The sequence below is a fragment of the Caldalkalibacillus salinus genome, from assembly GCF_016745835.1.
GTDB classification, from domain to species: domain Bacteria; phylum Bacillota; class Bacilli; order Caldalkalibacillales; family JCM-10596; genus Caldalkalibacillus_A; species Caldalkalibacillus_A salinus.
The window spans coordinates 57,672-115,342 of the sequence record NZ_JAERVL010000004.1; the positions used below are offsets into that span (position 1 = coordinate 57,672).

At 43.5% G+C, this 57,671-nt stretch carries 55 protein-coding genes and 2 other annotated features (1 of these 57 only partly in view); of the genes, 40 read left to right on the plus strand and 15 right to left on the minus strand.

Features of this window, described 5'->3' with window-relative positions; translation table 11 throughout:
* From mqnC to rplT, 6 genes are all read left to right on the plus strand, one after another.
* A protein-coding gene (gene mqnC, locus JKM87_RS04000; protein ID WP_202078214.1) for a cyclic dehypoxanthinyl futalosine synthase crosses the window boundary here: on the plus strand, positions 1-643 show its 3' portion. The gene continues 464 nt to the left of window position 1, outside the view; 643 of the gene's 1,107 nt are visible here — the last part of the coding sequence; the start codon falls outside the window, past its left edge; it ends in the stop codon at positions 641-643.
* Between the two features lie 119 nt (positions 644-762).
* A complete protein-coding gene (ytxC, locus tag JKM87_RS04005) occupies positions 763-1,692 on the plus strand; it encodes a sporulation protein YtxC (RefSeq protein WP_202078216.1) in 930 nt (309 codons plus the stop codon).
* Between the two features lie 461 nt (positions 1,693-2,153).
* Positions 2,154-4,097, plus strand: coding sequence for a threonine--tRNA ligase (gene thrS, locus JKM87_RS04010; protein WP_202078218.1), 1,944 nt, complete (start codon positions 2,154-2,156; stop codon positions 4,095-4,097).
* 112 nt (positions 4,098-4,209) lie between these two features.
* Positions 4,210-4,324: a sequence feature (ribosomal protein L20 leader region), on the plus strand.
* A 50-nt stretch (positions 4,325-4,374) separates the two neighbouring features.
* Positions 4,375-4,917, plus strand: a complete 543-nt coding sequence (gene infC, locus JKM87_RS04015; protein ID WP_202078220.1) for a translation initiation factor IF-3 — start codon at positions 4,375-4,377, stop codon at positions 4,915-4,917.
* Positions 4,918-4,934: 17 nt separating this feature from the next.
* A complete protein-coding gene (gene rpmI, locus JKM87_RS04020; RefSeq protein ID WP_202078222.1) occupies positions 4,935-5,135 on the plus strand; it encodes a 50S ribosomal protein L35 in 201 nt (66 codons plus the stop codon).
* A 46-nt stretch (positions 5,136-5,181) separates the two neighbouring features.
* A complete protein-coding gene (gene rplT, locus JKM87_RS04025; protein ID WP_202078224.1) occupies positions 5,182-5,532 on the plus strand; it encodes a 50S ribosomal protein L20 in 351 nt (116 codons plus the stop codon).
* An 84-nt stretch (positions 5,533-5,616) separates the two neighbouring features.
* On the opposite strand, the gene JKM87_RS04030 is transcribed toward rplT, so the two are convergent.
* Complete coding sequence (locus JKM87_RS04030; RefSeq protein WP_202078226.1) at positions 5,617-7,362, minus strand: alpha-glycosidase; 1,746 nt, start codon at positions 7,360-7,362, stop codon at positions 5,617-5,619.
* A 577-nt stretch (positions 7,363-7,939) separates the two neighbouring features.
* On the opposite strand from JKM87_RS04030, the gene JKM87_RS04035 reads away from it, so the two are divergent.
* From JKM87_RS04035 to JKM87_RS04045, 3 genes are all read left to right on the plus strand, one after another.
* Positions 7,940-8,980 carry a LacI family DNA-binding transcriptional regulator gene (locus JKM87_RS04035; RefSeq protein ID WP_202078228.1) on the plus strand — a complete coding sequence of 347 codons (1,041 nt, stop codon included), beginning with the start codon at positions 7,940-7,942 and terminating at the stop codon, positions 8,978-8,980.
* Between the two features lie 283 nt (positions 8,981-9,263).
* Positions 9,264-11,519, plus strand: a complete 2,256-nt coding sequence (locus tag JKM87_RS04040; RefSeq protein WP_202078230.1) for an S-layer homology domain-containing protein — start codon at positions 9,264-9,266, stop codon at positions 11,517-11,519.
* A gap of 195 nt (positions 11,520-11,714) precedes the next feature.
* A complete protein-coding gene (locus JKM87_RS04045) occupies positions 11,715-12,794 on the plus strand; it encodes a M42 family metallopeptidase (protein WP_236838587.1) in 1,080 nt (359 codons plus the stop codon).
* A 228-nt stretch (positions 12,795-13,022) separates the two neighbouring features.
* Here JKM87_RS04045 and sspI read toward each other — a convergent pair whose 3' ends face one another.
* Positions 13,023-13,229 carry a small acid-soluble spore protein SspI gene (gene sspI, locus JKM87_RS04050; protein ID WP_202078232.1) on the minus strand — a complete coding sequence of 69 codons (207 nt, stop codon included), beginning with the start codon at positions 13,227-13,229 and terminating at the stop codon, positions 13,023-13,025.
* A gap of 102 nt (positions 13,230-13,331) precedes the next feature.
* Here sspI and JKM87_RS04055 point away from each other — a divergent pair, with 102 nt between their 5' ends.
* From JKM87_RS04055 to JKM87_RS04105, 11 genes are all read left to right on the plus strand, one after another.
* On the plus strand, positions 13,332-14,132 hold the full coding sequence (locus tag JKM87_RS04055; protein WP_202078235.1) for a TrmH family RNA methyltransferase: 801 nt from the start codon (positions 13,332-13,334) through the stop codon (positions 14,130-14,132).
* Positions 14,133-14,391: 259 nt separating this feature from the next.
* Positions 14,392-15,384 (plus strand): glycosyltransferase, encoded by a 993-nt coding sequence (locus JKM87_RS18165; protein ID WP_202078237.1) that lies wholly within the window; start codon positions 14,392-14,394, stop codon positions 15,382-15,384.
* Between the two features lie 21 nt (positions 15,385-15,405).
* Complete coding sequence (gene phnD / locus JKM87_RS04065; RefSeq protein WP_202078239.1) at positions 15,406-16,293, plus strand: phosphate/phosphite/phosphonate ABC transporter substrate-binding protein; 888 nt, start codon at positions 15,406-15,408, stop codon at positions 16,291-16,293.
* Between the two features lie 15 nt (positions 16,294-16,308).
* On the plus strand, positions 16,309-17,067 hold the full coding sequence (phnE, locus tag JKM87_RS04070) for a phosphonate ABC transporter, permease protein PhnE (protein ID WP_202078241.1): 759 nt from the start codon (positions 16,309-16,311) through the stop codon (positions 17,065-17,067).
* A 9-nt stretch (positions 17,068-17,076) separates the two neighbouring features.
* The gene (gene phnC, locus JKM87_RS04075; RefSeq protein ID WP_202078243.1) at positions 17,077-17,820 is read left to right on the plus strand and encodes a phosphonate ABC transporter ATP-binding protein; all 744 of its coding nucleotides are present in this window, start codon (positions 17,077-17,079) and stop codon (positions 17,818-17,820) included.
* A 145-nt stretch (positions 17,821-17,965) separates the two neighbouring features.
* Positions 17,966-18,236: a binding site (T-box leader), on the plus strand.
* Between the two features lie 70 nt (positions 18,237-18,306).
* Positions 18,307-19,341 carry a phenylalanine--tRNA ligase subunit alpha gene (gene pheS, locus JKM87_RS04080; RefSeq protein WP_202078245.1) on the plus strand — a complete coding sequence of 345 codons (1,035 nt, stop codon included), beginning with the start codon at positions 18,307-18,309 and terminating at the stop codon, positions 19,339-19,341.
* A 20-nt stretch (positions 19,342-19,361) separates the two neighbouring features.
* Positions 19,362-21,785, plus strand: coding sequence for a phenylalanine--tRNA ligase subunit beta (gene pheT, locus JKM87_RS04085; RefSeq protein ID WP_202078247.1), 2,424 nt, complete (start codon positions 19,362-19,364; stop codon positions 21,783-21,785).
* Positions 21,786-21,832: 47 nt separating this feature from the next.
* Positions 21,833-22,096, plus strand: a complete 264-nt coding sequence (gene zapA, locus JKM87_RS04090; protein ID WP_202078249.1) for a cell division protein ZapA — start codon at positions 21,833-21,835, stop codon at positions 22,094-22,096.
* 4 nt (positions 22,097-22,100) lie between these two features.
* Positions 22,101-22,649 carry a CvpA family protein gene (locus JKM87_RS04095; protein ID WP_202078250.1) on the plus strand — a complete coding sequence of 183 codons (549 nt, stop codon included), beginning with the start codon at positions 22,101-22,103 and terminating at the stop codon, positions 22,647-22,649.
* Entirely contained in the window at positions 22,650-23,702 is a 1,053-nt protein-coding gene (selD, locus tag JKM87_RS04100; protein WP_202078252.1) for a selenide, water dikinase SelD, read from the plus strand.
* Positions 23,703-23,856: 154 nt separating this feature from the next.
* The gene (locus JKM87_RS04105; protein WP_202078254.1) at positions 23,857-25,479 is read left to right on the plus strand and encodes an ATP-binding protein; all 1,623 of its coding nucleotides are present in this window, start codon (positions 23,857-23,859) and stop codon (positions 25,477-25,479) included.
* Between the two features lies 1 nt (position 25,480).
* Here JKM87_RS04105 and JKM87_RS04110 read toward each other — a convergent pair whose 3' ends face one another.
* The 3 genes from JKM87_RS04110 to JKM87_RS04120 all read right to left on the minus strand — a co-directional run bounded on the left by JKM87_RS04110 (position 25,481) and on the right by JKM87_RS04120 (position 28,451).
* On the minus strand, positions 25,481-26,296 hold the full coding sequence (locus JKM87_RS04110; protein ID WP_202078256.1) for an ABC transporter permease: 816 nt from the start codon (positions 26,294-26,296) through the stop codon (positions 25,481-25,483).
* Entirely contained in the window at positions 26,286-27,071 is a 786-nt protein-coding gene (locus JKM87_RS04115) for an ABC transporter ATP-binding protein (RefSeq protein ID WP_202078258.1), read from the minus strand. The genes JKM87_RS04110 and JKM87_RS04115 overlap by 11 nt, the downstream gene beginning before the upstream one ends.
* 381 nt (positions 27,072-27,452) lie before the next feature.
* Positions 27,453-28,451 carry an ABC transporter substrate-binding protein gene (locus JKM87_RS04120; RefSeq protein ID WP_202078260.1) on the minus strand — a complete coding sequence of 333 codons (999 nt, stop codon included), beginning with the start codon at positions 28,449-28,451 and terminating at the stop codon, positions 27,453-27,455.
* Positions 28,452-28,730: 279 nt separating this feature from the next.
* Between JKM87_RS04120 and JKM87_RS04125 the strand changes: the two genes are divergently transcribed.
* Both JKM87_RS04125 and JKM87_RS04130 read left to right on the plus strand, forming a co-directional pair.
* Positions 28,731-29,462, plus strand: coding sequence for a futalosine hydrolase (locus JKM87_RS04125; RefSeq protein ID WP_202078262.1), 732 nt, complete (start codon positions 28,731-28,733; stop codon positions 29,460-29,462).
* The gene (locus JKM87_RS04130; protein WP_202078264.1) at positions 29,459-30,310 is read left to right on the plus strand and encodes a 1,4-dihydroxy-6-naphtoate synthase; all 852 of its coding nucleotides are present in this window, start codon (positions 29,459-29,461) and stop codon (positions 30,308-30,310) included. The genes JKM87_RS04125 and JKM87_RS04130 overlap by 4 nt, the downstream gene beginning before the upstream one ends.
* 150 nt (positions 30,311-30,460) lie before the next feature.
* Here JKM87_RS04130 and JKM87_RS04135 read toward each other — a convergent pair whose 3' ends face one another.
* Together JKM87_RS04135 and pckA are read right to left on the minus strand one after the other, a co-directional pair.
* Positions 30,461-32,449: an electron transport protein gene (locus tag JKM87_RS04135; protein ID WP_202078266.1), complete on the minus strand. Its 1,989-nt coding sequence runs from the start codon at positions 32,447-32,449 to the stop codon at positions 30,461-30,463.
* 203 nt (positions 32,450-32,652) lie between these two features.
* The gene (gene pckA, locus JKM87_RS04140; protein ID WP_202078880.1) at positions 32,653-34,176 is read right to left on the minus strand and encodes a phosphoenolpyruvate carboxykinase (ATP); all 1,524 of its coding nucleotides are present in this window, start codon (positions 34,174-34,176) and stop codon (positions 32,653-32,655) included.
* A gap of 532 nt (positions 34,177-34,708) precedes the next feature.
* On the opposite strand from pckA, the gene JKM87_RS04145 reads away from it, so the two are divergent.
* The 13 genes from JKM87_RS04145 (at position 34,709) to JKM87_RS04205 (ending at position 45,835) form a co-directional block, all read left to right on the plus strand.
* Entirely contained in the window at positions 34,709-35,170 is a 462-nt protein-coding gene (locus tag JKM87_RS04145) for a sigma factor-like helix-turn-helix DNA-binding protein (protein ID WP_202078268.1), read from the plus strand.
* A gap of 268 nt (positions 35,171-35,438) precedes the next feature.
* Positions 35,439-35,843 (plus strand): tail completion protein gp17, encoded by a 405-nt coding sequence (locus JKM87_RS04150; RefSeq protein ID WP_202078270.1) that lies wholly within the window; start codon positions 35,439-35,441, stop codon positions 35,841-35,843.
* Between the two features lie 69 nt (positions 35,844-35,912).
* Positions 35,913-36,308, plus strand: coding sequence for a phage tail tube protein (locus JKM87_RS04155; RefSeq protein WP_202078272.1), 396 nt, complete (start codon positions 35,913-35,915; stop codon positions 36,306-36,308).
* Positions 36,309-36,418: 110 nt separating this feature from the next.
* Positions 36,419-37,051, plus strand: coding sequence for a hypothetical protein (locus tag JKM87_RS04160; protein ID WP_202078274.1), 633 nt, complete (start codon positions 36,419-36,421; stop codon positions 37,049-37,051).
* Positions 37,044-37,394: a hypothetical protein gene (locus JKM87_RS04165; protein ID WP_202078276.1), complete on the plus strand. Its 351-nt coding sequence runs from the start codon at positions 37,044-37,046 to the stop codon at positions 37,392-37,394. Before JKM87_RS04160 ends, JKM87_RS04165 begins: the two co-directional genes overlap by 8 nt.
* A gap of 44 nt (positions 37,395-37,438) precedes the next feature.
* Positions 37,439-37,591: a hypothetical protein gene (locus JKM87_RS04170; RefSeq protein WP_202078278.1), complete on the plus strand. Its 153-nt coding sequence runs from the start codon at positions 37,439-37,441 to the stop codon at positions 37,589-37,591.
* A 6-nt stretch (positions 37,592-37,597) separates the two neighbouring features.
* Positions 37,598-39,082 carry a phage tail protein gene (locus JKM87_RS04175; RefSeq protein WP_202078280.1) on the plus strand — a complete coding sequence of 495 codons (1,485 nt, stop codon included), beginning with the start codon at positions 37,598-37,600 and terminating at the stop codon, positions 39,080-39,082.
* On the plus strand, positions 39,083-39,850 hold the full coding sequence (locus JKM87_RS04180) for a distal tail protein Dit (protein WP_202078282.1): 768 nt from the start codon (positions 39,083-39,085) through the stop codon (positions 39,848-39,850).
* Positions 39,851-39,862: 12 nt separating this feature from the next.
* Complete coding sequence (locus JKM87_RS04185) at positions 39,863-40,777, plus strand: hypothetical protein (protein ID WP_202078284.1); 915 nt, start codon at positions 39,863-39,865, stop codon at positions 40,775-40,777.
* A gap of 1 nt (position 40,778) precedes the next feature.
* The gene (locus JKM87_RS04190; protein ID WP_236838588.1) at positions 40,779-42,260 is read left to right on the plus strand and encodes a phage tail spike protein; all 1,482 of its coding nucleotides are present in this window, start codon (positions 40,779-40,781) and stop codon (positions 42,258-42,260) included.
* Positions 42,261-42,325: 65 nt separating this feature from the next.
* Positions 42,326-42,520 (plus strand): hypothetical protein, encoded by a 195-nt coding sequence (locus JKM87_RS04195; protein WP_202078286.1) that lies wholly within the window; start codon positions 42,326-42,328, stop codon positions 42,518-42,520.
* Between the two features lie 16 nt (positions 42,521-42,536).
* The gene (locus JKM87_RS04200; protein ID WP_202078288.1) at positions 42,537-43,175 is read left to right on the plus strand and encodes a hypothetical protein; all 639 of its coding nucleotides are present in this window, start codon (positions 42,537-42,539) and stop codon (positions 43,173-43,175) included.
* Between the two features lie 98 nt (positions 43,176-43,273).
* On the plus strand, positions 43,274-45,835 hold the full coding sequence (locus JKM87_RS04205) for a glycosyl hydrolase family 18 protein (protein ID WP_202078290.1): 2,562 nt from the start codon (positions 43,274-43,276) through the stop codon (positions 45,833-45,835).
* Positions 45,836-45,903: 68 nt separating this feature from the next.
* Here the strand turns inward: JKM87_RS04205 and JKM87_RS04210 are convergent, their stop codons facing one another.
* A complete protein-coding gene (locus JKM87_RS04210) occupies positions 45,904-46,434 on the minus strand; it encodes a gamma carbonic anhydrase (RefSeq protein WP_202078292.1) in 531 nt (176 codons plus the stop codon).
* Positions 46,435-46,537: 103 nt separating this feature from the next.
* On the opposite strand from JKM87_RS04210, the gene JKM87_RS04215 reads away from it, so the two are divergent.
* Positions 46,538-47,650, plus strand: a complete 1,113-nt coding sequence (locus JKM87_RS04215) for a tetraprenyl-beta-curcumene synthase family protein (RefSeq protein WP_336885126.1) — start codon at positions 46,538-46,540, stop codon at positions 47,648-47,650.
* Between the two features lie 71 nt (positions 47,651-47,721).
* Positions 47,722-48,090, plus strand: a complete 369-nt coding sequence (locus JKM87_RS04220; RefSeq protein WP_202078294.1) for a hypothetical protein — start codon at positions 47,722-47,724, stop codon at positions 48,088-48,090.
* Between the two features lie 15 nt (positions 48,091-48,105).
* On the opposite strand, the gene mnmM is transcribed toward JKM87_RS04220, so the two are convergent.
* From mnmM to JKM87_RS04240, 4 genes are all read right to left on the minus strand, one after another.
* Positions 48,106-48,675, minus strand: coding sequence for a tRNA 5-(aminomethyl)-2-thiouridylate-methyltransferase MnmM (gene mnmM / locus JKM87_RS04225; protein WP_202078296.1), 570 nt, complete (start codon positions 48,673-48,675; stop codon positions 48,106-48,108).
* Positions 48,665-49,690 carry a tRNA modification radical SAM protein MnmL/YtqA gene (mnmL, locus tag JKM87_RS04230; RefSeq protein WP_202078298.1) on the minus strand — a complete coding sequence of 342 codons (1,026 nt, stop codon included), beginning with the start codon at positions 49,688-49,690 and terminating at the stop codon, positions 48,665-48,667. The genes mnmM and mnmL overlap by 11 nt, the downstream gene beginning before the upstream one ends.
* 145 nt (positions 49,691-49,835) lie before the next feature.
* Positions 49,836-50,213 carry a hypothetical protein gene (locus JKM87_RS04235; protein ID WP_202078300.1) on the minus strand — a complete coding sequence of 126 codons (378 nt, stop codon included), beginning with the start codon at positions 50,211-50,213 and terminating at the stop codon, positions 49,836-49,838.
* Between the two features lie 60 nt (positions 50,214-50,273).
* Entirely contained in the window at positions 50,274-51,563 is a 1,290-nt protein-coding gene (locus JKM87_RS04240; RefSeq protein WP_202078302.1) for a BaiN/RdsA family NAD(P)/FAD-dependent oxidoreductase, read from the minus strand.
* 362 nt (positions 51,564-51,925) lie between these two features.
* Here JKM87_RS04240 and JKM87_RS04245 point away from each other — a divergent pair, with 362 nt between their 5' ends.
* The gene (locus tag JKM87_RS04245) at positions 51,926-52,174 is read left to right on the plus strand and encodes a ferredoxin (RefSeq protein ID WP_202078304.1); all 249 of its coding nucleotides are present in this window, start codon (positions 51,926-51,928) and stop codon (positions 52,172-52,174) included.
* Between the two features lie 233 nt (positions 52,175-52,407).
* A complete protein-coding gene (locus JKM87_RS04250) occupies positions 52,408-53,676 on the plus strand; it encodes an ammonium transporter (RefSeq protein ID WP_202078306.1) in 1,269 nt (422 codons plus the stop codon).
* Positions 53,677-53,774: 98 nt separating this feature from the next.
* Here JKM87_RS04250 and JKM87_RS04255 read toward each other — a convergent pair whose 3' ends face one another.
* Genes JKM87_RS04255 through JKM87_RS04265 form a run of 3 tightly spaced genes read right to left on the minus strand, consistent with a single transcriptional unit; the run spans position 53,775 to position 55,841 of the window.
* The gene (locus JKM87_RS04255) at positions 53,775-54,503 is read right to left on the minus strand and encodes an exonuclease domain-containing protein (RefSeq protein WP_202078308.1); all 729 of its coding nucleotides are present in this window, start codon (positions 54,501-54,503) and stop codon (positions 53,775-53,777) included.
* Between the two features lie 15 nt (positions 54,504-54,518).
* On the minus strand, positions 54,519-55,529 hold the full coding sequence (locus JKM87_RS04260; RefSeq protein WP_202078310.1) for a DUF294 nucleotidyltransferase-like domain-containing protein: 1,011 nt from the start codon (positions 55,527-55,529) through the stop codon (positions 54,519-54,521).
* A gap of 12 nt (positions 55,530-55,541) precedes the next feature.
* Positions 55,542-55,841, minus strand: a complete 300-nt coding sequence (locus JKM87_RS04265) for a MerR family transcriptional regulator (RefSeq protein WP_202078313.1) — start codon at positions 55,839-55,841, stop codon at positions 55,542-55,544.
* Between the two features lie 243 nt (positions 55,842-56,084).
* Here JKM87_RS04265 and JKM87_RS04270 point away from each other — a divergent pair, with 243 nt between their 5' ends.
* Positions 56,085-57,560 carry a S8 family serine peptidase gene (locus tag JKM87_RS04270; RefSeq protein WP_202078315.1) on the plus strand — a complete coding sequence of 492 codons (1,476 nt, stop codon included), beginning with the start codon at positions 56,085-56,087 and terminating at the stop codon, positions 57,558-57,560.
* The last annotated feature ends 111 nt before the right edge of the window (positions 57,561-57,671 follow it).

Here is a 57,671-nt window from a genome sequence, read left to right on the forward strand (position 1 = left end):
AGAAGTGTTACGGCAACTGAAGGAGGCGGGGCTAGATTCGATACCAGGCGGAGGGGCAGAAATTTTAGACGACCGTATCCGCAAGAAAATCAGTCGCATGAAAGGGTCTTGGAAAGAGTGGATCGAATGTATGAAGACGGCCAATAAAGTGGGTTTACATACAACGGCCACGATGGTTATAGGGTTTGGTGAATCTTTAGAGGAGCGTGCCCTGCACCTTCATCGGGTCCGGGAAGCGCAGGATGAAACGAACGGCTTCCTAGCCTTCATTTCATGGACTTATCAACCAGACTTCACTAACCTCGGGGGAGAGAAAACACCGCCTGAAGAATACCTTAAGAACGTAGCGATTTCTAGGATTGTACTTGATAATATCCCTAACTTCCAATCTTCTTGGGTCACGATGGGGCCGGAAGTTGGTAAGAAATCACTGTCCTTTGGCTGTAATGATTTCGGGTCGACTATGATTGAAGAGAATGTGGTATCAGCGGCTGGCACAACACATAAAGTCAATACAAATTTAATTTTGAAACTGATTCGCGAAGCCGGTAAAGTACCTGCTCAGAGAAATACGAAGTACGAAACACTTCGCACCTTTCATGAAAATGAATCCATCGACAATGACTTTGTCATGCAAAACTAGCACCTTTGAGAAAACGCCATCCGAGTTGGATGGCGTTGTTTTTTATGGTTTTTTGTCACGTATACTCTTCACCTTGCCACCATAGACTAAGTAGAAATAGCCGGGGCGGAGGTGGAAGAGTGGAAATCATAAGAATGCGGTCATTATCCTCTCAGAGATGGGAAGATATCAAACCTTATCTTGATGACTACTTACTCGGATTACAAAGCTTCTCTTTTAGTCATAAGTTTGAGCTTGATTCAGGCGGATACACTACTTTAAAAGTGACGAAGTATCCTGATCATGTCAGGTTGAAGGACATGCTTGATATTTATACGCATACTTTCTGTCAAGCTATGGCAGAGTACCTCATCGAACACTTCGAGCAAGAGTATATACATCACCTAATTAAATCGGAATATGGGTTCACGGATGAGCAAGAACGAGACTTCATTTATTCCTGCTGCCATCAGGAGCTCTTTCTCCACGACAAACATAAAGGCAGAGACGAATGGAAAGTGGCTAAGCGAAAGAATAACGTCTACAAAAAATTAATCGAGGTAGCCCGGGACGGAGATCCTTTTAATTTAGAGGGCATTCTTCGTTTTCGTCTTACTGAGTATACAGAAGATTTATGTCAAACGATAGAATATGCCATTAATGAACTCGTCGTCGAACAGGATTATCGCGAATTTATTCACATTCTAAGGCAGTTTCTCACTGCTCAGAATCCCAAAATCGCTTTTATTCATTTATACCATGTCGAGGACAAACAATTTATTTTTTATAACGAAGAAGGCGTCCCATTAACCGAAGAAACCATTAACGGTATTTTAGAAAATTGGGTAGACCCTTCCGTTCATCATGATGACATTATGATGAGTACATTGATCTCCATTGCACCGAAAAGATTAATCGTACATACTCATCAGCCGCAACATAACATCGTACAAACTCTGAAACATATTTTCCAGCACCGCATGTCCATCTGTACGAAGTGTCAGGATTGTCTGGAGTGGAAAAACACCGAGGAAAACAGGGGCAATAAAAGTGGCCTAGTCAAAAGATAAACTTGACGTACTGGCGACGACTCACTATAATAAATAACTAACATTACAATTGACGTATCGCACGATAAGAGGCGACGATGAGGACACGAACCATATTCCTCCCTTCTTTATCAGAGAGTGGGGTCATCGGCTGCAAGCCCCTAAGAACAGGACATGGTTTACCACCTTGAAGCTACTATCGGGAAACTGGCAAAGTATACATACCGCTGCTGTGTCAGGACTAACGATAGTCGGGTCAGACCGTTATCTCTTCTAAGCATAACCCAACGCTATCGCTATGTTTGTACTAGCGTTCATATTGGCCTATGTTGGCGTTATGAAAGTAGGGTGGAACCACGATGACGACACTCGTCCCTAGTCAAGGGACGGGTGTTTTTTATATGGAGAATACCAATAAGACTCATCAGACCTAAGAACTTATCGTGAAGCCTAAGATACATGACAAGAAGGAGTGAAGGATGATGTCAGATATGCTTACTGTCGCACTACCAGATGGGGCACAAAAAGAAGTCGAACAGGGCGCAACAGTCGAGACTGTGGCCGCTTCAATTAGTCCTGGTCTGCGAAAAAAAGCTGTAGCGGGAAAGGTAAATGGCACCTTAGTAGACTTAGCTAATTCGGTGCAAGAGGGAGATACCGTTGAAATTGTCGTTGGCGACTCAGAAGAGGGACTGGAGGTGATTCGCCACAGTACCGCCCACATTATGGCCCAAGCGATTAAAAGGCTGTATGGTGAGGTCAAACTGGGTGTCGGTCCAGTAGTAGAGCATGGCTTTTACTATGATATTGATATGGAACATCGTCTAACGGAAGAGGACTTCCCTAAAATCGAAAAAGAAATGAAGCGTATCGTTGATGAGAATCTTAAAATCGAGAGAGAGGCAGTATCTCGTCAAGAAGCGATAGACCTATACAAGGAGATCGGTGACGAGTACAAGCTAGAGTTAATCGATGCGATACCTGAGGGAGACCAAGTCACCCTTTATCGTCAAGGTGAATTTTTTGACCTTTGCCGTGGGCCACACGTACCTCAAACGAGTAAATTGAAGGTATTTAAGCTGATGAACGTTGCCGGGGCTTACTGGCGTGGAGACAGTGATAACAAAATGCTCCAACGTGTGTATGGGACAGCCTTTACGAAAAAAGCGGACCTTGACGAACACTTACGTCTGCTGGAAGAAGCACGGGAACGTGACCATCGCAAACTAGGGAAAGAACTAGATCTCTTTACCAATTCACAAAAAGTGGGACAAGGTCTGCCGCTGTGGATGCCAAAAGGGGCCACCATTCGTAGAATTATCGAACGTTATATTGTAGATATAGAAGAGAGCCTCGGTTACAACCATGTGTATACGCCAGTCCTCGGTAGTGTCGATTTATATAAAACATCAGGTCACTGGGAGCATTACCAAGAGGATATGTTCCCCGCGATGCAAATGGACAATGAACAACTGGTGCTCAGACCTATGAACTGTCCACACCACATGATGGTGTATAAGCAAGGGATTCACAGTTACCGTGAGCTCCCTATTCGTCTAGCTGAGCTCGGTACGATGCACCGTTACGAGATGAGTGGTGCTTTAAGTGGATTGCAAAGAGTGAGGGGCATGACGCTCAACGACGCGCACATCTTTGTTCGTCCTGACCAGATCAAGGATGAGTTTATCCGGGTCGTACACCTTATCCAAGCAGTATATAAAGACTTTGGCATTGAGGATTACGCCTTCCGTCTCTCTTATCGTGATCCCGAAGATACTGAAAAGTACTTTGACGATGATGAGATGTGGGAAAAAGCACAAAGCATGCTGAAAGAGGCAATGGATGACCTAGGAACTGAATATGTCGAAGCGGATGGCGAAGCGGCTTTCTATGGCCCTAAGCTTGACGTACAGGTCAAAACAGCGTTAGGAAAAGAAGAAACACTCTCAACTGTACAGCTCGACTTCTTATTACCTGAGCGCTTTGACTTAACTTATATCGGGGAAGACGGCAAACAGCATCGTCCAGTCGTCATACACAGAGGCGTCGTGTCGACGATGGAACGTTTTGTTGCCTTCCTAATTGAAGAGTACAAAGGGGCTTTCCCAACTTGGTTAGCACCAACACAGGTACAGATTATCCCTGTATCATCCGTTCATACGGACCATGCGCTTAAGGTTCAAGAAGAACTGAGAGCGAACGGTGTCCGTGTTGACATTGATCTTCGTGAAGAGAAAATGGGATACAAGATTCGTGAGGCCCAAACAAGCAAGATCCCTTACATGCTCGTGATTGGTGACAAAGAAATCGAGGAGCATGCTGTCAATGTTAGGAAATACGGTGAGCAGAGTTCAGAAACGATAGCATTTGATGCCTTTAAGAATGCGCTCTTAGAGGAGATTCAGACGAAAAAAAGCCGCCTTTGACAGTATGAAACACGTATGTTATAAATAACAGGTATCTTCGTTAAGGCGTTTCTTGACAAGGAACCTTACAAGTGATATATTCTTCTAGTAAGATTGACTTAAATATAATGAGTGTAGCAAGAAGGAGCGCCCAGCTTCTCACCTGGTCGACGTTAGAGTTGGCAGGTTAGGATAAAGAGTATTTGTGATCTAAAGTGGGCGTTCTATGCCCGCTTTTTTTATGTCTAAATCATCGATCAAACTTGCAAATGGCAGGCACGATTGATGGTGGTTGGTCTTGATATCATTGTGGAGGTGTTACAACATTAGCAAGGAACATTTAGTCAATGAGGGGATTCGTGCCAAGGAAGTCCGTGTTATTGGGGTTGACGGAGAACAATTAGGAATTAAACCTATGCGCGAAGCTTTACAGTTAGCGGTAGATGCCAATTTGGATCTCGTGAATGTAGCGCCAAACGCTAAACCGCCAGTCTGCCGTATTATGGACTATGGCAAATTTAAGTTTGAGCAGCAAAAGAAAGAGAAAGAAGCGCGTAAGAAACAGAAAGTCATTAGTGTAAAAGAAGTTCGGTTTAGTCCAACCATTGAAGAACATGACTACAATACGAAGATGCGTAATGTCGTTAAGTTCCTGAAAAAAGGTGACAAAGTGAAATGTAGTATTCGCTTTAGAGGACGTGCCATTACACACTCCGAGATCGGAAGACAGGTTCTGGACCGTTTAGTAAAAGATATAGCAGACATTGGTGAAGTAGAGTCTAAGCCTAAGATGGAAGGCAGAAGTATGCTTATGATTCTTGCGCCAAAATCTGAGAAATAAGCTAGGAGGATATCATTATGCCTAAAATGAAAACTCATAAAGGTGCTGCTAAGCGCTTTAGAAAGACTGGAACTGGGAAGCTTAAACGTTCCCACGCGTTTACAAGTCACTTATTTGCTAACAAAACACAAAAGCAGAAGCGTAAATTACGTAAGGCTGCCATCGTAAGTAATGGAGACTACAAGCGTGTTAAGAGCTTAATTGCTTATAAAAAATAAGACTTCTTAGTTGAAGTTGATGATAGAATTTTAGGAGGTTTTTATCATGCCAAGAGTTAAAGGTGGATATACAACGCGTCGTAGACGTAAAAAAATATTAAAACTGGCTAAAGGTTATTTCGGTTCTAAACACCGTTTATTTAAATCAGCTAATGCGCAAGTGATGAAGTCACTATTATACGCTTACCGTGACCGTCGCCAAAGAAAGCGTGACTTCCGTAAGCTATGGATTACGCGTATTAACGCAGCAGCTCGTCAACACGGTCTATCTTACAGCCGTTTCATGCACGGACTTAAAGAAGCGGGTGTTGATGTGAACCGTAAAATTCTTGCTGACTTAGCAGTGAATGACAAAGAAGCTTTCGCTCAGTTAGTAAGTAAAGCAAAAGGTGAATAAGATAGCTTAGCCTAAGCCCTGAGATGAATTCAAATCTCAGGGCTTTTTTTGGATATATGGCTTCAATCCGTTCTTTACTTGCCATCATTGTTGCTTTAAAATTTTATACTCGTAGGGTTCTAGGGTGACTGTATACGAACTATCAGCTGTTTGCTCCGTTATTTTGTGATGTGTCAAAGCATCCATCCATAGCCCTTGAGGTAGCGTGAACGTTGCCTCCTGAGTTGTGTCAGCCGCGTTCATCATGATGATAAAATGCTCGTCCGTTAACCGTCTTTCATAGACAAGGACTGACGAGTGGGACTCAGCGAGCAAAAAAGAGAGGCTGCCTTGACGTAAAGCGGGATTCTCATGCCGCAAGCGTATCATCGTTTGGTAAAAGGATAACAAGTCATGGTTTTGCTTCTCTTTGTCCCACACCATCGTTTTACGACAGTCCGGGTCTTCTCCACCCGTTAAACCCACATCATCCCCATAGTAAATACAGGGCGCACCCCGATATGTTAATTGAAACGTTGCCGCTAATTTCATCTTATCAACGTTTTCTCCGCAGATCGTTAACAGCCTAGGTGTATCATGTGAGTCTAGCAGATTAAAGGCCACTTCGTTGGCCTGTAGAGGGTAAGCCACATACATACGATTAATTTCATTTTTGAATTGCTGGGCATCTATCCTATTTTTACAGAAAAAGTCTAATATGGTATTTGTCACGGGATAGTTCATCACGGCATCGAACTGGTCACCTTGAAGCCACGGCATAGACTGATGCCAAATTTCCCCTAAGATATAAGCGTCAGGATTAGCCGCTTTTACAACCCGTCGAAATGCTCTCCAAAAGGCGTGATCAACTTCGTTGGCAACGTCTAAGCGCCAGCCATCCATACCAATCTCTTCAATGTAGTAACGAGCGACCTCTAATAGATAGGCTTTGACTTCCGGGTTCTCAGTATTTAATTTTGGCATCATATGAGTGAAGGCAAAGGTATCGTAACTCGGACGTGGTTCGGTTTGAACTGGAAATTCATGGACATAAAACCAGTCGCGATAGGGAGAGTGTTCTTGATTTCTGATCACATCTTGAAATGGCGCGAAGTAATAGCCTGAATGGTTAAAAACGGCGTCGAGCATCACTTTGATATTGTTCTGGTGGCAGATGTGGACTAAGGCTTTTAACAATTGACTATCGCCGAAGTGAGGATCAACCTTTTTGTAATCCACAGTGTCGTACTTGTGATTCGTTGTGGCTTCGAATAGGGGGGTGAAATACAGCGCATTCACACCGAGATCTTTGAGATAATCGATGTGATCGATCACACCCTGTAAGTCCCCACCAAAAAAATTATCATACTGAGGTTGTCCGCCCCAAGGCGCCACATTTTGAGGATCGTTAGACGGATCTCCGTTAGCAAAACGCTCAGGGAAAATTTGATAAAAGACAGCATCTTTCACCCACTCCGGAGGACTAAAGACATCGGCGGCATTAAGAAATGGAAATTCAAAGAGGCCTGTAGGTATTGTGGGGCGTTCCAGAAAAAAGCCGCCTTCTGTATACCATATTTGATCTGCGCCAGATATTAAATGAAACCCGTATGTACATCGACGATAAGGCGGCTTAACAGACGCCTCGTAGTAATCAAATAAAGCGTCACTCGCCACCTTATGCATGGTCGTGAGTTGTTGAGTCCCATTTAGATCATACTTATCACAATGGAACAGACTCACAGTGGTCACATCATCTCTTTTTGTACGCACGCGAATATGGAGCGTCTCTTGATCATAAGCGTAGGCATAATTGGATTTTGGCTGATGAAAAACAGCTTCTAAAAACATGTTATACAGCCCCCTTTTTTAAAGTTGATATGAATAGTCGTGGTAAACTAACTTAAAGTAGCAGTCGAAGAGTAAAAGTTATATATGGGGATAAAATTTCATCATCGTCATTGTATCATGAGTAATCAGGATCTATAGCGCTCATTGACGTCAACCAAGGGTCATGTCCGTGAGCCATTGAGAAGACCAGGAAACTTTACCATTTTGACGAAAGTTATGCTACCATTAACTAAAATGATGATTGTATTTGTTACAATAAGTATATAAGAGGATAGAGCTAATAACGTAACGAAACAAGGACTTGCCCATCACTCACTTCAACGGAGGGAGCCATTATGTTCAATGTCCTACAGTCGAAAGGGTGTTTAATTTTTTCTATTATTGTAGGAATTATTGTGGTCTTATTTAATGTGTTGATCATGTGGATGGCCACAAACACAGTACAATGATTTAACCCTCGGGTCCTAAAATGAATTGACCTGAGCAGACATACAGAACCTAACCCACCAAACCAAATACAAAAATATTCAATAAAACAACAAAGCCTGATATGGCTATGTAGAGAGGAGGGCAAATGATGCCGATCACCATCAGAGATGTGGCCAAACATGCAGGTGTTGCCCCGTCTACCGTATCAAGGGTTATTGCGAACAGTAACCGCATCAGTCAACGTACAAAAGAAAAAGTTTTTCAATCTATGAAAGAACTAGGATATCATCCTAACTATAATGCAAGAAGTTTAGCAGTTAAGAACACGAAATGCTTGGGAATTATCATGCCTAGGTCCACGGAAGAAGCGTTTCAAAACCCGTTTTTCCCAGAAGTGATTCGAGGCATTAGCGTTTGTGCGAATGAAAAAGGGTACGCCCTATTTTTATCAACGGGGGGCAATGAGGAGCAGCATAGAGAAGCCGTTGTTGATATGGTCCAAGGTCGACGAGTAGATGGTGTTATATCACTATATACAAAGGTAGATGACCCATTAGTCGAGTATTTAAGCGACCAAGATTTCCCATTTGTCGTTGTAGGACAACCCTATAACGATAAGTTAAAGATTTCATATGTGGACAATGATAATGTACAAGCGGCGAAAGAAGCGACTGAACATTTAATCAAACTAGGACATCGTCACATTGGATTCGTTGGTGGATCTATCGATTTATTGGTAACAAGAAACCGATTAATTGGCTATCGCCAAGCGTTAGAAGAGGCCGGAATGGCGTATGATGAGTCTTTAGCTATACACGAATCCTTTCTCCAAGAGGGAGGATATAAAGCGATGGTAGAGCTCCTGCGAAACGATAATCCTCCTACTGCACTCCTTGTGATTGATGATGTGATGGCTTTAGGGGTTATCAGCGCGCTTAGTGAGATCGGGATTTCGGTTCCTCAACAGGTTTCAGTGGTCAGTATGAATGATGTCCCGATTGCCAAGGTTTCCTCCCCACCCCTGACGACAGTAAACATTGGTATATATGATTTGGGTTATCAAGCGACGAAAAAACTACTAAAGTGGGTAGAGGAAGACGAACCTGATTTCACACCAACGATCGTTGAACATCAGTTGATGGTTCGCCATTCTACAGCGAAAAGGCAAACAGAATCACAAAACGTTTAGCAAGATGGGTATAGGCCACGATCAACAATGAAGTGCACTCTTAAGTAAAACTATGATATCTTCACTTATAAGTCGTTCTCTCACATGATAGAGAATGGCTTTTTATTTAAGGGTCTTTATACCTACATTAAAAGCCTGCACGGAAATTTTTTAATACTTTAGGGCTAAATCATTTTGTGTATCGAATATTTCCGTAAGATGGTAGAAAAAAAAGAGGGAATCCTTTACAATAGGGAGATGTATTGGAAAAATTATGATTATTTGATGTAAGGGAGGAGAAACGATGATGAAACGCAGCATGATTTGGTTAATCGTTGTGATGCTTGTATTTAGTATGACGCCTAGCGTGAGTGCTACAGGTACAGCCAACGACGAAGTGATTGAAGAGGCATTAAAGAAAGCGGATCTGTATCATGTGCAATCCGAAGTCAGTAAAAGTGACCTCATTGAAAGAATTCATGAGTTATTCCCGGGACAGTTTGATGAACTTACCGAAGATGACTTCCGTATGGACCGTCATGTCTATAGACCTACGCCAGAGGAGGAACCTGAACGTCATAGAATTAGCTTTCATAAGCGAGTCAGTGACGGCCAATTTATAGACGGTCATTTTGAGTTTGTCGGTGAAGCATTAGAGCTTACAAACTTTTACTACCATCCCGGTAAAGTGGCAGATGCTTATTATCCTCCTGAAGTAAGCCGTGACGAAGCTGAGGAGATCGCAAGTGCGTTTAAAGACGAATTTGTGGAAGGGAACTATGTCCTGAGCGATGATGAAGATGCTTACATGTACCATGGTTCAAACCGTACGTTAACAGAACCGGTTGAATATCAGTTTACATATCATCTACAACACGAAGATATCCCGGTTCGTGGACAGTCTGTCAGAATTACCGTTTTAGGTAACGGTGAAGTCACAAGATTTAGTCGCCCTCAAAGCGACATGAGCCAATTAACTTTTGAAGAATCTGAAGCGTTATTAACGGAAGAAGAAGCGTTCGACATTTATGACGACGGCTTAGAATTAGCCCTACGTTATAGAGCAGATTACTATACACCGCAAGATTCAAATCAAGCTTACCTCGCTTATGACCCTGTTCACCATATTAACGGTATTAGTGCAGTGACAGGTCAATATTTATCTGGTGGTGAATTTGTAACTGAATTCCCAGAACAAGAAGAGATCATGATGCTCGTTAGTGAACCCGTTACAACTGAGCAACAACCGATTTCCCCTGAGGAAGCAAAAGCGTTAGTAGAGGAACTTCTTGCACCTGCTGATGAGAATACGGAACTCCATATTGAAGGTGTAAGAGAAGTAGAGAATCATTTAGGGCAAGAAGTATATCACGTTAATTACATGTATTATACCGGTAACTCAGGATCTGGGAGCTCTATTGAAATAACAAAACAAGGCGAAATCATGAACTTTTACAACCACAGCCAGTCTGAACGATACTATCGACCAGGTATGGAAAGAGAAAAGCTAGAACCACAGATTACAGAGGAAGAAGCGTTAGAAAAGGCGGTAAGCGCCATTGAGGAATATGCGGCCTCTAACATGCATCTTTATAGCTATCCAACAACAACAGTTCAACATGACGTTTATGAAGGAGCATACCGTTACAACTTCCCTCGTGTACATGATGGCGTCGTATTCAGTGGCGACTCTATTAATGTCACTATATCATCTCAAACAGGTGATATCTTAAACTTTAATAATCGCTTCCGTGAGCACGAATTTACGGCTTCACCTGAAGATGCTCTAGATGTAGAGGAGATAAGGGAGGCCTATACAGAAGCGTTTGATTTGGAACTCACTTATGTGAATCTGTATAATGAAGATGACGAACATTACTACCTCGTGTACGCACCGAGGCGTGATACACCTTACAATTACTTTGATGCCCAATCAGGTCAGTGGGAAGAAACTGAAGGTTCGCGTCAACGTAGAGCAGAAGGAGAAGCGCCACTTGTTGAGCATGCTTGGGCAGCAGAAGAACTCAATTTCTTAATTGAGTCCGGGATTGTGACATGGTCAGAGGACTTTGATGCAGATGTGAGCATGACAAAAGGGCAAGCGTTAGAGGTGTTAATGAAATCCTTAACTCGCTTTTGGAATTCTTACGGTCCACATGAGGATGTAGAGCCAACGTTCAGCAACATTGATCAAGATCACCCGTTGTTTGACATCGTTGAGCGTGCAGCAGAAGCAGGCATCATTGATCCTCAAGCTAGTGCTTTTGATGTCGATGCAAACATCACGCGTGAAGAGTTAGCCGTTTGGTTTATTAGAGCAATGCGTCTTAATGAGGCCGCTGAGCATGCGGATATCTATAAGCTCCACTTCAGTGACGCAGACAATGTATCTGATGGTTACCAAGGACATGTGGCACTAGCATCCGCATTTGGCATACTCCAAGGTAACAATGGGGCTTTCAACCCTCATCAAGAGGTGACACTGGCTCAAATGGCGGTAGCGACAATTCGCTTAGCGAACACCATTACAAACTTCGAACACCAACGTTATCTATACTAAAATAAAACAGAGGCTGTTGAGGCTATACTTTAGTATCTTAGCAGCTCAAGAGGCCGTGGGTATGATCATACCTGCGGCCTTTTTAAGATTATGAGCCGGTTAAGCCTCGTAATGTTACAGCCATACTAGGGTCTGTTATAATGTATATAGCTTACGAAGTACTTATTGCATCGTTATACATAAGGAGGATTTATCATGAGTTTAGAACCCACATTACAGATGTTTAAGGATTTAACTGAAGCACCAGGTGCACCTGGACACGAGCAGAATGTTCGTAACATTATGAGAAAATGGATTCTTCCTTTCTCTCATGAAGTTTACCAAGATAACATTGGGAGCTTGGTTGCCAAGAAAGTAGGCAACCAAAACGGACCCAAAGTTATGGTTGCTGGTCACTTGGACGAGATTGGATTTATGATTACTCATATCACAGATGACGGATTCTTACGTTTTCAAACACTTGGGGGTTGGTGGGAGCAAGTCATGCTGGCTCAACGTGTGAGTGTATTGACATCAAAAGGTGAGATTGAGGGTGTGATAGGCTCTAAACCCCCACATATCCTTTCAGCCGAGGCACGTAAGAAAGCAGTAGATAAAAAAGAGATGTTTATTGATATCGGTGCGACAAGTCGTGAGGAAGCGGAAACGTTTGGGGTTCGGCCTGGAGATACAGTGGTCCCCATCTGTCCTTTTACGGTGATGAAAAACCCTAAAATGCTCATGGCAAAAGCGTGGGATAATCGGATTGGTTGTGCCATTGCAATCGAAGTGTTGAAAAGGCTAAAGGACGAAGGACACCCTAACGAAGTATACGGTGTAGGAACCGTTCAGGAAGAGGTCGGATTAAGAGGGGCTCAAACATCAGCACACGTCGTGCAGCCAGACATTGCGTTTGCCGTTGATGTTGGTATTGCAGGTGACACACCAGGTGTCAAACCGGACGAAGCTTTAGCAAAAATGGGCAAAGGTCCCCAATTGTTAATTTACGATGCGTCTATGATTGGTCATAAAGATCTCAGAGACTTTGTCGTCAATGTAGCGGAAGAAAACGATATTCCCTTCCAATACGACTATGTCCCGGGTGGGGGCACAGACGCAGGTAAGATGCATTTAACTGGGAATGGAGTCCCCTCATTAGCTATCGGTATAGCTACACGTTATATTCATAGTCATGCCGCTATTTTACACCGTGATGATTTTGAAAACGCAGTAAACCTACTTGTGGAGGTCATTAAAAAGTTAGACGAGCAAACGGTAAAACAAATTATCGGTTAAAGCACTCATTTATATGATAAAACGACTTGATATGAATCGTGATTGTGGTTAGGGATACGTTTAGGGAAAAACGTAAAGAGGTACAGTGAGTGATACAGGTATATATTAGAACATATAAAAGGAGGGGTCTAATTGTAGCCCCTCCATCATTTTGTGCCATTTTAACGAGTACAAATGGTGAAAGAAAAGAGAGAAAGAAACGAGTGGTTCATAAAATATAAGAGTGGATTACTGAAGTCCGCTCTTAATATGATCGACAATATCTGCTTTTTCCTGTTCACCACATTCGTTCCACATTAACTCGAATAAAACACCAAGACCTGGAAGCATTTTTTCCTCTCCGCTTTCGATGGCGTCTAATATGGTGGCGCGAATATGTTCTTCGTTACTATCATTTAAATTGTCCGTAATAGCGTGTCTCAAATTCAGGTTCATGTAAATACTCCTTTCTTCAAGTTAAAAGCATTATTATTATGTACGTTAATTTGGTATAGTATGAATGTAAATTGTAAGTCAACCTTGGAGGGATCTGATTAAATGTTCATTCACTCTTCCCAAAATCCAACATTTAAATTGTGGAAAAAGTTACATACAAAAAAAGGACGTCGAGCGCAACAACGATTCTTAATCGAAGGCATCCATATGGCTGAGGAAGCATTGCAGTCTACATATATTATTGATGAAATGATTATCTCTGAAGATTTCAATCTACCTGAGTCATGGGCTGCACAGATAAAAAGTGCAAAACCTAAAGTCATGACCCTTACAAACGAGCTTTTTTCACAAATTTCCTCCACGCCCTCACCGCAAGGTATTGCGATGACCGTCAGGCTGAATAATGAGAATGACGTAAAAAGTGTGATGAGAGAATGCACATCGTTAATGTTAATTGACCAAGTTCAAGATCCGGGAAACTTGGGTACAATAATGAGAACAGCTGACGCCGCTGGCATTGATGCTGTCATTTTAGGAAAAGGCACCGTTGATGTGTATTCAGACAAAGTCCTTAGATCCACACAAGGGTCGGTGTTTCACATTCCGCTCGTTGAAGCTGATTTGTTTAACACAATCCTCACGTTGAGGGAGCAAAACTGGTCAGTTGTAGGCACAAGTTTGCAGGGAGCCACACCCTATACTGAGATGGGGACAATCGATCATCCTTATGCCTTACTCGTAGGTAATGAAGCCAACGGTTGCTCAGAACAACTATTGGATCTTGTGACACATAAAGTCAAGATACCGATGTATGGCAAAGTCGAGTCACTCAACGTTGGTGTAGCGACTGGTATTTTGCTTTATTACTTGCAACACGAGACTAAGCATCTGCCTCACAGATAAGTTGTCAGATTATCATCAAACAGCGCCATCGGTGAAGTGTACGCGCACATAAATGAAATTCATAAACAACATAATTTTTTTTAATAAATATGAGCATGAGGATAGAAATGAAATGTTTTTTTCGATATGATAAAAAACTGAGAGCTGTAAGTGAACAAAGTAGCGACCTTTGTTTTCAAGCTCTCTAAGGAGTAGGGTTACACCAATGTTATCATCTATAACTTTTTTAACTCCTTACTTTAAGGGAGCAAGAGGAAACGTGACAACGGCAAATAGAATCAAGAAGGGCTATGAGGGTCAAGGGCGGTCAGTCAAAGTGTTAGCCTACAGTGAAGGCCTAACAGGACCGGATTTTCAACAAGTTTTAGAAAACAGCAGTACAAAGCCAGTATTGCATATTTTGCATATCACTCGCTTTGTTCAATGGATGCAATACGAAGAGGTTTCAATTCCCTCATCTTATATGGTGACGATGGGGGGGACAGATATTCATATGCAGCTCTCACAACGTGATTTGACGCAGGCTGAGTTTGCATTTGTGGATAAAGCGCAATACGTCACGTTGTTTACACAAGAAGCAAAGGAGATTCTATCCCAACATAACCCAGCTTGGGAAAGCAAGCTAGTCGTCATTCCACAAGGGATTGAACTCCCTACAATGCCTGAAAAAAACGGACCACTGACAGGTGAAGTTGAAGAATCTGCAGATGATCGTCCTTTCCATATTCTTCTGCCTGCGGGTCTTAGAGAAGTGAAAGATGTTTTGCATCTGTTACCTGCGTGGGAGCACTTATACAACAAGGATCGCCGTTTGAAAGTCACCATCATCGGAGAAGTATTAGAGCAGCCAGTCTTACAAGACGTAAAATCAGCCTGTCAGGCTTACCCGTTTCTACAGTTTCAGGATTCTGTTTCTTTTCAGCAGATGGGAAGTCTGTATGCCCAAGCGGACCTCGTTATTAATACGTCTAAACAGGAAGGACAACCGACGGCCGTCTGCGAAGCTATGGGGCTTGGTATTCCGGTAATTGTGAGAGACAATCCGGGAAATAGAAGCTTCGTGACACATGGCCAGACGGGTTATGTTTATCAGGAGCCGCGAGACTTTGTACATCTGGTCGACGAGCTGATCAATCACCCCGAGAAAACAGAGCGAATGGTAAAAAAGGCACAACACTTTGTACAATCTATACTCAGTGTGGAAAAAGAGATACAAGCGTATCTCAACCTATTAACCAAATTAAGACGATAAGAAACAACAGAGGTGTAAAACATGAAAAAATGGGTATTATCTTTGATTTTAATGTTAGTTTTGAGTTTAAGTGCTTGTGGAACAGCTGAGGAAGAACCTCAGGCCAATGAAAGTGAGGACACATTCAAAATAGGGGTTATACCCGCTTTGACCGAGGGTAACCTAGAAGAGCCGATGGAAAAGCTTGAACAGGTTCTAGATGACGCGTTGGAGCAAGATGTGGAGCTTGAAGTCTACCCCGATTACAATGGTGTCGTCGAAGCACTTAATTTTGATCACATACAGTTGGCCTATTTAGGACCAGCCACTTATCTTGAAGCCCATCACCGTTCTGGGGCCCAAGCGATTTTGACCCAACTGATTGATGGTAAACCCTACTATCATTCTTACATTGTGACACAGCATGATGCCCCGTGGGAGAGTCTTGATGACCTATTAGCTGAGGCTGAAGAGGTATCTTTTGCATTTGGAGACCAAAGCTCTACGTCGGGTAGCATTGTGCCTAGTCATGAGCTTAAACAACGTGGTGTTTGGGAAGATGAACAGACGTCAGATTTTGGAGAGATGAGATATACCGGCTCTCATGATGCGACCGGAATCGCTGTTCAAAACGGTCAAGTTGACGCCGGAGCAATCGATAGCGCCTATTTTAACTTATTAATCGAGCAAGGCACGCTAGATGAATCCAAATTTAAAGTCTTATGGCAGTCAGAAGAATTGTTCCAATATCCTTGGGCTGTGTCCTCTGAAGTAGATGAAGAGACGATTCAAACGATTCAGGACACGTTTATCAATATTGAAGATGAAGAGATATTGGGAGGATTCGGCGCATCAGCCTTTGTTGAAGCGTCTGACGAAGACTACGAGTCCATTCGTAAAGTGATGGAAGAGATGGGACGTTTGGATTAATTGTGGTGAAAAAACATGTGGTTTAATCGCAAGAACATATTACTATCTATTACCATTATCGGCGTACTGATCTGGAGTGCTATCGGTACGGATTTCAGCTTGGACAAGCTGAGAAATTTTGCAGAGCATTATCAAGAGATCATTGATTTGTGGTTCCCGCCTAACTTTGAAAGAGTGGACCGTGCTTTTAATGCGATATTGCTTACCTTACAGGTGGCTTTCTTTGGCTCCTTTGTAGCACTCCTGATTGTATTACCGATCAGTTTTTTTGCAGCCAAGAATACAAGTCCTAATGCGACGATATATCATCTCGTTCGAAACAGTTTGAGCGTGTTACGTTCTGTACCGGACATCGTCATTGGGATTATATTGGTCATGGCAATCGGATTGGGACCTTTCCCAGCGGTGATGGCCATTCTTTTACACAACATAGGGGTCTTAGGTAAACTCATCTCAGAATTGATTGAAGCAGCGGACAAAGGACCACAGGAAGCGGTCGCTTCCTTAGGGTTAGGAAGAATGATGATTGCGATGTACGGTATTCTTCCTCAAATCATTCCTAATATCTTGTCCCATTATTTTTATCGTTTTGAAGTGGCGATACGCTCTTCTATTATTCTAGGGTTTATTGGCGGTGGCGGCATCGGACAACTGTTGATGAACGCGCAAAGGGTTTACGCTTATGGTGATGTGATGCTCTATGTGCTTTTCATCATGGCACTCGTCATTTTGGTGGATATGATGAGTAGTTACGTCCGAAGTCGCGTCATATAGGAGGAACTGATGACACTCATACTCAAAGAATTAAACGTTTCTTACAAAACACGTCGAAGAGAAGAGCAAGCCCTTGATCACGTTGATTTAACGGTTCAAGAAGGAGAGTTTATTGGGATACTAGGACGCAGTGGAGCGGGAAAATCAACATTGGTACGTTGTATTAACCAACTAGTCAGACCTTCAAGCGGCCAAGTCCTATGGAACGGAATGGATCTCAGCACCTTAAAGGGACCTAGACTTCGGAAGGTGAGAAGAGAGATTGGGATGGTCTTTCAACAATTTCATCTTATTCCAAGGCTGACCGTGTTACAGAATGCTGTGCTCGGAAACTTTGGGTATAGGCCCCTGTATAAGAATATTGTGGGTTACATCTCAAAAGAAGAATCAAATAGAGCATTGCACGCTCTTGAACGAGTAGGGATCGAACATCTGGCACAGAAGCGTGTCGATCAATTGAGTGGTGGACAACAGCAACGAGTGGCCATTGCCAGAGTGATCATGCAACAACCTAAAATACTACTAGGCGATGAACCTGTTGCCAGTTTAGATCCTACTACAAGCAAACAAGTGTTACAGCTCATGAAAGAGATACACCACACCGAAGGCATGACCACCATTGTGAACTTACATGATGTACAGTTGGCCTTAGATTATTGTCAACGTATTATCGGCTTGAAAAACGGGCAAATCATCTTTGATGGTGCGCATGACGAGGTGACAACAGACGTATTAGATGAGATATATGCTTAAAAGGACGCACTTCAAAAGAGCGATGCACATGGCTATCTATTTTGAAGAGACAGTGACAGAATGAGCGTATTCTTGTCAGCAGTGTTGTCTGTTGCAATCCAATAGGAATTTTCATATAATATCCCTTAAGCACATTTAAAATAGTTGAACGGCTGAGAAAGAGACTTAGTAAATAGAAGGTTGCCTCTCAGGGAGGAGACGTCGTGACTGTAAGCGTCTCTAGGTAAACACTATTGAATTCCCTCTGGAGCTGTCCTGTGAGCCTTTTCACCTAAGAAAAGTGGGTAGCAGGTACCGGGTCCCATACTCGTTATTGGAATGAAGTGAAAGATCGACATTATCTCATCACGCTCAATATGGGTGTGATATGTGTCTGATCTTTAATAAGGGTGGTAACGCGAGCGCTCGTCCCTTGAGGATGAGGGCTTTTTTTATTTGTCTAAAAGCGCAATAGGATTGAGGAATATTAGTAGAGGAGTGGATGTCATGAAGGATAAGCTATTAGCTTTAAAGGAAGATGCTCTGACCAAGGTCGACAATGCGACCGAGCCCAAAGATCTACAGAATGTGAGAGTCGAGTACCTAGGAAAAAAAGGTCCTATCACCGAGGTGCTCCGTGGCATGGGGCAACTGCCAGCTGAGGAACGCCCTGTCATTGGTCAGCTTGCCAACGACATACGCAGTGATATTGAAGCTGCTTTACAGGAAAAGGAATCTGAACTGGCAGCCAAACAGTTAGAAGCACAACTAGCAGAGGAGAAGATCGATGTCACACTACCGGGTAGACCGGTAACGACAGGAGCGACACATCCTTTGTCGGCAGTGATAGATGACATTGAAAATATTTTTATGGGTCTCGGTTTTAAGATAGCCGAGGGACCAGAGGTTGAACAGGACTATTACAATTTTGAAGCTTTAAATTTACCAAAAAACCATCCGGCAAGAGATATGCAAGACTCCTTTTATATCACCGATGAGATTCTCTTACGTACACATACATCGCCCGTGCAGGTGCGTACCATGGAAGCGATGAAAGGAGAAGTGCCCGTTAAAATTATCTGTCCGGGTAAGGTGTTCAGGAGAGATGATGATGACGCAACGCATTCTCATCAATTCATGCAGATAGAAGGGCTTTATGTTGATCGCGGTGTTAGCATGAGCGATTTGAAGGGCATACTCCTGACTTTTGCTAAGGAAATGTTCGGTGAAGATCAACAGATCAGGTTACGACCAAGCTTTTTCCCATTCACAGAACCGAGTGCTGAAGTCGATATATCGTGTATCCTGTGTCACGGTGAAGGCTGTCGTGTATGTAAACATACCGGTTGGATTGAGATTCTAGGTTCTGGCATGGTCCATCCTCGCGTGTTAGAAATGGCTGGATATGATCCTAAGGAATATTCAGGTTTTGCCTTCGGAATGGGCGTAGAAAGAATCGCGATGCTGAAATACGGCGTAGACGACATCCGTCATTTCTACACAAATGACCAACGCTTCATAAAACAGTTTCAACGATTATAATCACGAGGAGGAGATTCATCTTGTTAGTGTCATATAAATGGTTAAATCAGTATGTGGATCTTAGTGGCGTAAGTCCACAAGCCTTAGCGGAAAAAATCACACGGGCCGGTGTTGAAGTAGATGTGATTCATGAGCGTCAACAAGGCATACACGGGGTTGTCGTGGGCTATGTACAGGATTGTCAGCAGCACCCCAACGCTGACAAGCTACGTGTCTGCCAGGTTGATATCGGAGAGGGCGAGCCTTCACAAATTATCTGTGGAGCCCCAAATGTGGCTCAAGGACAGAAAGTACCGGTTGCTAAGGTAGGCGCTGTCTTGCCGGGTGATTTCAAAATTAAAAAGGCAAAGCTCAGAGGTGAAGCCTCCCATGGTATGATCTGTTCCGCTCAAGAGCTTGGGATTGAAGATCGCTTAGTGGCTCCAGAGTTCAAAGACGGTATAATGGTGTTACCAGAGGACTTAGAGGTCGGTTCAGATGCCCTAGCTCACCTGGACCTTGATGATGTGGTATTAGAGCTCGACTTGACACCTAACCGCTCAGATTGTTTGAGTATGATAGGCGTTGCTTATGAAGTTGGAGCTATACTCGGTCGTAAAGTACACTTACCAGCTTACGAATTGCAAGAGACAGGTGCTCCAACAGCTGATCAAGTCAAGATAGATATCGAAGCAGAAGACTTATGCCCACACTATGCAGTACGCAAAGTGAGCAATGTTAAAATAGGTCCGTCACCATTATGGTTACAGAATCGCTTAACGGCGGCCGGTGTAAGACCGATCAACAACGTTGTTGATGTGACCAACTATATTATGTTGGAATACGGCCAGCCCTTACACGCCTTTGATGCGAAACAAGTGAAAGATCAGCATATCATTGTTCGTGAAGCCCAACAAGGAGAAAAAGTCGTCACGTTAGATAACCAATCGCGCACGTTAGAAGCAGGCACGCTCTTGATTACAGACCCAGAAAAAACAATTGCCATCGCAGGTGTCATGGGGGCAGCGAATTCTGAGGTAGAAGATGATACAACGGAGATTATCTTAGAATCCGCTTATTTTGATGGTCCGTCTGTCCGTCATACCTCTAGAGCGTTAGGCCTGCGATCTGAAGCGAGTGCCCGTTTTGAGAAAGGGGTTGACCCTGAGCGTATTCACGCTGCCGTTAACCATGCAGCATACCTGTTATCTGAATTAGCAGAAGGTGAAGTCCATCAAGGTGTGGCCGAAAAACAGGTGCGTGATATGCCGAGACAGGACATCTCAGTACATCTTGCTCGCCTAAACAAACTATTGGGGACCACTTTGCAACCAACAGAGGTCACGGAAATCTTTGACCGACTCGCGTTTGATTACGAGAACAAAGGACACGAAATTCGTGTTGAAGTCCCAACACGACGTCCAGATTTAGCCATTGAAGAAGATCTCATGGAAGAAGTGGCGCGTTTATACGGGTACGATGAGATTCCAACAACACTTCCAGCGGGCGTCACAACTGCAGGATCTAGAACACCTAGACAACAGTTACGACATACGATCAAGCATTATTTACAGGGTGCAGGATTAGACCAAGTCGTCACATACTCATTGACAAGTGAAACGAATGCCCAATGGGACACGTTTGAGAAAAACGTGTATACACCGATACCACTTAGCATGCCGATGAGTGAAGAGCGTAGTCACTTGAGAACGACGCTCGTCCCTAACCTTTTAGAAGTGACACAGTACAATAAAAATCGTAAGCAAAATCACACGCATATCTTTGAGGTCGGACACGTTTTTCTCACGCAAGAGCGTCAATTGACCTCCTTACCTGAGCAAGAAGAGCGTATTTCAGGGGCACTTTCAGGTCTATGGCAGATACATCCATGGCAACAAGTAAAAACACCGGTTGATTTCTTCGTTGTTAAGGGGGTATTAGAAGGATTATTTGAAAAGCTCGATGTTGGTGTACCGACATTTGTATCGACACAGATTGATCATTATCATCCTGGAAGAACGGCGCTCATTTACCTAAAAGATGAGGTCGTTGGGTTTATCGGACAACTCCACCCCGAAACTCAAAAAGAGTTAGACTTACAGCCAACATATGTGTTTGAACTTAGCTTTGAGCGATTGCTCAAACATCTACCAGAGGAAATCTCCTTCACTTCTCTGCCTAAGTTCCCAGGTATTCAGCGTGACCTCGCCGTTGTTGTAAATGAAGACATTAAGGCAGGAGACTTGGTACAAACCATAGAAGAAGTAGGGGGAGAGCTTCTCCGTTCCGTTTCTTTATTCGACGTCTATCAGGGTGAAGGCATTGAAGAGGGGAAAAAGAGCATGGCATACGCTTTATACTACCTCAATCCAGAACGCACGCTGACAGATGAAGAAGTAGGTCAAGTACACAATGAAATTGTGACGGCGCTTGAGAAAAAATGGAACGCCCTGTTACGAAAATAAACAATTAATGATAAGATGGAAGGAAAAGCACCGAGGAGGGCTTTTGGGTGAATGAAGAGCAGAAAAATTCGATATCGGTGAAAATACACGGTCAACGATATAAATTAAAAGGGGAAGAGTCCCCAGAATATTTGCAGAGTATCGCCCATTACGTCGATATGAAAATGAACGATATCGAGGAAAAAAACCCATCTTTGGATGTAGCTAAAGTGGCTGTCTTATCAGCTGTTAACATAGCGGATGAATATCACAAACTCAAAAAAGAGTACGATGAACTATTAAAATGGAAAGAAAACCAGACGAAGGAGTAACAGCATGGGTATGATGGATGTTATTTTAATCATTTGTTTTTTGCTCGGATTTTACACGGGCTACCGCCGCGGATTTATACTTCAGGCGGTCCACCTCGTGGGATTCATTGTCGCCTATGTTGTGGCATATCGATACTTCCGTGACGTGGCTCCCATGTTAGAAACGTGGGTCCCATACCCTTTCCATGATCAAGAAGTGGTCAGTGGATTTTGGGTCGAGATGATGCAAATAGAGACCCTTTTCTATTCCGCTATCGCCTTTGCTCTTTTGTTTTTCAGCACAAAGTTCATCCTTATGCTCATAGGACACTTGCTCACGATGATTGCACGATTACCAGTATTAAACTTTGCTAATCGCTGGTTAGGGGGAATACTAGGTTTTGTAGGGGCATTTATTGTGACATTTGTCCTTGTCCATGTTATGCTCTTTATACCCTGGCAAACGGGTCAAGATTCGCTTACAGATTCGGCCGTTGCCACGTGGATGCTTGACAAAGGAAGCTTTTTATCTGACCAAATGAAGGAATCGTGGAATACAAGGAGTGAGATATAGATGAGTGAGAAAGTGAAACTAACAACACTTTCATCTAAAGGTGGATGAGGATGCAAAATAGGTCCAGAAGACCTGTCGCAAGTTTTGCGACATTTACCAGAAACCGTACCGAATCCTAATGTATTAGTGGGACTAGATACCTCAGACGATGCCGGTGTTTATCGTATTACGGATGACGTGGCGCTTGTACAGACAGTAGACTTTTTCACGCCGATAGTCGATGATCCCTACATGTTCGGGCAGATTGCTGCCGCTAACTCCCTAAGCGATATTTACGCGATGGGAGGGAAACCGTTGACCGTCCTTAATATTGTTGGGTTCCCGATTAAGACACTAGACCGGTCCATTTTAGCTGACATCCTTCGCGGAGCTGGTGATAAAGTGGCTGAATCAGGTGCTACGCTTGTTGGCGGACATTCCATCGATGACCAGGAGCCAAAGTTCGGATTGGCGTGCACCGGAACGATACACCCAGACAAGGTTCGTGCTAACGTAGGGGCCAAGCCTGGTGATCGGCTGATCATAACGAAACCGATCGGTGTCGGGATACAAACGACAGCCATTAAGCGGGACCTACTGAAAGAGTCTGAGCTAGACAGGGTGATGACGGTCATGGCCACACTGAACAAAGAAGCGGCAGAGGCCATGCAAGGTTATCATGTTAATGCATGCACGGATATCACTGGCTTTGGCCTGTTAGGTCACGCATCAGAAGTGGCTAAGGGCAGTGATGTAGGACTTGTCATTCATCAGGACCAGGTTCCTGTACTAGAACGTACACGCGCACTTGCGGAAGAGGGCATTGTACCCGGAGGATCGAAGGATAACCATAAATGGCTTAGTGAATGTGTCCATTATGCAGAAGACATTGATCAAACCGATCAGTGGATCTTGTGTGATGCGGTGACGTCAGGAGGGTTACTCATCGCGGTTCCAGAAGCGGAAGCAGCCGATCTCCTTGAAGAGCTCAAAGCAAAGGGTGTCGAGGCAGCTGACATTGGATATGCGACAGAAGAACACCCTTGTGAGATCACCGTTAAAAAGCAGGTATAGTCAAGTTTTAAGAGTTGTTGGGACATTTCTCGACAACTCTTTTATTTTGGGCGAAGGCGAACCTTATTTTGTTGAAGGAATAAACGAACCTAAATGGAATTAAAAAGGGAGCGCTCTTATTAACCGTCTAAAGACATGAGAAAGGGTATGACGTATGAGAAAGTTTATGTCCAAACTAGGACCTTTTCAATTTACAGTCTACATCTCTGCTTCTATCATTTTTTTAAACGTGCTACTCATTAACCCTATTTTTCTATATTTTGTAAATGATATTGAAGTGGCCAAAGTGATTCTATTGAAAGAAGCCATTTTTTTGATTTGTACATTTACAATATTATACATCTTATCAAGTATGTACTATAAACGTACACGAGAAGTGGCTAAAGATGACCTCAAGCAGATGATTCAAAATCTACAAAATTATGTCTTCCGAATAAAAAAAGATGACAAAGGTCGGTTCATTTATACCTTCTCAGAGGGAAAGATTGCCGACGAGAGAGGACGTACGACGGAAAACATTTACGGCTTAACGAGTGAAGAGGCGTCAGGGAAAGTATGGGCTGACCAGGTTGACCCGTACTATGAACAAGCGTTTGAAGGAACAACAGTTAGCTATGAAGTGGTCAGTGAGGGCTGTCATTTATTCACGACACTCTCCCCCATCTACGAAAATGGAAAAGTCGTCGAGATCGTAGGGGCGTCCAGTGACATCACTGAAATTAAGCAAATGGAAGAGAATCTTAAACGGAGCCATGACCGGATTCATGACATCTTAGAGGGCATGGCTGAAGGCTTTTTAGCAATAAAGAGTAACGGTGATGTGACCTACATTAACTCTAGGGGTGCCAAACTTCTACATTGTAAGAAGCAGGATCTCATCGGTCAGCAAGTGTACGATATATTCCCACCAGAGATCATCTCCGAATTTGAAGAAGCGTATCAAAAATCCGTTCAGTATGGTGAGAGGTTAAAAAAAGAGACTTCATACAAAAAGAGATGGTTTGAAGTGACCCTATATCCCTCTCATGAAGGATGTAGCGTTTTCTTTAGTGATGTCACAGAAAGGAAACATTCTCAGGCTTTACTGCAGAAGTCAGAGAAACTAAGTGCAGTGGGGCAGCTTGCAGCGGGGGTGGCCCATGAGATCCGCAATCCTTTAACTAGTTTAAGAGGGTTTATTCAGCTTCTTCAAAAAGAAAACAGGCTACAACCACATCAGCACTATGTGAACATTATGATTTCAGAGCTAGACAGAATTGAATTAATTATCAGCGAGTTTTTGGTACTGGCGAAACCTCAAGCTGTACATTATCACCAAGCCGATATTTGTACCATGATTGAACATACGATGACCTTGTTAGAGACACAGGCGCATATGAACAATGTGGCCATTAATGTGGACATAGATACGAATATCCCGCGTATCGTCTGTGAACCCAATCAACTGAAACAAGTGTTTATTAATATCTTAAAAAATGCAATAGAGGCCATGCCTGACGGTGGTGAGGTTCAACTTAACGTTTATCGAGAGGATGAATGGATTAAAATCATATGTCGGGACGAAGGGATAGGGATTCAGGAAAAAGATTTGCAAAACTTAGGTGATCCCTTTTTTACAACGAAGGATGACGGAACGGGATTAGGATTAACAGTTAGTTTTAGAATCATTGAGAATCACGGGGGCAGGATTGAAGTGAACAGCCAGAAGGGAAAAGGTACGACATTTACGATCACTCTACCGCTCACGCCTCCTGAAGTATCAGAAACGGCAGGTTGAATTAACCTGCCGTTCGTTTTTTAATGAGCCATTTCTCTAATTGATACACACCCTGATACATGAGTGTCGCGATAATAGCGATGATCAGCAAGCTCATCAGAACAAGGGTAAAGTTAAACACCTGAAAGCCATATATAATCAGGTAACCCAAGCCTTTTTGAGCCACAAGGAATTCACCTACGATGACCCCGACCCAAGCTAAGCCGACATTGACCTTTAATGTGGATACAATCGTGGCAAATGAGGCAGGTAGGATGACGTATCGTAACACTTGATATTTGTTTCCCCCAAAGGAACGGATGACGGTGACATAATGGGTATCGACCTCTCTAAAGCTGTTATAGATGACCAGGGTTGTAATTATGACAGTGATGGCCAAAGCCATAGCCATGATGGACATGAACCCGGGACCTAACCCCACGATAAGAAGGGGCCCCAGGGCGACCTTCGGCATACTGTTCAACACGACGAGATACGGTTCAAGTACTTTGTTGAGGAACGGCGACCACCATAAAAGGGTGGCGATCAACGTCCCTATCAGCGTACCTAAAATAAACCCGACGAATGTCTCTGTCACCGTCGTCCAGAGATGAGGATAAAGACTCCCGTCTAGACCTTTCTCTAAAAATAGAGCAAAAATTTTACTCGGTTGACTAAAGATCAGCGGGTCAATCCATTTGTAGGAAGAGGCCAATTCCCACATTCCAAAGAACCCTATTAATAATAAGAGCTGTAAACTCAGGACTTTGCTCTTCTCAATCTTTTTTTTCTTCATAAATTGACGATGAATATTAGTCGTATCGAGGTTATGACTCATCCTGATCAAGCTCCTTCCATATTTTATGGAAAAGGGCATTGAACCCCTCTTGTTCCCTCGCTTCAAAAGGTAAGCAGTTACGAATGTGTGCTGGCACGTCAACAATCCCTTTGATCTCTCCTGGACGCTGATCTAAGACGACAATGCGGTCTGACATGGCTATACTCTCGGCAATATCGTGTGTAACAAGTACGGCAGTTTTTTCGTGCTTTTTCAATGTATCAAAGACGAGGTCTTCTAGTTTTAACTTCGTTTGGTAGTCTAAAGCAGAGAAAGGTTCATCCAACAATAATATATCTGGGTTCGTTACGAGCGTGCGCACCAGAGCTGCTCTTTGCCGCATACCTCCGGAAAGCTGTGAAGGCAAGTGTTCTTTATATTCACTCAATCCCATTTCCTGCAGCAAGAAATGGGCGTATTTTTCTTTTTGTTGACGTGTCTTCTGATCTAAATCCATCACTTTGACACCGATTAAGACATTTTCGAGTATATTCTGCCATTCAAAGAGATAATCTGCTTGCAACATATAACCGACTGAAGGGGTTGGATGTGTTAACGTCTGACCTTTAATTATCACTTCACCCTCTGTTGGTGTGATAAGTCCTGCGATACTAGATAATACTGTTGTTTTACCACAACCACTCGGACCAACCAAACTGATAAATTCCCCCTTTTCCACAGTGAGATCGATATGTCTCACAGCAAGGTTGGCTTCATTTTCACTCACATAAACATGGGAAACGCCCTGAAGCTTTATAAGGGATTGTGTGGACATCTTCTCCCCCCTCATCCTAATATAGGCATACGTGTAGATGTTGATAGTGTATTTTATGTGAGTGGGATAAAAAGGTGCAAGCGAGCCCAAGTAAATATATGTATAATGAGCAAAAAAATAATAATATTGATAATATACTTTTAATCCTAGAAATAGGGATTTGTTTCTATGGTTGGATTTTGTAAGTTATATTAATATTGTGGGAAATAGTTATAAATCTATTGTTTATGACCAAAACCCTACATTCCGTTAGCAATTTAACAAAAAGGAGTGAAATAAATCGTGGGGTGAGCTAGGGGCTCTGGATCACTTCTTTACCCACTATAGCGAAGTTATATATTTACATAAAAATAGCCGAGCAGAGCCCGGCTGAACGCGATGTTAATTTTTAGATGCCCTTTCTGCAAATGTGGTGTCCACAAGTATGTCATAATCAATTCTTTGCTGTAGTTCTCCTGACTCTTCAATGATGTCTTGAATACGATCCCACTCATTTTCGCCCAAAATCAAATCTGGATCATACGTTTCCTGCTCCTTATAGCGCTCGATGACGGCTGCAATAACGTCCAACTCAGTATCTTCAAAAAACGGTTGAATGGAAGCTGCAACCTCTTCCACCGGTTGTTCATATACAAATGTCTGGGCTTTTATCAGGGCGTTTGTAAACTTTTGTGCCGTTTCTTCGTTTTCATTCAAATAGCTTTCTTTTGCCATAAATACAGTGTAGGGAACGTGACCACTCTCCACGCCAAAAGAAGCCACGACATGGCCAATCCCCTCCCTCTCAAATAAAGTGGCTTGCGGTTCAAAGAGCTGTACAAACTCTCCCGTACCTGAAGCAAAAGCATTGGAGATGTTACCGAAGTCGACATTTTGAATTAACTCCAAATCATCCTGTGGATCAATGCTATGCTTTTTTAACACGTATTCCCCCACCATCTGCGGCATTCCGCCTTTTCTTTGACCTAGAAAAACACGACCTTTTAAATCATCCCACTCAAACGATGTTAGTTTCTCTCTAGACACTAAAAAAGTGCCATCCGTTTGAGTCAATTGTGCAAAATTAATCACGGGGTCATCCGTGCCTTGTTGATGAACGTATATACTCGTTTCACTACCAACAAGGGCAATATCGGCTCCATCTGACAGAAGTGTTGTCATTGTCTTATCGCCACCCCATGTCGTTGTGATCTCAACCTCAAGCCCCTCTTCAGCAAAAAAACCTTCTGAGACCGCCACGTAGTGTGGGGCGTAAAAGATGGAGCGTGTCACTTCAGCGACCTTTACTTTTGTTAAATCAGATGATGGGTTGTTACAAGCACTTAATAGAAGGAGAGGAAGCGTTAATGCCATAAGTAGACCTGTGCGAAGCCATTTCATTCTCCTCTAACACACTCCTTTTTAATCAGATTTGATGCATGGAGATACGATAGTATATTCACGTTGATAAAAATGTGTGTTAGCCCATATCATTTTTTAGGTGTGAGTTCATTCATGGGTATTTCAGACACAATTTCATGGCACACAGCTGAATATTGGAGGGTGTTTACAAATCATGATACACTGATTTAGTACCACTTCTAGAATAGCGATAAAAACATAGATCAATGATGCTCACAGTGAAGAGACGAGATGAAGTTGAAAAAGGAGCCGTAGTGTATGGACAATCGTGCGTATCGCAGTCAATATCGGACGAACTGTGATGTTAATCATCTATCGGATATAAAACATAACCAAACCAAACGCGTGTTAGTGATGACGGCTGTCTCTGCCGAAAAAGAAGCTGTTCTAAAAGGACTTCAACAGTCAACCCCACATCACTTTGATGTGCAACTGTCAGGTGTGGGTGTGGCTGAGGCTGCTGCTCGTACGGCTTTTCAATTAGCTCAAAACAAACCCTATGACCTTGTGATCAATGCGGGCATTGCAGGTGGATTTGCTAGGAGCGTACATATCGGTGATATTGCCATAGCAGATCGTATTATTGCCGCCGATTTAGGTGCAGAAACACCACAAGGATTTATAAGTGTAGATGAGTTAGGATTCGGTTCAGCTACGATATCGGTTGATGCTATCGTACGTCAACAAATCGTACAAGCATTAAAGCAAAAAGGCCTTAATGTGACGTCGGGACCTGTATTGAGTGTGTCCACAGTTACGGGGACAGAGCAGACAGCCACGGCATTAACACATCGAATAACGGGCGCAGTAGCTGAAGCAATGGAAGGGTTTGGGGTGGCAAGTGCGGCTCAGCAGTGCAATATACCTGTCTTAGAAGTGCGGACCATCTCTAACGTCGTGGGGGATAGAGATCGGGCGTCTTGGCGCATACCAGAAGCCTTAGAAAAACTAGAACAAATCTTTACTATATTCCCGGAGGTGCTCAGATGAAAATATCATTTTCTCCTTGCCCGAACGATACATTCATTTTTCATGCCGCTGTAAATGGCATCATTTCCGATGCGCCAGAATTAGACGTGACATATGCGGACATCGATATCACCAATCATTTGGCCGCTCAGCCTGACGGTCCCGATATACTAAAAGTGTCCTACGCTGCGCTACCTTGGATACAACCAGACTATGCTCTACTCCCTTGCGGTGGCGCACTGGGGAGGGGGTGCGGGCCCATGATTTTAGTGAATCAAGAGGAGTCGACCCAGTTAGATCCACGGAAGCTAAGTGGCAAAGTCGTGGCTGTGCCTAGTGAACGTTCAACCGCTTATCTTCTGTTTCGCCTTTGGTCTGCGCAGAACGTGCCTAACGGTATAGGAGAGATTGTGGTTCTTCCGTTCCACGACATTATGCCTGCGGTTAGAGATGGTAAAGTAGACGCAGGCTTGGTTATTCATGAGGCACGTTTCACTTATCCTGATTATGGACTAGGATGCCTCGTCGATTTGGGACATTGGTGGGAAACCGATACAGGTTTACCTATACCGCTCGGTGCCATCATAGCTAAGCGTTCGCTAGATATAGACGCTACGATTCATTGGATTCGACAGTCTCTAGAATACGCCTGGAAGCATCCTCAAGTGTCTCAAGATTACGTCCTTGAACATGCCCAAGAAATGTCTCCAGAAGTGGCTCAGTCACATATTGATTTGTATGTCAACGGGTTTTCACGCGACCTAGGTGAGGAAGGTTATCATGCTGTACACGCCCTATTAACGAGAGCAGCTCAAGAAAACATTGTACCCCCAATCGATGTTGAGGCTTTACGCTGGGATCGGTCATAATGAATGGCGGTCATATTGAATTGGCATTATGACCTTCATACCATTCATGCCATGAGCACAATAGCCCATGATTTAATTAAAGCGATTTAAAGATGACAAAAGGAGCGCTTAAGCCGCTGAAGCGGTTTAAGCGCTCCTTTTTTTGTCATTCTAGTCTGCGGGGCTAGGAAAGGAAGAGGTTTGTGTCAGGAGGTAATGGATCAGCGCTTCTTGTTCATCCGCTGTGAACCCCGCATCTGTATCTACCCAATACTCATGTCCTTCTCCCGTCACATGAACATCCTCTAACTGTTGTGACTTCTGGTTTGCTTCAATAACTTTAGCCCTTAACTCACGGTCAACGATCGCCCGCAGACTATTTTTAGGGTCGGGTGACTGCCCTTTTAATAATGTACCAGGGAGTCCCAAGTCTTCATAAATATCCTCACCGACCGCTACACCACCGTCATGTAGATAGGGAGGGGTCCAATAGAGCCCCACAAGTCCTTTTACTTTATAACCACCCTCAGTGTCCCCGTGAGCGAGAGCTAATCGAGCTTGAGCTTCGCTAGTATCCTTCATAGGAACCTTTATTTTTTTGGCATCCTCAGGAACAGGGATAGGGGTATCCGGTGTATAAGTATAGGATTCTACCATGTGAGGTTCTGTATCTTTAAAAGCTTTAGCCCGAGATGGTTCGGTTTGGATCTCTTCAACAGGAAGTACTTGATGATTGGTAAAGTAATCACCTGCGTGACAAGTCATACACCCGGCCCGTTCAAAAACGTCACGGCCACTTTTGACTTTCTCTTCGTCCACCTCCATCGGTGGTTGAGGCGGTCTAAGCGTGTTTTGCCAAGCAGACATCGCATTGATTTCCTCCCCTACGTGATGCCCCTTAGTGCCCACGATGGTGCCGTTTGGGGTGAACAAAGAAATCCTAGGGAAGGATGTCGGCTTGACCATTTCATTTACGCCGGGCATACCTGGTGTAGGGTCCACAGAAGCAAAGAACTCTGACGGTTTTTGATTTGATGCTGGGTCATATCTGAACGACGGATTAGCCGCCCGTTGTAAAATAGTGGCGATGTACACTTCTCGGTCAATATTAAATAAGTCATCGCTTTGTTCTATCTGGCCAAGAGAGTCTGAGTTTTGTGCATGGACATTATTATTGAGTGAGCTTAATCCTTTAAAAGGGCCTAAGAAAGCGAACCCACTCCAACCGTACGGGTGGTCCATAAAGGTGAACGAGTCTGGTATCTGCGTAGGATTACTGACGAGATCAATTGTTGAATCAAAGTTTCCTTTGGGCCACTTAACCAGCGTTTCATCTACTGCTTTTTCTAACGCATCCGGATCCGGCAACACTTCACGCTTACCGTCGGTGGTTTCGACTGTACGTTCAACGTTCTGAATATAACGTTCTAATTGTTCGATGTCCGTGTTTGTAAAGTAAGCGGCTGAGTTTGAAGCTAGAGCCATAATGAGACCGGTGTTAATGTCAAGGTTAGGTGCCCCTTCAACCACCTCTTTGGTCACAGGGTCAACACTCGCATGGCAGGCTGCACAGCTAATGCCTACACGGAGGCGTCCGTCAGATACTGAAACCGGCATCCCAAGCGGTGTATAAGCTCCTTTAGGTACGTCGAGACCTGTGTCAACTTTTTCTCCTTTCTTATATTCACGTCCTCCTATGGTGATGTCTTCTGCTAAAGGGACTCTCAGATTCGTTGTTCCCTCTCCTTGGAGGTCCATAATCGCTTGTATAAACGATCTTGGCTTCAAGGGACCGTCTAGCACACCCATAATGTCGGTTAGAAAGACTTCGTTCCCGAACGTCTCCTGATAGAAAGCCTCTCTACCTAGCTTGAGCAAGGCCTGATCTATCTTAACGGCACCGTTTTCGGCAGATAAAAGATGCTTGCCTTCATCGGTGTTCAGCATCTCTTTTGCTTGGGCAGGGGAGAAGTAGGTTCCCCATAGGTCATACGCGGGTGAAGACCAATCCTTTTGTTGTATGCTATATACACCGCCATCCATGACATTACTACGATCCGGTATATAGCCGTAAGTGAATTGTAAATGTTGAAAGGAAAGGACGCCTATCAGTATTAGCAACAATAGCAACCCACTTCCTAAATAGAGCCATTTTTTCATACTATCGATCCATCCCTCGTTCTGAAAATTACTGTGTTAGTCACTTATAACGTTTTCCTTATGAGATAGTATGGAGATGAACCTTCATTCTTATGTAAGTGAAAAACCCTGGTTATAAAACCAGGGGAATGAGGACATGATCGTGTCGTTCTATAAATAGCCACAATTTAGTCCTTAGGAAAATGGCCTTATGCTTATCTATCCTATATTGAAGGCCCTGCCTGCAGGATGTCGTGAGAGACACCTTTGAATTTGGCAAAGTTCTCTTTAAATCTAGTAGCCAACTCAGTCGCTTTCTTTTCGTATGCCTGTTTGTCCTGCCAAGTTTTCCACGGAAAAAGGATATCAGTGGGTACGCCTTTACATTGCGTCGGAATGTGTAAACCGAATATGTCCATTTGCTCCGTTTCAATGTCTCTTAACTCACCATTCAGAGCCGCGGTGACCATGGCTCTCGTATATGGCAGGTTCATTCTTTCTCCAACACTGTAAGGGCCTCCCGTCCAGCCTGTATTCACTAAGTAGACCTCTGTTTGGTGCTTTTCCATGCGTTGTCCAAGCATCTCAGCATAGACATGAGGAGACAATGGTAAGAACGGTGCCCCGAAGCAAGTTGAAAAAGTGGCTTCTGGTTCTGTTACGCCCCGTTCAGTACCCGCTAATTTACTCGTATAACCAGACAGAAAATGATACATGGCCTGCTCCTTTGTTAGTTTTGAAATGGGGGGGAGAACGCCGAAAGCATCAGCCGTTAGGAATATAATGACGTTTGGATGACCAGCTACACTTGGACGTTTAGACTCTGGTATGTGATATAAAGGATAGGCCGCACGCGTGTTTTCTGTGTAGTCGTTGTTATCATATTGTGGTGTGCGTGTTTCTTCATCCAAGACAACATTTTCTAAAACAGTGCCAAAACGGATGGCGTTCCATATTTGGGGCTCCTTTTTGGCCGATAGACCAATACATTTCGCGTAGCAGCCCCCTTCAATATTGAATATACCATGTTCGGACCAACCGTGTTCATCGTCACCAATGAGCAAACGGTCAGGGTCTGCCGATAAGGTGGTTTTGCCGGTACCAGACAATCCAAAAAACAAAGCCACATCTCCCATCTCACCGACATTGGCAGAACAGTGCATAGATAAAACATCTCGTTGTGGGAGGATATAATTCATCACACTGAATATTGATTTCTTCATTTCTCCGGCGTACTCTGTGCCTCCAATGAGGACGATACGTCGTCCAAAATGAATCATAATAAACGCTTCGGAATGCGTACCATCAATGCTAGGGTCAGCCTTGAAGCCCGGAGCAGAAACGATCGTGAAAGTCTCCTGTTTTTCTTGTGAAGTAAGGTCAGTTGTAGGACGTACAAACAACTGCTTAGCAAATAAGTTGTGCCAAGCCAATTCGTTAATCACACGAATCGGTAAACGATGGCGTTCATCTGCGCCAGCATAGCCATGAAAAACATATCGTTCTTTTGTCTTTAAATACTGTGCGACCTTAAAGTATAAGCGGTCAAATACTTCGGGTGTGATGGGCTGGTTCACAGGTCCCCACTCTATTTGTGTAGAGGAAGATGCCTCTTGAACGATAAATTTATCCTTGGGAGAACGTCCAGTATATTTGCCAGTAACCGCCCGCAGCGCGCCGGTAGAGGTTAAAACTCCCTCATAACGTTGTAAACTATGTTCAATTAATGACGCCGTACTCAAATTCATATGTGCACCATCTTCTAAAAGTCCAATCAATGCTTGAGCATTACTCGTTACACCCACATTTAAACATTCCTTTCCCCATATAAATTCATTTATTGTGACACACTTATTCTCGTTAAACAGATACATATAACAATTGTATGCACGACAAGGTGTTGAAGGAACAAAAATAGTATAACACATTTAAATTAATGTTGTACACTATATTAATTTAACCCATTTGTGAATGCCTTACTTGCAATCAAAAGGGACACGCTTGTTTATTGGTTCATACCCAGACCTCATTTTGCTTTTACAGCTTATAAGTCTAAAGTCACATTTTCCCAAATATAGCACGTTTCTCTTGATTTCAAGCATGTTCCGAACTATAATAAGAACAAATGTTCGTATATATTTAACAGAGATTACACAGAAAAGATGCGGTTTTGACACTTATTTGAGCTACTTTTTCCAATCGTGAGGACGTGTGAGACATGCTAAGCTTGCTATAATCAAAAAATTATGGATTGTATCCAGGAGAGAGGGGTGCTGCTTCATGACTGTGTTAGCCAAAAATAAGACAAGCAGGTATAGGGAGATTGAGTATCACTTAAGACAATTTAGGCAGTACAAGGTCGGGATGTCCAATCTAAAAAGTCAAGTAGAACTGATTCTACCTCGAACCACATCTTCTTATGAAAAGCGTGAAGGGCAACACCATGTCAATTGGTCAAGGAGTTCAACGGAAGATTGTGTAATGGAAAGGCTAGAATCACAAAAAGTGAAAGCATTAGAACAAGAGATCCAAAAGTATCAAATTATTGTTCATTCAATAGAACAGTCTTTAAAAGAATTAGATGAGATGGAAAGACAGTTTGTGCAGTATCGCTATTTTCAACGTTGGACCATACGAAAGATATCATTAGAGTTAGGTTATTCAGAAAGTAGTGTTCATGCTTTACGTAGACAACTGTTAAACAAGTTAGACATTAGCTTAAAAGGTATCCTATCGCTCTAGATTGGTACAAAAACAGACAGGAATCTAGAAATCATGAAGTGGAGTATATAGTGACGATGGGCGACAGTTTTTAACTTGAAAAGTGAACGTTTTCTCTCTATTTATATTGCTATGATGATAGTGAAGGTAAGAAGGCAGCTCTTTAGGGGCTGTCTTTTTATCTTTTGTAATGAAAGGGGGTGATGACATGCTGTAGAACCATTTAAAACCTCATCGCTTGAGTTTAGTTGTATATCAGGGCATAAGAGAAAGGAGTGATTAACGTTTCGTGAGTGCGCTTTTAAACATTCAACTTGCACTAGAACAAACACTGAAAGACGATGCAGCACTTATGAGCAAGATAACAGGCGTTTATGATCACGTGCCCCCAGATGCTAACTACCCATATGTTGTGATCGGTGAAGCAACAGAAGAGCCTTTAAACACGTTTGCTCAAGGTGGCATGCAAGTCTTAGCCGTTATTCGTATCATGAGTGGTGCGCTGGGTTATAACGAATGTTTTGATATTTTAAAAACTGTGAATGATTGTTTGAACCAGCAACCTCTTGTTGTGGACCAGTATGAAACGATATCCAGTGTCTATCAAAACGCTGAGACCGTTGTAGAAGAACCAACGGATGCCCGTCAGGTTCAGGCCATTTATCGTATTGTGGTGCAAAAGGTAGAGTCATAGAAGTAAGTCTTTACATTACAGTTATTTTTGTTGACAAAATGTTTAAAAAATTGAAGGAGGTCATTTTTCATGGCATTAGCAGGTAGAAAATTAAAAGTCAATGTATCGGTGAACGAAGGAGTATTTAGCGAGGTGCTTCAATTGAACGAAGCCACTATGACAAACGAAGGTGACAACCAGGATGTGAGTACGTTTGGGTCAGATTTTATTCAACGTATTCAAGGGCTAAAGGATACCAGTTATAGTCTCAATGGATTTTATGATCCACAAAATACAACAGGACAATTAGCCATTCGAGATGCATGGTTAGATAACGCATCCTTATCTATTCAGTTTCTCCCCGACGGTGTAACAGGTTTTCAGCAAGAGGTCAAAGTATCAAGTTTTGAGGTGACCGCTAGTGCAGAGGGGACAGTCGAGGTAGCCATTGAACTAGAAGGGACAGGAAGTATTTCTGGCGTGTAGTATGGCCTAGACCGCAGAAGTGGATAACAATTTGTCAAAGCGTAATTGACACAATAGATGGTCAAAAGATGATCTTTGAAACAAAATCATTCGTATAAGGGGGAAAGAACATGACTTTAGCTGGTTATCAAGCGGAAGTAAAAGTATCTGGTTCCCCGATTTCATTTACCGCATTATCGACCAACGCAAACGACGACGCCACAGTGTTTCAAGTCCAAGATAATACAAAACGGATTTGGGAGCGCTCTACCGATATCACGGTAGAGCGTTCGACTGATGGCAGCAACTGGTCTGTGGTAAATGAACGGGAGTTCCAAGTGAATAGATTGGAAGGGTCCATTTCCTTTGGTACCTCACAAGCGGACGCGAGTATCAGAGTCAGTGGAGAATATCTTCCACTCACGAAAGTCGGTGGGGCGTATGAATACACTTATGAGTTGGCATCGGAGAACCAAACGATCCACGAATTTGGTCATGCCCACCAGAAACGCCTTCAGGGAAAAAAAGATGTCACCACCTCAATATCTAAGTGGTATGACACGGATCAAACCTTCATAGAAGCCCTACAAAAGGGGAAGGCCGTCCTGTTAGAGTTTTACGCAGGACAATCAACTCCAGATATCAGAATGTGGGGCCTTGTGAGCTCTGAGGAGATCAGTGCGGGTCAGGAAGGGGTCGTAGAAGAGAGTATTGAGTTCGAAGCGATTGCTGACAAAGAAGGAAGGGTGATGAGCATTGGGTAATTTAAGAGAGCAAATTCTAGCGACACAGGATATTAAAGAAGAAGTCGTCGACATTCCGGAATGGGAAACGAAGGTGTTAGTCAAAGGTTTAAACGGTGCAAAACGAGCACGTTTACTTCAGAACAACATAGATAAACAAGGCAATATCAATTTTGAGAGAATGTATCCTGAACTGCTTATTTTGACTGTTCATGACCCTCAATCCAAGGAACCGGTCTTTCAACCTGAAGATCGTGATGCTTTAAACGCCAAAAATGGTGGCATTATTGAGAAGCTCGTACAGACCGCCATGCGTTTATCTGGCCTTGAATCACAAGCAGTGGAGAACGCGGTAAAAAACTAAAGGAGCACCCCGAGCGTCGATTTTATTTTGAATTAGCCGATCGCTTGGGGTGTACCGTTCATGACTTACTAGAGCGCGTATCCAGTCAAGAACTAACGGAATGGATGGCGTTCTATAAAATCAAAGCGGAGGAAATGGAGAAAGAGCAAAAAGAAATGGATAAAAATATGAAATCAAAACAACGTGCCAGGAGGTGAAGGTAAGTGTCTAACACAGTCGAGCAGATGAATACGATGGCTGAAAATATGGTGTCTTTTAGAGAGGAGATAAGCACACTCTTTGAAGTGATGAGCGATGGTCCGTTTAACAGAATGGCCGAGGGCATTAAAAATTTCGCTGCTCAATCTAGCAGCATACAGGAGTCTCGGGCAGCATTAGGAGAGCTTAGAACCGAAGCGAGTCAAACCAAGAGTGCATTTACAGAAACATATGAGGCGTTCAACAACACTCAAGATGCCATGGGGACGTTCGGAGAAGCAATGACACAATTACAAGGCAATATGACGTTAAGCACGGAAAGCTTCGGAAGTTTTGTGACCAGTGCATTCGCTATGGGGGAATCCCTAACAAACGTTGGCACGAGTTTGATGGTCGCCGGGACGAGTTTCGTGAGTCTATTCAATACGATCGGCCCTCTGATAGGTGCGATCAAATCACTAGGCTTGGCTATGAGTTCGGCTCTTCTGAGTCCGATGGGATTAATCATCATTGCTATCGTTGCGGTGGCGGCGATCATCTTCTTGTATTGGGACCAGATCAAGGAGAAGGTAATGAACGTTTGGAACCAAATCTGGACGTTTATACAACCGGCCGTAGAAGCCTTTGTCAATTTCTTTACATCTCAATTTAATAGGGTGAAACAGTGGTGGATGGAAACTTGGCCTCAGCTTAAACAGGCTTTCATGAATATTTGGAATGCGATTAGTGCCTTTATCTCACCTGTGATTAAGGCCATCGTAAGCATCATGAAATGGGCTTGGCCTTTTGTCAAAGCGCTCATCGTCGATACGTGGAATAGTGTTAAAAGTATCATTACAAGTGCACTGAATATTGTCATGAATATCATCAGTGCTTTCGCCAATTTGTTTACTGGCAATTGGAGTGGGTTATGGCAGAATATTAAGTCCATTGCTTCTAATCTACTGACCATGATCATTAATCTATTCCGAGTCTCATTGGTAGGCAAACTCGTATCGATTGCAAAAGGCTTAGGATCAAAACTACTCGGTATTTTCTCTGGCATGTGGAATCGTCTAAAAACGAGCTTTTTACAGGCTGGTAAAGGATTAATCGACATGTTCACCAGAGGAATTACGAACGCAGCGGGGCGTGTCGTACAAGCGGCAAAGAATATTGCACAGAAAGTAAGAAACCTACTCCCATTCTCACCTGCAAAAGAAGGTCCATTGTCAGACCTGAATAAGTTAGACTTTGCCGGACCAATAAGCCAGTCCATTCATAAGGGCATTCCCAAAGTACAGTCTGAGATGAAACACATGCTAAAACCACAAGACATTGATCCTGCCATTCGATCAGGAAACGTGGTGCAAACATCACAAGGTGGGATTACTCAAAACATTACCATTAGTGAACTGGTGGTGCGGGAGGAAGCTGATGTTGAGCGAATATCACAACGCCTTTATCAGTATCAACGCCGGTCATTACGTGCAGCGGGGGTGACTGTTTAAATGAAACAGATCGGATTTTCTTACAAGGGTCAACATAGTCATGACAAAGGATTGTTTGTCACCAATGTCGCACGCCCTTTGTTACCGACCGTAACGTCAAAGACCATGACGATCCCTGAAGGGCAAGGTGTCCTGTACTTCGGATACCAGTATGAGCCATTGGAATTGATTGTCGATATCGCATTCGAAGGAGAGAAAGCCTCCGACGTACAAGGTGTCAGAAGAGAGCTGGCCGATTGGTTGAGTCCAGAGGAGGGGCTCCAAGCTCTCATTTTTGATGATGAACCGGATAAAAAATATAAGGCTGTTCTAAACGATACTTCTGAATTAGAACAGATCGTCACAATGGGACAAGGAACGTTGCAGTTCCTTATACCCGAACCTTTTGCCTATGCCGTAGAAGACGATATTTTTATATTTGAAAAAGAAGGAACGTTCAATATTGAGCGACAAGGGACAGCTCACTCCTACCCCATGATAGAAATCATGGGGAGCTGTACGCCTTCTGACGAGATTGAAGTTAATATAAATGACCATGTCCTGTCTTTCTCAGGGAGATTGCAGGAAGAAGACACGTTAGTGCTTGATTCGCAGCTTATCACCGCCAAAATCATCAGAGCTAACGACACGGTCGAAAGTGCGATTAATCAACTCAGTACACTGGCTTTCCCTAAGACTGTACCAGGACAGAATACCCTAGAGGTATGGACGACTGGAAATGCGATTCTAAGACAATTGAAGATCACCTGTCGCAGCAGGTGGAAATAAGGAGGTTATGACGTGGCAAAAACACCGTATCAGGATCTCACAAGTCAGGATATTTTATCTGCTCACATTTCTGGTTTGCAACATTCGATTAATAAATTAGAACACGTACTAAAAATGGACACACAGAGTATCGCTGGGCATACGTTACAACCCGTGATTGATCAAGATGACCCTCAATTTCGTTATCGCATCTTTGAAGGTGAGATCCGAAATTGGCTTGCTGAACCGGTTCCAACCATTTATCGCAACGGGCAATTAGTGAATACAGAAGAATATATCCTGCAGCCTGCCTATGGTGTTGTTGTATTCAACACCCAACAAGCACCGGACGATCAAATTACGGCTGACTTTGACTATGTACGTGAGCGTTCTAGAGCATTAGAAGAGGTAGGAGGAGGTGTGCCCCAGATACATCCACCCGGGTTGTGGCGGACAAACAATCGTGTAGCAGGTTATACGTCATCAGAAGTGTATATTGGCCCTAACTTATGTGATGCCTATCCTTTTCCTGTTACCAATACTACAACGTATAACGCCATGGGGATCAGAGTAGATGTCGCTTCCGGTAGTGGGACTACGGCTCGGCTAGGGATATATAAAGATAATGGCGCCATGTACCCTGGAGAACGCGTATTAGATGCGGGTACACTACCAACGGATCAAACGGGTGCCTTTATCTTAGAGATGGCCGCCACGCTAGAGCCTGGTCTCTATTGGCTCGTACGAAACTCAGATGGAGGGCCAGGTCTGACAGGGCTTGGTCGAGAATATGTGTATCCTGTAGGTATGGATGAATCTTTAGTAGGGTCGCCTGCCGGGGCCTACCGCGTTACACTGTCATACGGCCCTTTGCCCGATGTTTTTCCGGAAGGCGCCTCTCCCTTATTTAGGAGTCATTATCCGAGCATCTGGGTAAGAAGGGCGTGACATGATGAATAGCTATAACCGTATTGGCGTCTCCAGATATAACGATATGGGGCAGGTGCGTTACAATCATTTTTATAGGGGCATGCCCACGTCTGTGTATCAAAAACTACCTGGTGCACGGCCTGTCGTGTTAGATCAAGACATGAACCGGCTTGCTGTACTCGATCAAGTGACTGATTTGATCGTACATCAGGAAATGAATGGGACTGATATTTTAGAGTTTCAAGTCCCATTCGATGATCCCAAGTCAAGCGCAATACAGAACGAGCATTTCATTCAACTTGTGGACCAACAATACGTCATCCGTAAAGTGACCAAGTCACGTGACGACCTGGGTATAAAAGTGATTTGGGTCTATGCTGAGGCACTGTGGTATAACCTGCAATACGCTGATCCTTTAACAGTATACGAGTGGGAAGATGTTGAGGCTGATAAACCGATGTCGGATATATTATCGGGGACGGGATGGCGTGTGGGTAAAGTGGACGTCACAAACAGACGGAATCTTTCATTAGACGCGGGGCAGACCAATCGCCTGAAAGCTTTAAGAGAAGTATCTGATTTATGGGGTGGAACGCTTATGTTCCACCCTCAGTCTAGAACAGTGGATTTGATTGCGCATGAATATAGTGATCCAGGTATCGCCATCGTGTATAAGAAAAATATGCAAAAGTTAGAAGCGGAATATGATACACAAGATCTCATTACAAGGCTGTATCCATATGGGAAAAACGACATGCCCATTAGTGATGCGAACGATGGACGAGAATATATTGAAAACTATCAGTATACAAACCAAGTAAGAGTACGGTCGTTAAAAGATGGTCGGTTCACAAATCCCTATCATCTTAAAGAAAAAGCGGAAGACATTCTGTCCCGGTTATCACTCCCCAGAGCGTCATACAAAATCACTGCTTCAGATCTGTCCACTCTGACAGGATTAGAGCATGAGGCTTTTCAATTAGGTGATCTTGTCAATGTTTATGATGCGGAGCTCAATGTCGATCTTAAAACTCAAATTGTAAAATGGAAGTACAATGTGCTAGAGCCTTGGAATACGGAACTTGAATTGGCGTCCGTTCAGCCAGGCTTAGAAGAACTACTTAAATCCGTCACAGAGGTAGCTGGTCAATTGGAAAGTGAAGACACGGTCAATCATCAGGATATGCTAAACCTCATGGTCTTTAATTATCTCTTGAATTCTAGAGCAGATGATGGTGACGCCTATTGGGTCAACAACGGCTGGAAAATCGATCCTCAGTTTGGCTATAGTGGTACAGCCTCTTTTCGCTGTGAGGGTGAGTTAGACGCAACGAAAACGTTGAGTCAAACCGTGTACCCGTCCCATCGCAGCCAATACACTTTAAGCTTAAGAGCATCTTCAACTGAATTGCAAAAAGGGTCCAACGGTAGAGTGGGGGTAGAGGTTGTAATGACTTACACAGATGGTACACGAGAGACAAAGTTTTTACCGTTGGCGTAACACTGTATGACAGAGACAAATGGATTATTGTAAGCATAGTGGTGCATTTAAGGAGGTTCAGTAACATGGCAAATTTTCAATCACATTCACTGACGATCGATGTCAAATCGGGTAAAAGAATTGATCACTTAGACATTGTCCAAGTGGTGGAAGATACTGAAGGGGCTGTCAATGTAACGGATGTGATGTTACAGGGTGGCTCAGTCGCCACCGTTTGGACAGGACATCCGTCAGAAATCCAATGGTCATTTGACGGGTAACAAATGAGGTGAAGGAATGAATCAAGATCAATGGACTCGGTACCTGGCTCATTTTGAAGTACATGAAGATAAAAAAGTGCAAGACATTGACGTCCGTATGATCGTTCACGATGTAGAGGGCGAGGTGTCCTTAACTGATCTGCAACTACAAGAAGGAGGGACGAGCACAGGTCACTCTATAGCGAATCGTGAGATGTTGAAAAGAGAACAGGGTTCAGGAGGACGGCAAGTGAGACAACGGCACTATAACGCTGTCATTAGAGGGGAAAAAACCATCGGTATCCCTAATCGTGCACTTCCTTCTGAGGAAAACGTACTTGAGCATCGAGTGACTGGAGGCATGGATTATACAATTCGTCCCTCTCAGGGTGTGCCTTCAGAGGGCTTGCTTTTTTCTCACTTTCATCGCACGCGTACATTCACAACGCAACGCGTGCTGGAAGCAGAAGACGTCCTACGCTTTAAAGCGACTACACGTGAGGTGTCTGTGAATGGTAACCCTATCCATCAATATTCAGGTGCTTTTCATACTGTACCCGGGATGTTTGGTAAGTTTCATGTTCAGTTGAAATCCACCCAAAACCCTGGCGAATGGACGGGGTCTGGTTATTTATTATGTGAGGTCGATACGTGGCTACAAGGTCACCGATGGTAACGGCGTAATTGTCAATGAAAGACTTAATGAAAGACTTAATGAAAGACTAATGAAAGGCTAATGAAAGACTTAAAATTGTAAGTGTGGGAGGTGTTCAGATGAGCCTAAGAACGCAACACCGACAATTCATGACTTGGCCTCGCACAAAAAACCACTTAGAAAAAATAATGGATATAGGTCCCAAGTTGACACAACTTGGGCTTTTCTTTTTTGATGTCAAAAGTGACGGTCAAATATGGAGTAGTGTAGATACAGAAGAGGATAATGAAAAAGGAGAGACACCAGTATTAGACAACATAATGGACGCAGCTGAAAGGGTGGCCCAGCAGTGGCCACATATACGTGTCCTCCTTACCATAAAGAACGATGGGGTTGCCTCTATTTTTCGTGCCATTATAACGGACAACGTGGCCCAAGATCAATTCGTCTCAAATATACATGAGATATTAAACCGTTATCCCTGGTGTCACGGTGTCGATATTGACCTCGAACGGGGGCCCAATGATCTGAAGGAAGATATCTATGCCTTGTACCAAAGGTTATATGAGGAACTGAAGCAGCGTGATGATCACACTCATGTTCATATCGACCTCCCGCCTATGACAGGACCAGGGGTCACTGTAGGGCCAGAGAAATGGTGTGAATACGAAAGACTTGCACCACTATGTGATACCGCTTTAATCATGACTTATGGGTTTGCATGGTCGGGGTCTTCCCCCGGCCCTACTTCCCCGATTCCATGGTTAAAACAGGTCCTTTCTTACGCTGTACAGGCTTTTCAAAAAGATCAAATACTAACGGGAGCACCCGCCTTTGGTTACCGGTGGCAAATTTATGATTATCCCGGTAATCTAGGCAATGCAAACGGTTGGAGAGGGGTGGCCGGAGGGTTCGATTCTTTCTTAAGATGGATGCTTGGGGACCTCAGTCACACGGATAAGTACCGAACAGGGACAGAAACACAACCTTATATTCCATTTGCTAGCTTCTATGAGGAATATGATTTTTGTCACAGACTGTTGCTACATGTCTATGATTACCCGGGGGCACATGATGTAGACGAGACCTCGCTTATCAGAAGTTCATATAATGGTCAATCTTTTCTTACAGCGTACAATAAAAAACAGACCACCCACTTCGATGGAACGGTGGTCAGCCAGTCTGGAACTGACTATGATACCATATCGGGTGCTATAGGTGTAGAAAAAGGTCTAGGTATGATTTACCCTAGGCGCCCTGCCCCGTTGCGAGACAGCAATGGAAATATTATTGGGTACGAGGATGAGGGATATGGACGGTGGTCTTTTACTATCGCCACGAGTGGCTCTTATGATGTTGTTGTCAGAGTCAATTATCCTTGGTGGGATCGGCAAAAGCTCGGCTTTAAGTTAGACGGACAAGCCGTTACGGTAGGTGAGATGCCTCAGTGGTACCCTTATCACAGAACAACGCATTGGGTGAAACTGGGGCGGTTCCAGTTGTCAGAAGGCACCCACACTTTAGAGTTATTTGGGAACGCAAGCCACTATAACACCCAATTTTACGGCTTTCGCGTTTGTCATCAATTCGAAGAAAAGCATGAAGCAGGCCAGTCTCGTTTTACTTTAAGACCTCGCTACTTACAAGACGTTGATAGACAACCAGCTTGGCCAGATGCTGATCAGTTCCGATTGACGCTAGAAACCTTACGCCGGGACCCCGAGCATCTCCATATTTGGTATGATGACTTTCGGGATTGGGATCAGTCACTACCGACGAACGTCTATGAAACCGTGTCGGGGGCGTGGTCAGTTAATGATATTGATGGCAGTGTGACTAAAGAAGTGACAGGATCAGGGGAATTTCGCATACAGTATGATCAGTTCAAAAATGTGTCTATACAATCAAGGATGACGTTAAATGGGAAGGGACGAGCAGGTGTCCTTTTTGATGACATTTGGCTATGTCTTAATGCGGATGCAACTTGTCTTGAATTATACCAAGGTGATCAGCTTTTAGAAACATACTACCCGAGTAGCCCGATACGTGTGGGGACATCGTATACATTGAGATTACGCGTGAGACATACTGAGGTCTGTGCGTTTCTTGATTCAACAAAAATACTCACTCGAGCATTAGATAATGTACCGGTAGGGTCATTTGGTATTAAATCTGATACGGAGATGACCACGGATTTAATCATCGCAGCGGATGCCATGTGGTACTATCCTCAGGAAGCTTTTGACGTTCGCTTACCGAACGGACAAACACAGACATTAGGGAGAATACCTAGAAGTGGTGTGACTTGGGATGAACATTGGGGGATTTTCTCTCTAGAACAGGGAGAAGAACCTGATACACGACAGACATCCGAGGATGGCTTACAGACAACGATCAGTATGGACTGGGATTACCTGCATTCCTCTGTCTTCCCATTATCTAAACCGGGTGATTATGAAGTGGAAATCACGGCAAACGACGTAGGGGCTTGGTTGAGTACATTGTACTTAGGGGACGCTGATGGCTTTAGCCTTGTGGTTTTTCCTGACGCTGAAACTGTCCTACGCATCTCTGATATCGCGGCTTATGAATATAATATACTCGGTGTAGGGATGTGGACCATAGGACAGGAGGATGAGCGTTTGTGGACGATGTTGGTCGACCACACAAAAGTAACCTAAAGCGTATAAGCCTACCAGTTATCAGAAGTAGGGCGGAACAAAAAAGGGATAGCCAGTTTAACAGCTGGCTATCCCTTTTTTTCATATTCCGCTTCTAGTTGTTTATAATACTGTCCTTTTTCCACGTACGTTTGCCTAATACGTTGAAGTTCAGAAAAGTCATGTTCCTCCAAAGGCCTCACTTCCTTTGCTGGAGAACCGACAACGAGTGTGCGGGGTGGAATTTTCTTCCCCGGTGGGATTAGTGCCCCTGCGCCAACCATCGCTTCTTCTCCAATTTCGGCCCCATCTAATACAATCGCACCCATGCCAATCAGAGCGCCTTCTTTTATATGGCAGCTATGTAACACAACATTATGACCCACTGTGACATCGTCTTCTATTATCAGTGGTACATTCGGGCTTTGATGTAACGTAGAATTATCTTGGATACTGACTCTGTTTCCTATCACCGTTGGTGCGACATCACCTCGAATCACAGCATTGTACCAAATACTCGTTTCTTCGCCTACTTTCACATCTCCTGTGACAACGACGCCCTTAGAAAGGTACGCTGAGGCTGCGATTTGTGGATTGACCCCTTTATAAGGCATGATCATACGACATGTCTCCTTTATCAAAGCAGTTTTAAGACCATTTTATCATTTTCTATTCTCAAAAAAATAAGTTAAGATTACAATAGATGAAAAAGGTGGGAATGTCGTGGATGAGAGAGTGGGTGTAGAGGATTTGGCCAAGTTAGAGTACCGGGTATTAGTCCCAAAGAAACCATATGCCTTAATGAAGAAGATATATAAGAATGTAAGACCCTCAATTCATCATCAGTTACAATACTGGAAACGACGCGCAGAGCAAATCCCAGATGAAGAACTACGGAAACAAGCGCTGGCAAGTATCGGAACCAAACAGTTTCATTGTGAGGGCGGGGGTATCTATGCCCTACTTGCGCCAGAAGCCAAAAGAAATGACGTGTATACATTTATTGTAGCCTACCAAACCATCAGTGATTACTTAGATAATTTGTGTGATCGCAGTGTATCCTTGGATCAGCAAAACTTTCGTGTGTTACATCAAGCGATGATCGATGCCTTATCGGAACAGTCTTCCGAGCAAGACTACTATCAGTACCAGGAACATCGAGATGACGGTGGCTACTTACAAGATTTAGTGCAAGCCTGTCAAAACAGTTTAGCCAAATTACCCTACGCGGAAGCTTACCGCGCAAACATGTTGCTCTTATGTCAGCTATACTGCGACCTTCAGGTTCATAAACATATAGACATAGAAAAAAGAGAAAGTGCGCTATTAGATTGGTGGAATCATTATCAGGCGAGTTACGCCGATCTGTCTTGGTATGAATTCGCCGCTGCCACAGGTTCAACACTAGGGATTTTTTATTACGCGACTATGTCCGTTGTCGGTTATTCCGATCAAATGAATGAAAAAATCTTACGGGCTTATTTTCCATACGTGCAAGGTTTACATATCCTACTCGATTATTTTATCGACCAAGCGGAAGATGAGGAAGAAGGGGACCTTAACTTTTGTGCCTATTATCCTGTAGAGGCGGAAAAAAGAAGGCGAATGAAGTGGATGTATGCACAGGCACAAGCATCTACGGAAGGGTTGCCCCATGAGCAATTTCACCATATGGTCATAGATGGATTATTAGCCATCTATTTGTCAGACCCTAAAGTAAAACGACGACAGGATGTAAAAAAGAGTGCCATCAATATCATCAAGCATGGTTCTTGGAAAGCGAACTTCTTTTACTATCATTGCTGGTGGATTCATCGCTGGGGGAAAAAGGTGTAGCTTAGTCGTTGGAAAAATAGTACGTACTGATAACAAATGATGACTGATATTCAAACGAGGAGTGAATCAGATTGAAAAAAATTCTAACGGTTATTTTCTTCTCTAGTATATTACTGGTTGCATGTACAAACTCACCTCCCCAAATGGAAGGGTATATGGAATCCGAAGTCATTGCAGACTTTCCAATACCCGAGGAGGCTGTCACAAACGATTCATCCTCAAATAACCCTAACTTAATCTATGTCGGGTACGATTATGAAAAGGTATCAGCAACAGAAGGTATTCCTCAAGACTATCAGGACGCGATCACCGAGTGGGGTTGGACCGAGAATGAGGCGGAAAGAATGGGAGCATTCAGAGTATTTGAAAAAGGAACACGATCCGTTGGCTTTTCATTTCATGAAGGTTGGTTCGCCTTACATGAAGATACGGAAGACTAGGACCAGGACCTAGTCCTACTTTTTTTGGATAGCAAGAAGGAACGGCGGGTCGTTCTTCTGGTTGATAAACTGATACTGAAGCACGTCATACGACTTTTGTTCCCAAGACATAACCTCCTCAAGCAGGAGGTTTTTTTCTGCTTTACCTTGTTCATGCCCGTGGTAGACTACCATGGCGATGATGCCACCTGGCTTTAAATACTCGCGCAGATGATAGAGGGCTTGAATCGTTGTCTCTGGCTGTGTGACAACCGTTTTATCACTGCCGGGAAGGTAGCCTAGGTTAAACATGGCCGCAGATAAGGGGCGATTGAGCTTGCTTAACTCCTCATGAATCGTTTCATGTCCTTTCAGGCATAGTTGAACTTGATCTACTTGTTGCGCCTGGATCAAACGTTCCTTTGTCTTCGCTAACGCTTGAGGCTGAACATCATAGGAAAGAACCTTTCCCGTTTTCCCTACGAGCTGGGCGAGAAATAATGTATCATGGCCGTTGCCCATTGTGGCATCAACGACGAGATCGCCTTCATTAACCACATCTTGGATAATATGATGAGTATAAGGAAGCACACGATCAATAGGCATGGTTCGTCACCTGTACGATTTTCTTCTCTTCACGTTGGATTGCGGGATCCCAATACTTACCTTGCCATGTATCACGGAGGCGCAGCTCACGGTCGATAGAATTAAGGACATTCCATTTATCGCTGCTCCATTGTGGGCCGATTAATAAATGCTTCGGGGCATCTCCAGTCAAGCGGTGAATGGTCACCTCTGGTGGCATAATCTCCAGTGTTTTAACCACTAAGTCGACATACTCATCCTTTTCTAGGAATTGTAGCAGCCCCTCCTCATACTGTTTGACCATCGGTGTGTATTTCATCAAGTGTAAAAGGTGGATCTTCAAGCCTTGAATGTCTAGCTTGGATACTTCTCTTGCCGTTTCTAGCATCATCTCTTCCGTTTCCTGAGGTAACCCATAAATAATGTGACAGCAGGTACGAATATTGTGCTTGCGCAGTTTTTCCACACCTTCAACATAACATTGATAGTCATGGGCACGGTTAATCAGTTCACCAGTACTGTCATGGACGGTCTGTAAACCGAGTTCTACCCATAGATAAGTCTTTTTGTTGATCTCTGCTAATAGCTCGACCACATCATCAGGTAAGCAGTCTGGGCGTGTGGCAATAGCAAGTCCTACATTACCTTCCTGCTCGAGAATCACTTCGTACATCTCTCTCAGTTCTTCTACTGGGGCGTACGTATTGGTGTACGCCTGAAAATAGCCAATGTATTCAGCGTTAGGCCACTTTTGATGCATCCGTTCTTTAATATCGTTAAACTGTGTCACCAGACTGTCTCGACGGTGACCAGCAAAATCCCCAGATCCCCTCGCACTACAGAACGTGCAACCACCGGAAGCGATTTTCCCATCGCGGTTGGGACAGGTAAAACCGGCATCGAGGGGAACTTTAAAGACCTTATGGCCAAAAGTGTGGCGTAAGTGATGATTCCATGTATGGTAACGTTTATCCCCCCATAATAGAGGTAGAGGTGCTGTTTTTGCTGAGTGAGATGAATCACGTGTATCAGTCATCTAAGATACGCTCCTTCCATCAATAGCCGATGAGGCTAACCCCTATTTTACAACAAAAAGGGAGGGAATGCAGGGTGGTTGGGTTGAAACATAAAAAAGCCTCCAAAACAGGAGACTTGATTAGTTATGACAATCGATCAATGAGTTATAGATCCCTTTGAATCATATTTAAATCACTACCTGAGTCAATCATTTCTTCAAAAGATAACCCTTCGGAGGGCGTGCCATCTTCTGTCATCATGATAAAGTCTTTTTCACCCGTGTTCGTATAGCGATAAAAGCGTGCAGACTCCACTGGAGCACCATTTTCTTTGGAATAAACGGCACCAACCAACTCCATCTTAGTCGTTTCACCAGGGCCAATCAGTACCTCTTCCACAATAGGGGTATATAACCAACAAAACATGTGCTTACGTTGTTGTAGGTTTTCAAACATCGCTTCGGGCTGTGGAAGGTCATCCACATATTGTTCGAAGGAACGGTCAAAAACACAATTGTATGAATTCATCCAGACAGGTTCCACTTCCATATCCTCCTTATCATCAGGATTCCTTATGACTTAAGTTGACCTGTCTGTCTAAAATTATACGACAATGTCTTGTTGGGCGTGTTGAGCAGCGGAGGTTCCAGCGACGTATCCAGTAGAGAAAGCACAAGTGATGTTGTAGCCACCGGTGTACCCGTGAATATCAAGGATTTCTCCACAAAAGTACAAGCCATTTGTTTTCTTTGAGGCCATACTTTTGGGGTGGATTTCTTTAATATTGACACCGCCACCGGTAACAAACGCTTGCTCGATCGATAGCGTACCCGTGGCCTTGATATGAAACGCTTTGAGTTTCTCGGTGAATGTGCGGAGATGTTGCTTGGCACACTGATGCCCTGTAACGCTCCCGTCAAGCTCTGCTCTTTCTAAAAGGATAGGCAGCAGTCGCTCCGGTATCAGTTTGTTTAGCACGTTTTTAATTTGTTTGCTCCCTTCTTCCCGAACGCTATGCCATAAGCGGTCTAACAGCTCATCCATTGATTCTTCTGGGAACATGTCAATGTCCAGTGGCACGTCATGAACTTGATATTTCTTTTTGGCTTTGATGACGTATTGGCTACAGCGTAAAACAGCTGGACCAGACAGACCGAAATGGGTAAATAAGACGTCTCCTTCATGAGTCATGATGCTTTTTCCTTTCGGGTTCTTAACCGAAATGTGGACATCTCGTAGCGCCAAACCTTGAACTCGTTTTTCCTTTATAAAGGGTTCATCAGATGTGACAGGCACCTCGGTGGGGTATAGTTCTGTAATCGTATGCCCGGCTTTCTCAGCCCAAGCATAACCATCCCCTGTCGACCCAGTATGAGGGACTGATTTTCCACCAACAGCGATAATAACCGAGGGGGCTTGGACCGCTTCGCCACTGTCTAAATGTACACTGTGCCCCATGTTCTCATCGAAAGAGATATCCTTGACAGCTGTATTGACACGGATATCTGTTCCTACCTCTCTGACCTTCTGAATTAACGCCTCAACGACATCTTTGGCTTTATCAGTAACGGGAAACATTCGACCACGGTCTTCCTCTTTTAGTTCAATACCCAGATCTTCAAAAAATGAGATAATATGCTCATTGTTATAGATGGAGAAAGGACTATACATGAATCTTCCGTTGCCAGGGATATTTTTAATCATTTCTTCAAGTGGGATACGGTTGGTGACATTACAGCGCCCGCCACCTGATATGGCTAGCTTTCTACCTAACTTATTCCCTTTATCGACAAGCAAGACCCGCGCACCTTGATACCCCGCAGCGTATGAGGCCATGAGCCCTGATGGTCCGCCTCCGATCACAATGACGTCGTATTGCTCGTTGTTACTCATCATCCTTACTCCTTTACTGTGTCATTCTTCATTGTTCGCTCATATCATTATGTTGAATGCGTTATTATCACTTAACTCTTATTATGGTACATGAGTTGCTCATCGATGAATAGATAAATGAGTGGAGGAGATGTGTATCCCCTTACAAACTGACAACAAAATGAACAATAAATATTTGCTTATTCACAAAAAATACACTACAATAGTGTAAAAATACCATTGTTCATTTCATAAGATACATATGAGCGCGTTAGGTTTCTCACCTTTTTATGATAACATGATGTTAAAAATGTTATCATGGGGTCGATAGACCTAACAACCTTATCATGTACCATACATGAGAAAATAGGAGGGGAATACCAATGGCAAAGTATACGATTGTAGACAAAGAAACATGCATTGCATGTGGTGCATGTGGGGCAGCAGCTCCAGACATTTTTGATTACGATGATGAAGGTTTAGCTGAAAACATCATCGACGAGAATTCAGGTTCAGTTGAAATCCCTGATGTTTTATTAGATGATCTAGAAGATGCTTCAGAAGGTTGCCCAACCGATTCCATTAAAGTGGCTGAAGAGTCCTTTGATGGAGATGCTCTGAAATTTGAATAGGGTTTCTAATGATTGACCTTTTTGCAATCATTCTATAGACCTTCAAGAGAAGCTCCCTCACAACAGTGAGGGGGCTTTTTACTTAGTAAAGTTTAAACGTGTTAAAATTTTTTGTCATGTTATCTCACACGGTTATAGAAAATAATCGCTTCTCCCGCAATAATATAGACAGATACAAAACGCAGAGGTCTAGGATGGGACTTCCGAAAATTCTGTCTAAAGGGGAGAGAAACGTGGATACGATATTTTTAATGAACAGTTTGTGGGTGATGGTAGCTGCAATCTTAGTTATTTTTATGCAAGGAGGATTTATCCTACTAGAAGCGGGCTCAACCCGAATGAAGAATGCCGGTCACATTGCAGGGAAAACCATTTTTACGTTTGGTATTGCTTCACTCGTGTTCTGGGCCATTGGTTACGGTTTTATTTTCGGTGAAGGTAATTTGTTTATAGGTTTATCGGACTTCTTCTATAGTGGATACGAAATTGAAGGGTTAGGTCTTTCTACATCAGTTTTCTTTTTATTTCAGCTCGCCTTTGCAGGTATTGCCTTGACGATCGCCTTCGGAGGCTTTGCTGAACGAGCTAAACTCTCCGTTTATCTTGTCTTTGCTGTTCTGTTCTCAGCCTTGGTTTATCCTATTGTTGCGCACTGGATTTGGGGCGATGGTTGGCTTGCCGATTTAGGGAAACAGGATTTTGCTGGATCAACAGTCGTGCATCTTACGGGTGCGATGGCTGCATTAGCTGCCACATTGTTATTAAAGCCACGATTAGGTAAATATAATAAAGACGGTACACCAAATGAACTAGCGGGACATAACCAAGTGTACACAGCCCTAGGCGTGTTAGTATTATGGATTGGTTGGTTCGGTTTTAACGCAGGGAGCACAGTCGCAGTGGATGATGCGTTTTTTGGCTTTGTTGCCCTGAACACGAATCTAGCAGCAGGGGCCGGTGCGATATCAGCTCTTATCATATCTTGGCTTGTTTTAGGCAAGTCAGATGTACCCACGATGTTAAATGGGGCTTTAGCTGGTCTCGTCGCAATTACAGCATCTTGTGCCTTTGTCACACCCGGTGCATCCGTCATCATTGGTATCATAGCAGGTATTCTGGTTTACTATAGCATGAAATTCTTTGAGAAGAAGAAAATTGACGATCCGATTTTTGCTTTATCTGTACACGGCGTGGCAGGCGTATGGGGAACATTAAGCACAGGTTTCTTTGCCACACCAGAGTTAGCAGAATTAAACGGCGGTATGGCAGGATTGTTCTACGGTGGCGGATTTCAACAGTTAGGTGTACAGGTCATAGGTATCATGACTGCAGGTGGATATGCATTCGTTGTTTCCCTCATGATTTTAAGTATCATGAAGGTCGTCATGAACGGATTACGTGTCACTGAAGAGGAGGAAATCGTTGGTTTAGACCTCAGTGAGCATGGTGGTTACGGTTACCCAGAACAAGTTCAACAAGCGCATGAAGCTAAAGGTGTGTAAGGAAAAGTGCTCATTGATTAAAAATTAAAACGAAGCAAAATAACAATAAGAAGGAGTGACGACGCGTCGTCACTCCTTCTTTGCTTTTATCCTCTACCTTAAGCTTTCTTAGCCAGTTGATCGTATATATCTTGTAAGTTCTCATATCCTTTATGAGTTAAAAGTTTGATACAATGAGCCCAAAGTTGGGCTGTAAGCCTGGCATCCCCTAAAGCATGGTGACGATTAGTTACTGCGATATGACAGTGTGAACAGCACTCTTCAAGCCGTACTAGGGGTAAATGTGGCTCGCATAGCTGCATCAGAAACTGGGTATCAATAATACGTTGCGTAAACGATCGGCGTGACGTTTGCCACAGTGTATGCTGCATAAACGCTTTCTCATGGTTGGCATGGTGGGCGACGAGAACGTGTCCTCTAACAAAACCAAAAAACCGAGTTAACACTTCGTCGATAGGGGGGGCCTGGCGTAAATCTTCTTCTTTAAGTCCTGTTAGATTCTTGATGTCTGGGGCCAATGGTTTTTCCGTAGAAACGAGAGAATAAAATTCTTCTTTAATGTTTCCGTTTGTGGTCTTGACAGCCCCTATGGATAATATAGTATCCCCTCGCTCTGGGAAGAAGCCCGTTGTTTCGATATCAAAGACAACCACTTTAAGGGTGTGAAGGGGTCTTTGTAATACGTCTTGTTGTCTAAATTCTTTTTGTAACTGTCTTAAGTAGGAGACATGTTGTGGATTGGACTGATCGTGGCCAGAGGCATACAAGTGAGTGCTTATTTTACCAGGTAACTGTTTCATCATTTGGAGCCAAGAATGATTTTTCATGTTCGTCCCATTCCTTTATTGATAATCATATGTCTCATCTGTCAGCCGTTCTTGTAAATAAAGGCCCTGTTTGATCATGCTTTTTAGTTGTTTTTTTTCGGACCGACTTAAAGATTTTATACACATGTAATGACTAGCTTCATAGCGATTCTGTTGTTCCCTCTGTGTTGTGAAAAATGCTCGTGGCGCGTGAGTGAGGCGAAAAGCGAGTAGGGTTTCGACATTTTTTTCATACGTATGATGACGAGGCGAATTGAATGAGGGCTGGCGTTCAAGCATGCTTAGGCGTTCGCTTGTGGATGTGGCCCATAGGTTATCCTTTAATGCAAATAAACGTGCAGCATTCACATATGGAAGTAGAGCGCAAGATTTTAGATTCAGATACCCTTTGAAATAGCCATATTGTTCGGTTAAGAAGTGACCAAAAACACCGACCCCTTTTTGTATGGATGCTGTGTTCGCAGCGAACCTGTTTAACAAATAGGGCGAGTCATTGACCTGCTCAAATAAAATCTCTTTTAACTTGTAGACAAGTGATGGGGAACCAACGAGGACTCTACTGTCTGTTAATATTAATAAATGCCGAATAGCTTCCCAAGTGTCAGCTTTTATCCAGCTATGAAGTTGGTCTTGCCAGTCGGATGCTGATTGACACCAAAGGGGATTAGAACACATGACTCTACCCTCACATAATGGATACCCCACATACGCCAACCCATGGGAAATATGTTCGCCTAGTTTTTGGAAATACTGCTTGGCTTCTTCCGTATTTTCCTCATAAACCATACCGTGATCTTGGTCGCTTATGAGACCTTGTTCACGCCGTCCTGCGCTCCCCATCACAAAGAAAGAGAAAGAACCTGGTGGCTCCCCAAGCTGGATTTTTGTTCGCGCCACAGCAAGACTGATCACATGTTGCATCAGTTCATCGTGAAAATGGTTCAATTGTGTGGAAGATAAGCGATGATTCATCATGTTCTCGTTGCGATACTGTTTAATGTCCTCATACGTTTGGAAACGTACCATCATAAATAACTCCTATTTTCTCATGTTAAATTGAGCGTTAATTTGACCACGAAGCATCTTATTCCTAACACTCCGTTCTTCTTTTTCAAATCGTTTGCGAATTTCAAATGTTTGCATCCCGTCTTCCATTTGATCGGCGATGGTCATCAACTTTTCTACATCATTAAAGGAGTACCGCCTGGTGCCTCCTTTAGTTCTCTCGGGGTGAATCAACTTCCGTTCCTCATAATACCGAATTTTTCTTTCTGTAAGTCCGGTTAATTCACTAACCATACCGATGGTAATGACTTTTTTGTCCTTGTATGATGCCATACGCGTTCCTCTCCTGTATGATTTCTCGAATATATCTTATTGTTATCAATGTAACATAACATTTACAAATTCGGCCGAATGACGGAAGATTATCTCACAAAAAACAAATCCTTTATATGGGAGTTTAGTACATCGAAATATATACCACAAAAAATATTTCAGAATAAAGAGGTTTTTCCGAACAGATTGACGAAATAGTACCATTGGTATCAGTAATCACGATAAATGAAGGGGGAAATTTGGATGAAAAAAACGTTTAAATCAATGGTTATTTTGTTAGTGTTAGCACTTGCTTTTTCTACATTTAGTACGTCTATGGCAAACGACAGTGTAGAAGCGTCCTTCTTGGTTGTATTTAAGTCGGAGACACTTCCGGAAAATGCAGAGCAGGTCGTTAATGAGGCAGGTGGGACGATCACTTATGAGGTGCCAGAAATCGGTGTCGTTGAAGCAACAACGACTTCACCAACGGTCTTTTTAGCTCATATGTTAGATTCACAGGAAGTACGTACAGTCGGGCCTTCCTTGGCTGTAGATTTAAATTTACCTGAGTTTAGTGTGGATGAGGAATCGTCTTCCACAACAGGTCATGAACCTGTTCCCGTAGAGGAGAATATCTGGGAAGCAGGATGGCAATGGGATATTGAGCAGGTCACAAACCAGTTTGAAAGCCACAGCGTTCATACTGGGACGCATGATGTCGTTGTAGGTGTGATTGATACTGGGTTTGATTTCAATCATCCTGATTTAAAAAATAATATTGTTCCGGGTTCTAAAACCTTTGTACCAGGAACTGCAGATGCTTGGGATGCACATAGTCACGGGACACACGTCGCGGGGACCATTGCAGCGAATGGACGAGTCAAAGGGGTTGCACCAGACGTGGGTGTGAGAGCTTATCGTGTGTTCGACACAGGCTCTGCTCAACAGATTTGGATTACCAATGCTATAATAGCGGCGGCAAACGATGGTGTTGATGTCATTAACATGAGCTTAGGTGGAACCAGAGTCAAAGGCCAGTGGTTCTACACGGACGAGGAAACGGGTGAACGCATCAATCTTGGTAATGATGCAGCGGATATCGTAGCTTATAATCGTGCCATCCGTTATGCGATCAACAAGGATGTTACAGTGGTATCATCTGCAGGTAATTCTGGCCAAGATTTAAGTAATCCTGCTAGTGTGACAGAATGGTATAACCAAAATTTACAAGAAAGTGGCGAAACACAATATGAAGTGAAAGGGGCCACTTTTTATGTCCCAACCCAAATCCCTGGCGTCATCACTGTATCTGCCACAGGTGGTGGATTTGGAACAGATGAGCGTTTAGCATTTTACTCAAACTATGGTAACGGTGCTGTCAACTTAGGGGCACCAGGTGGAGATCTTGGACCGGACTACCCTGAAATAAACGAAGATGACTATAAATACCTGGTTTTAAGTACTGTGCCAACATATCTCAGTCAATCGAGTGTGGCCGTAGAACTCTTCGGAGAGGGTGGATATGGCTGGAAAGGTGGGACTTCCATGGCGTCGCCACAGGTGGCAGGTGCCGCAGCCGCTTACATTTCTCAAGTCTATGAAGAGACTGGAAACAAACCATCTCCATCTCAAGTCAAGACGGCTTTACAGCAGACTGCTGAAGATGCAGGTAAAAACGGTTATGACAAGTACTACGGGCATGGTATCGTTAACATCTATAACGCACTTACACGGTAATAAACGTGACATTTATCTATAATGTATATCTATGTAGAGCGAATCCTTAGTGGATTCGCTCTTTTGCTTATTATTGGCGTACATGAATACGGTCTAAGATGCTCATACTGC

Bases quoted from the DNA above. Each gene is read 5' to 3' on its own strand.
- thrS (WP_202078218.1), top strand. From the start codon at position 2,154: ATGTCAGATATGCTTACTGTCGCACTACCAGATGGGGCACAAAAAGAA.
- rpmI (WP_202078222.1), top strand. From the start codon at position 4,935: ATGCCTAAAATGAAAACTCATAAAGGTGCTGCTAAGCGCTTTAGAAAG.
- rplT (WP_202078224.1), top strand. From the start codon at position 5,182: ATGCCAAGAGTTAAAGGTGGATATACAACGCGTCGTAGACGTAAAAAA.
- JKM87_RS04030 (WP_202078226.1), bottom strand. From the start codon at position 7,362: ATGTTTTTAGAAGCTGTTTTTCATCAGCCAAAATCCAATTATGCCTAC.
- JKM87_RS04035 (WP_202078228.1), top strand. From the start codon at position 7,940: ATGCCGATCACCATCAGAGATGTGGCCAAACATGCAGGTGTTGCCCCG.
- JKM87_RS04040 (WP_202078230.1), top strand. From the start codon at position 9,264: ATGATGAAACGCAGCATGATTTGGTTAATCGTTGTGATGCTTGTATTT.
- JKM87_RS04045 (WP_236838587.1), top strand. From the start codon at position 11,715: ATGAGTTTAGAACCCACATTACAGATGTTTAAGGATTTAACTGAAGCA.
- sspI (WP_202078232.1), bottom strand. From the start codon at position 13,229: ATGAACCTGAATTTGAGACACGCTATTACGGACAATTTAAATGATAGT.
- JKM87_RS04055 (WP_202078235.1), top strand. From the start codon at position 13,332: ATGTTCATTCACTCTTCCCAAAATCCAACATTTAAATTGTGGAAAAAG.
- phnD (WP_202078239.1), top strand. From the start codon at position 15,406: ATGAAAAAATGGGTATTATCTTTGATTTTAATGTTAGTTTTGAGTTTA.
- phnE (WP_202078241.1), top strand. From the start codon at position 16,309: ATGTGGTTTAATCGCAAGAACATATTACTATCTATTACCATTATCGGC.
- phnC (WP_202078243.1), top strand. From the start codon at position 17,077: ATGACACTCATACTCAAAGAATTAAACGTTTCTTACAAAACACGTCGA.
- pheS (WP_202078245.1), top strand. From the start codon at position 18,307: ATGAAGGATAAGCTATTAGCTTTAAAGGAAGATGCTCTGACCAAGGTC.
- JKM87_RS04095 (WP_202078250.1), top strand. From the start codon at position 22,101: ATGGGTATGATGGATGTTATTTTAATCATTTGTTTTTTGCTCGGATTT.
- JKM87_RS04105 (WP_202078254.1), top strand. From the start codon at position 23,857: ATGAGAAAGTTTATGTCCAAACTAGGACCTTTTCAATTTACAGTCTAC.
- JKM87_RS04110 (WP_202078256.1), bottom strand. From the start codon at position 26,296: ATGAGTCATAACCTCGATACGACTAATATTCATCGTCAATTTATGAAG.
- JKM87_RS04115 (WP_202078258.1), bottom strand. From the start codon at position 27,071: ATGTCCACACAATCCCTTATAAAGCTTCAGGGCGTTTCCCATGTTTAT.
- JKM87_RS04120 (WP_202078260.1), bottom strand. From the start codon at position 28,451: ATGAAATGGCTTCGCACAGGTCTACTTATGGCATTAACGCTTCCTCTC.
- JKM87_RS04125 (WP_202078262.1), top strand. From the start codon at position 28,731: ATGGACAATCGTGCGTATCGCAGTCAATATCGGACGAACTGTGATGTT.
- JKM87_RS04130 (WP_202078264.1), top strand. From the start codon at position 29,459: ATGAAAATATCATTTTCTCCTTGCCCGAACGATACATTCATTTTTCAT.
- JKM87_RS04135 (WP_202078266.1), bottom strand. From the start codon at position 32,449: ATGAAAAAATGGCTCTATTTAGGAAGTGGGTTGCTATTGTTGCTAATA.
- pckA (WP_202078880.1), bottom strand. From the start codon at position 34,176: ATGAATTTGAGTACGGCGTCATTAATTGAACATAGTTTACAACGTTAT.
- JKM87_RS04145 (WP_202078268.1), top strand. From the start codon at position 34,709: ATGACTGTGTTAGCCAAAAATAAGACAAGCAGGTATAGGGAGATTGAG.
- JKM87_RS04155 (WP_202078272.1), top strand. From the start codon at position 35,913: ATGGCATTAGCAGGTAGAAAATTAAAAGTCAATGTATCGGTGAACGAA.
- JKM87_RS04160 (WP_202078274.1), top strand. From the start codon at position 36,419: ATGACTTTAGCTGGTTATCAAGCGGAAGTAAAAGTATCTGGTTCCCCG.
- JKM87_RS04180 (WP_202078282.1), top strand. From the start codon at position 39,083: ATGAAACAGATCGGATTTTCTTACAAGGGTCAACATAGTCATGACAAA.
- JKM87_RS04190 (WP_236838588.1), top strand. From the start codon at position 40,779: ATGATGAATAGCTATAACCGTATTGGCGTCTCCAGATATAACGATATG.
- JKM87_RS04195 (WP_202078286.1), top strand. From the start codon at position 42,326: ATGGCAAATTTTCAATCACATTCACTGACGATCGATGTCAAATCGGGT.
- JKM87_RS04200 (WP_202078288.1), top strand. From the start codon at position 42,537: ATGAATCAAGATCAATGGACTCGGTACCTGGCTCATTTTGAAGTACAT.
- JKM87_RS04205 (WP_202078290.1), top strand. From the start codon at position 43,274: ATGAGCCTAAGAACGCAACACCGACAATTCATGACTTGGCCTCGCACA.
- JKM87_RS04210 (WP_202078292.1), bottom strand. From the start codon at position 46,434: ATGATCATGCCTTATAAAGGGGTCAATCCACAAATCGCAGCCTCAGCG.
- mnmM (WP_202078296.1), bottom strand. From the start codon at position 48,675: ATGCCTATTGATCGTGTGCTTCCTTATACTCATCATATTATCCAAGAT.
- mnmL (WP_202078298.1), bottom strand. From the start codon at position 49,690: ATGACTGATACACGTGATTCATCTCACTCAGCAAAAACAGCACCTCTA.
- JKM87_RS04240 (WP_202078302.1), bottom strand. From the start codon at position 51,563: ATGAGTAACAACGAGCAATACGACGTCATTGTGATCGGAGGCGGACCA.
- JKM87_RS04245 (WP_202078304.1), top strand. From the start codon at position 51,926: ATGGCAAAGTATACGATTGTAGACAAAGAAACATGCATTGCATGTGGT.
- JKM87_RS04255 (WP_202078308.1), bottom strand. From the start codon at position 54,503: ATGAAAAATCATTCTTGGCTCCAAATGATGAAACAGTTACCTGGTAAA.
- JKM87_RS04260 (WP_202078310.1), bottom strand. From the start codon at position 55,529: ATGGTACGTTTCCAAACGTATGAGGACATTAAACAGTATCGCAACGAG.
- JKM87_RS04265 (WP_202078313.1), bottom strand. From the start codon at position 55,841: ATGGCATCATACAAGGACAAAAAAGTCATTACCATCGGTATGGTTAGT.
- JKM87_RS04270 (WP_202078315.1), top strand. From the start codon at position 56,085: ATGAAAAAAACGTTTAAATCAATGGTTATTTTGTTAGTGTTAGCACTT.